Raw genomic sequence first — 48,925 nt, forward strand, 5'->3', positions numbered from 1 at the left:
GTACGACGCGGACGGCAACCAGCTGATCCGCCGAGACCCGGGCAAGACCACGCTGAACATCGGCGCGGACGAGCTCACCCTGGACACCGCATCCGGATCAATGTCCGACGTGCGGTACTACAGCGCACCGGGCGGCCTCACCATCACCCGCGTCACCGCGGCGACCGGTGGCGGCCAGCTGGTCTACCAGGTCGCCGACCCGCACGGCACCAACAGCGCCCAGATCACCACCGACGCGAGCCAGACCGTCACCCGCCGCCCCACCGACCCGTTCGGCAACCCCCGCGGCCCCCAGCCCGACCCCAGCACCTGGGCCGGAGACATGGGCTTCGTCGGCGGCACCAAGGACGACGCAACCGGCCTCACCAACCTCGGCGCCCGCGAATACCAACCCACCACCGGACGCTTCCTCAACCCCGACCCACTCCTCGACGCGGCCAGCCCGCAACAGTGGAACGGCTACGCCTACAGCAACAACGACCCCGTCAACCTCTCCGACCCCTCGGGCCAGCACTTCGAGGAGTGCAGCAACGGGATGTACCGGTGTGAGGGAGGGATCACCCCGGTCGAGAAGGGACGCGACTACGACAATATCGTTGCCGAGAATAAAACCGCAGAAAAAGTCGAAAGCTACTCTTCGTATGTCTATCGGACAACCGGAAAGACTCCTTCCGAGCATTATGCAAGCAAGTGCAGTAATAGTCGATGCGTCCCCAGTCGCAATGGTGAAGGCAATAACAGGGACTTTCTTGCCGGTTTTGGTGCATCGCTGGTAGGAGTAGTTGACGCTTACGAGAAGTTGCTGCATTGGGGTGACTCATATCACCCCAAGTCGTATCCATTGCAGTCTTACACGGAATGGGCCCGGAGTAAGGGCGTTGACCCGGAAAGTGCAAACTTTGAGTCGGGAGGCTTCCTCCTTGCGGCGACAGGTGAAGCCTACGCGGCCCGACCTAATTCTCCCGAAGGGATGGGGCCGTGCAATAGCTTTCCAGGTGGCACTCTGGTTCTACTTGGCGATGGTCAGACTAAGGCTATAGACAAGGTCGAAAGCGGAGATCGCGTCCTTGCGACTGATCCCGTTAGCGGTGGAACGATTTCAAAGTCGGTAATTGCCACCATCACGACTCCTGGCGACCAGGACTTCACGGACCTGACCGTAAAGACTGCAGATGGCGGGGCAGGGTCGTCGGAGGCTCGCGCGGAAAAACTCACCGCAACCTGGCATCATCCGTTCTGGGACGAGACCACGGCCCGCTGGACCGACGCCGCCGAACTGAACGTCGGCGATCGGCTCCACGCGCCTGATGGCACAGTGATCACTGTGCTCACGGTACGCAACTACCACAAGCGCGACGTAACCTACAATCTGACGGTCAACGACCTTCACACGTACTATGTACTCGCCGGGACCACGCCGGTCCTGGTTCACAATTGCGGGGTCACGCGAGGTGGCGACGAAAGCACATACTCCATCTCGCACGATGCGAGTGGAAGTGGTGTGATTGCAGACCTTGACAGCGATGGCATCCTGACAATGATGATGCACAATAATCCTGACAAGGGATCGCCGTTGCGCGGCAAGGCAATGTTCGATGAAGTCATGGGTCACTTCGGAGACCGGGTTCAGGGGGTTCAGGGGATCTGGGTCTATGGAGATAATCTTGGTGGTTTCAATGATGCTGTGCGTGGTGGTTCGAGCCTAGTAGCTGCAGCCAAGGGAACTTGGACTGGCAGGCAAGCGGCCCGGTACGGATTCACTCGCGCGAGGATCGATGAAGCAGTGCCCAGGCTCGATGGGGACTTCCAGCATGTCCTTGCCACATTCCGAAGGTGAGGGAACTGATGAATGAGGAATTGGAGCGGTTGGCTCGCCTAGCTGTCGAGTATCGCGACATTGGCTGCAGTGTCGTAGAGGTTGCCGATCTCATGGTTGAGAAGCATCCGGGTCTTAGAGAGGTTCCCTTTAATCTGGCCCAGATTCTCCGATCGGCCTTCCGCCTGTCAGTCCATGACTTGCAGTACATCAACGCCTGGCTGCAGGGTGATATTTCGCGAGAAACTCTGGAGGAGCGCCTTCAGGTAATTGGCTAAATTGGCTGGTATTTTCCAAATACCCGACAGATGCCTGAAGGGCCCCGCCGAAGATAGTGTTCGGCGGGGCTTCTTGGCGTCTTGATGCGATGAAGGGGCGGGGCCTCCGCTCCTAGTGGGCTCCCCGGGTGCCGGGTCGACACTGGGGTTGTCCACGCCAGCACGACGAGGGAGGCCCCTGTGCGTGCAGACTACGCCGGGCGGCAGTACGTCGGCATCGACCTGCACCGCCGCCGTTCGGTCATCGTGAGGCAGACCGATAAGGGTGAAATCCTGGAGAGTGTGCGGATCGACAACGATCCGGTCGCCCTGTCCCTGGAGATCGCGAAGGCCGGGCCCGACCCGGAGGTGGTGCTGGAGGCCACCTACGGCTGGTACTGGGCCGCCGACACGCTCCAGGCGGCCGGCGCCAATGTCCACCTGGCGCACCCGCTGGGCATCAAGGGATTCACCTGCCGGCGGGTTAAGAACGATGTCCGGGACGCCGGGGATCTGGCCGACCTGCTGCGGATGGGCCGCCTGCCGGAGGCGTATCTCGCTCCGCCCGCAGTGCGTGAGCTGCGGGAACTTGTCCGCCACCGCGGCAAGTGCGTGGCTCTGCGCTCCGGACTCAAGGCCCAGGTGCACGCCATTCTGGCCAAACAGGGCCTGCACCTGCCGGTCAGCGATATCTTCGGCGTCCGGGGCCGCCGACACCTGGCTCGCCGCCCGCGACCCTGGCCGCCCGCCACCGGGCCAGGACAGGGCCGCCCCGCGCCGCCGCTCACTGGCCGTGGACGGCAAGACCGTGCGCGGTGCCCGCCGCGCAGACGGCACCCAGGTCCACCTGCTCGCCGCGATGACCGGAGCCGGCCTGGTCACCGCCCAGCGCGAGGTCGACTCCAAGACCAACGAGATCACCCTCTTCCGGCCGATGCTCGCCCCACTCGACCTGGCCGACACCGTAGTCACCTTCGACGCCCTGCACTCGCAGACCGCCCATGCCCGCTTCCTGGTAGAGGACAAGAAGGCCCACTACATCGCCGTGATCAAGAGGAATCAGCCGCTGCTGCACCAGCAGCTGAAGCGGCTGCCCTGGCGGGACGTGCCGCTGCTCGACAAGACCCGAGCCACCGCACACGGCCGCGATGAGATCCGCCGGGTCAAGACCGCCACCGTCACCTGTGGCCTCGACTTCCCCCACGCCGCCCAGGCCGTGCAGATCGTGCGCCCTCGTCGGATCGTCACCACCGGCAAGGTCACCCTGGAACGTGTCTACGCAGTCACCGACCTGACGGCGGAGCAGGCCGACGCCCCCGAGATCGCGCACCACGTCCGCGAACACTGGGGCATCGGGAACAGGATCCACCACGTCCGCGACACCGCCTTCGCCGAGGACGCTCCCCCAGCCTTCGGCCGGGAGGTACCCCCACCCGCGTGCGGACCGGGACCGCACCACGGGCCATGGCCGCACTGCGCAACCTCGCCATAGGCGCCCTCCGCCTCACCGGCTGCGACAACATCACCGCCGGCCTGCGCAAGCACGGCCGAGACGCCTCCAGGCCGCTGACCACCCTCGGCATCACGTGGCTGACCACCCTCGGCATCACGTGATCAAACCTGACAGGGCCTCTGACGACGCCGCCCTGGGGCGGATGCGACCGCTGTGGAGAGTGCACGTGATCGACGCGGGCGCGGCCGCGGGGCCGGGGGCGGTGGAGTCGGCTCAGGAGGTCGTCGCGGGAACGAGGTGGTCGAGTCCCTGCGCACTGCCCGTCGCGGCCTCGATCGAGCGCGGCAGCATGATGCTCTCGTAGGCGCGGACTGCGCCGTCGACGCTGGATTCGGTGACGAGGGCGTGGGCGAGGTCGGAGCCGTCGAGCATGGCGAGATTGGCGCCCAGCCCGACCGGGGGCATCAGGTGCGCGGCATCGCCGAGCAGCGTGACGCCGGGAACGTGCTCCCAGGTGTGCGGGGCGGGCAGGACGAACAGGGACCGGTTGATGAACCCGCTGTCGCTGTTGCTCAGGATGTAGCGCAGGCTCTCGTCCCAGCCGTCGAACATCCTCAGCAGGTGCGTCCGCACGGCCCGCTGGTCGCCGAGGTCGATACCGGCAGCCACGTGCCAGTCCTCCGGCGCGCGGAGCGCGATGTAGGCGCGGATGTGGCCGTTGCTGTTGCGCTGGGCTACCAGGGACCTGCCGGCGCCTTTCACCAGCATCGATCCGTTGCCGACCAGCCGCGCGAGGTCGGGATGGCGGGTGTCGCAGTGGTCGAATCCGGTCTCGACGAAGGTGACGCCGGTGTAGCGGGGTGCGGCGTGCGACAGGGCCGGGCGGACGCGCGACCAGGCGCCGTCGGCGCCGACCACCAGGTCGAAGTCCTCGGCGGTGCCGTCACCGAAGAGCAGCCGGCAGGTGCCGTCCGCGAGCGGGGCGACTCCGGTGACGGCGCGGTCCCACCGCACCGTGCCCTCGGTGAGCGAGTCCAGGAGGAGACCGCGTAGCTGGCCTCGGTCGATCTCCGGCTTTCCGCCGTCGGCGGACGGCCCCTGCTGCGCCAGGAGGGCGGCGGTTGCGAAGTCGAGCACGCGCCACTCGTCCCCTTCGGGGCGGGCGAGGGCTTGGAATCGGTCGAGGAGCCCCGCCGCCCGCAAGGCGGCCTGACCGGTGTCGGCATGCAGGTCGAGGGTGCCGCCCTGCGGGCGGGCGTCGGCGGAGGCCTCGCGCTCGAAGACGGTGACGGAGCGGCCGTGTTGCTGCAGGACTCGGGCGCAGGTCAGGCCACCGAGGCCGGCACCGACAATCGCGATGCGGGGATCACGAGCAGAGTTCATGGGAGTGTCCCTCGGGAGGTGGGTGAGCTGCCGGAAGGACCCGGCATCACCAAGAAAGCACACTCGCGAAATAAGTGCAACGACTCAACCTTTGCAGTCGCTGCACGCTGGGATATGGTGGACGAGTGACTGAACCGACCGGGCGCCGCGAGCGCAAGAAGGCCCAGACCCGCCAGTCCCTGGCCGACGCCGCACTCGAACTCTTCCTCGACCGCGGCTACGACCAGGTCGGTGTCAAGGACATCGCCGACGCCGCCGACGTCTCGGTGACCACCCTGTTCAAGCACTTCTCCGGCAAGGAAGCCCTGGTCTTCGACCAGGACGACGACTTGGAAGCAGCGCTCGTCGCCGCCGTGCGCGACCGCACCCCCGGCCAGTCGATCCCGCAGGCGCTGCGCGAGCACGTCCTGCTGAAACAGACCCAGTTCGCCGTCCATGCCACGGACCCGCGGTTCGCCGATTTCATGCGCATGGTGCAGGAGACCCCAGCGCTGCGCGACTACGCCCACCGCATGTGGACGCGCCACGAAGCGGCCCTGGCACGGGCCATCGCCGAGGCTGTCGGCGCCCCCGAGGACGACATCAGCTGCGCCGCCCTGGCTCGTTTCGCCCTTGAGGTCCGCGGCCTCATCCTGCGGCACGCCGAGCCGCACCGCGCCGCCGACGAGGCCTTCGCATTGCTCGAACACGGCTGGGCGGCCTCCCACCCGGGCAGCTGACCCGGAATCAGGCGGGCGACCTGGCCGCAGAGGCCTGTTGACCGGCACAGGAGGGAGCTCCAGAGCTGTGGCCGCTGACGGTGGCGAACCTCCCACGGGCCGGCCCCCTCACAAGCGGGCGAGGCGAGCGTCCCCACCGGCCGGAGGGGAGAGAAGGATCGGTACGTAGCCGTGTACTTGCCTGAGCACATTCGGCTCTGGCAAGATTTTCGTAGCCGGAGATCATCCCGGGACGGCGGTCGACTGGTTTGCCAGTGGGCAACCTCTGACTGTGTTCTGTTGAACTAGCCACACTGTTACCGCAGTTGGCCAATGTGCTGGTTGTCTCGGTCGATGTTTCCGATGCTGTCGTGGCAGTCCGCGCCCGCACACGGTCCGGTGTTCCAGCGGCGTGTACGGGATGCGGCCAGCTGACCGAGTGGTGCCACAGCCGTTATGTGCGGCATCTCGCCGATGTCGCGCTCGGCGGCCGGCCTCTCCGAATCGACTTATCCGTACGCCGCTTGTACTGCGAGAACTCGGCCTGCCCGAAGGTGACCTTTGCCGAGCAGGTGCCGGGGCTGACCGTGCGCTACCAGCGGCGCACCCCGCTGTTGCAGCACCTGGTCGAGGCCGTCGGCGTGGTGCTGGCCGGCCGGGGTGGCGCCCGGATGCTACGCGTCCTCAACGTCGCGCTCTCGCGGTGCACCGTGCTCTCCCAGCTGATGCGGGCGCCACTGCCGCCGCTGGTCACACCCCGGGTACTGGGGGTGGATGACTTCGCGCTCTACGGTGACACCTACGGCACCCTCCTGGTCGACGCCACCACCCGTCTCCCGCTGACGCTCTGGGAGGGCAGGGACGCCGAACAGCTGAGCCGATGGCTCCGCAGGCATCCCGGTGTCGAGATCGCCTGCCGCGACGGCTCGCTCACCTACCGGCAGGGCATTGCCGACGGTGCCCCCGATGCTGTCCAGGTCAGCGACCGCTTCCATTTGTGGCAGGGCCTGTCCCGGCGCGTTCAGGAAGTCGCTGCAGCCCACCGCGGTTGCCTGCCCGCCACGCTCCCCGTCCCCGATCCTGCCGGGCCGGAGCCCGCTGAGGCAGTGGGCGCCGATTCCGAGCCGGTGGACTCTCCGGCCGGTCGACACGCCCGGCGGCTGTTCGAAGCCGTGCACGCACTGACCGATGCCGGTCGTCCTTACAGCGCCGCAGCCCGTGAGCTCGGCCTGGACCGCCGCACGGTGCGTAAGTACGCCCGGGCCCGCACCTGGCACGAGGTCATGCGCCGCGCTCCCCGACGCCCATCCACCCTGGATCCCTACCTCGACTACCTGCAGCAACGCTGGGACGAGGGCGAACACAACGCGAAGATCCTTCATCAGGAACTCCTAGGCAAGGGCTACCTGGGGCACTACCAGCGCGTGAAGATGGCTCTCGCACCCCTCAGGCGTGGCCTGCCCCTGGACGAGCCCCGTGAACGGCCGCCTTCCCCACGCGAAGCCGCACGCTGGATCATCACCGCCCCCGGCCGGCACGGCCCGCAAACCGCTGAGCGTCTGCGCCGGCTGCTCGAACACTGCCCGGAACTCCGGCGCACCCACGACCTGGTCCGCGACTTCGCCGCCATGCTCGACACCCGCGATGCCACACCGCTGCCGGACTGGCTCGCACAACTCGCCAACAGCGGACTGGCGCCCCTCGCCGGACTCGCCACCGCCCTGCGCGAAGACCAACATGCGGTCGCCCAGGGAATCACCACCCTTTACAGCTCCGGAGTCAACGAGGGCCGGATCACCGACGTGAAGCTCCAAAAGCGCATCATGGGAGGCCGTGCCGGCGTCTCACTTCTCCGCCACCGAGTCGTACTGATCGCCCACCTACGCCGCCGATACGCGGAGCGACCCACCGCCGTCCCGGGATGATCTCCGGCTACGAAAATCTTGCCAGAGCCACATTCGGGTGTACGCCGACAGCGAGCGCCTTGTGGAGCATGGTGTTCATGACTCGGCGCTGACGTGGGAGGGCGTCTTGGCGGCGACCGCCTCTGCGGTGGGAACCGAGCCGGCTTCGGTGTCTTCGATGACGGAGCCAGCCAGGGCCAGTGCCGGGGCGGTCACCGGTTCAGGGATGGGAGCGGGGCGGCCTCTGGGAGTTGAGCGGGATGGGTGAGCGTGTGGAACCGGGCCAGGAAGGCAGGGCCGACGCAGCCCCAGCCGAGCAGCAGCAGCGGATCGGCGGTGTTCAGGGCGAGGGTGAGCGCGCCGCACCGGTACAACAGGCGGGTGCTGGCCCGCAGTTCATGCGCGGGGACGCCGTGCAGGGCCAGGAACCGCAGCATGACCAGGAGCTGGACGGGCGGAGAAGTACGGAACGCGACCGTGGCCAGCCCCCGGGCGGGCCGCCAGTCGGGCCCGAGTAGGGTCACGGGCATGCCCAGCTTCGAGGTTGTCACTGTGGTGGACGGCGCGGCGCCGCAGCAGGTGTTCGATGCGGCGCTGGACGCCGAGCTGCATACTCGGTCGATGGGCGCCTCCGGCGAACAGGTGGTGGGTACGCTGCCGGCCGGGGGGCTCGGACCCGGGGACCAGGTGACCTTCGCAGCGCGGCACTTCGGGGTCCGATGGCGGCTGACCGCAGTCGTTGCGGTCTACGAGCCGCCGGTCCGATTCGTCGACGAGCAGGTGCGCGGACCGTTCAAACGCTGGTTCCATGAGCACGAGTTCACCCCGAATGGCACTGACGGTGCAGGCGGCACGGTGATGACGGACCGGGTCTCCTTCGAGTCACCGCTCGGCCCTCTCGGCAGGATCGCCGATGCGCTGGTGCTGCGCAGGTATATGGCGCACCTGATCAGGACGCGCGGGCGCTACCTGGCTGAGGTGCTCCGCCAGGGCTGAGCGTCGCGTGCCTTCGTCGGTCACGACGGGGTCGGGCAGCGGGCGGCGATCTGTCGGAGATGGTGGCGGAAGGTCTGCGGTGCGTCGTCCGGGCGGACGCGTCCGAGGGCGACGAGTGCCGTCACGATCACGTCGCAAAGCTCGTCCGTGACGTCGTCCCAGTCGTGCGAGAAGCCCTTGCGCGGGTTGGTGCCCATGGCTCCGATCACGGCCTCGGCGACCTCGCCCGCCTCCTCCGTTATCTTCAGGATCTGCAGCACCTTCTGCATCTCGGCCGACACCGGGCTCGATGCCGCAAGCCAGTCGGCCACTGCATCGACCGTCTGCCACATGTCGTCGTCCATGGCCCCCTCGATCCATCACCTCGGCCCTGACGACATGGTGGTGTGCTTCGCCGCACCGCCGCAGCCGAACAGCTTTCAATTCACTCGAAGGTGTGTCCGCACCCTAGACGGAGAAGGTTCGGCCGACCAGGCGTGACTGACGGTCGTCAGGACCGTGGGGCGCGCCTTGTGCCAGAGCGATCGCGTCCTCCACGATCCGGGTCAGGGTCGTGCGCAGCCAGCGGTGCGCGGGGTCGGCGTCGACCCGGGTGTGCCAGGCCATGCCGACATCGACGCTGGGCAGGTCCAGCGGGATGTCCCGGACTGTCAGTGGCATGGTGCAGGCCAGCTTGACCGCGACCATCGACGGGACCAGGGCGAGCGCCTCGGACTCCAGGGCGAGATGGCAGGCGCTGACGAAGGCCGGTACGGTCGCCAGAACCTTTCGCTGAAGTCCGAGTTCGGCCAGCCGGTCGTCCACCACGCTGCGTGCGCGGCCCCGGCGGGAGACCGTGATGTGCGGAAGGGCGGCGAACTGGCGCGGCGTCAGGGCGTGCTGCGCCCACGGTGCGCCGGTCGGGGCGACGGCGACATAGCGGTGGCGGCAGAGCAGGCTGCTGCGGACGTCGTGCGGGAGCTCGGGCAGCGAGCCGAGGTCGAGGTCGATCCGGTCCCGCAGGTCGGCCGGGTCCTCGTCGCCCTCGGGCAGGATCCGCAGTCGCACGCCCGGCGCCTCGCGGGCGGCCCGCGCGATGAGTGCGGAGCCGACCACCGCGGTGAGTCCGTCGTCGGCACGGATCGCGAACTCGCGCTCGATCTCGGCGAGTTCGATCGGGTGCGGTGGTTGCAGTGCGGCCAGTGCGGCGGCCAGCGCCGCCTCCACCTGCGGCTGGAGTTCGTGGGCGCGCGGGGTCAGCACCAGCCCACGGCCCGCCGGCACCAGCAGGGGGTCGCCGACCACCCGGCGCAGCCGTCCGAGCGTGCGGCTCATCGCGGAGGCGGAGACGTTCAACTCCAGTGCTGCGCCGGTCACGCTGCCCTCGCGCAGCAGCGCGTCGAGCGCGGGCAGCAGGTTCATGTCCGGGAGCTGCAAGGGGTCACCTCGTCCCATGCTTGCGTTGAATGCATGTCTGGTTTAACCATTCGGAACTTGTGGTCAAGAGTGTAGCCGCCGAACATGAGAGGAGTTCACAGAAGCGACGGAGAAAATGATCGACACACATCAGCGCAACACGGCGCTCCTGGTTGCAGGTTGCTTCTTCATGGAGAACCTCGACGGCACCATCGTGGCCACTGCGGCGCCCCGGATGGCAGCCTCCCTGCACGTCGAGCCGACCGCGGTGGGCCTGGTCATCACGGCGTACCTGCTCACGCTCGCCGTACTGATACCGCTCAGCGGCTGGCTCGCCGCCCGCTACGGGGTCCGCCGGATCTTCCTGACGGCGATCTCGCTGTTCACCCTCGCCTCGCTGGCCTGCGCGCTGAGCGCGAATCTCTGGCAACTGGTCGCCATGCGCGTCCTGCAGGGCGTCGGCGGAGCGATGATGGTCCCGGTCGGACGGCTGACGGTGATGGCCCGGACGGCGAAGCCGGACATCCCGAAGACGATGGCCTACATCGTCTGGGCCGGCCTGGTCGCACCCGTCATCGCGCCGCTGCTCGGCGGGTTCATCACCACGTACGCGGACTGGCGCTGGATGTTCCTCATCAACCTGCCGCTCGGCCTGGTCGCCCTCCTCGTGGCCCGCCGCCTGCTGGACGCCACGCCCGCCACCAACAGCACGCCCACCACGAACGCTACGAGCACCGCGCCCTCCCTCGACCGGATCGGCGTCCTGCTCACCGCCACCGGCCTCGGCGCCTTCACCTGGGCCGCCCATCTGCTCTCCGAACCGGCCGAGCCCTGGGCGCCGGTCCTGCTCGCCCTCGGGCTCTCGGTGGTCCTGCTCACCGCCGCCGTCCGGCACCTGCTGCGCACCGAACATCCACTGATCAGCCTGCGCACCCTGAGGGTGCCGACCTTCCGCGCCTCGGTGACCGGTGGAACGGCGTTCTGGATCGCGGTCGGCGCCGTGCCGTTCCTGCTGCCGCTGCTGTTCCAGGAGGTCTTCGGCTGGAGCGCGATCAAGTCCGGGACGGTGGTGCTGTTCGTGTTCGTCGGCAACATCGGCGTCAAGCCGACCACCACCTACCTGCTGAACCGATTCGGGTTCCGCAAGCTGCTGCTCGGTGCCAGCCTCGGCGTGACGGCCACCCTGGTCGCCTCGGCCTTCCTCACCGCGGCCACGCCGCTGGTACTGATCGTCGTCCTCACCGTGATCAGCGGCGCCGCCCGGTCGGTGGGCCTCACCGGCTACATGACCATCGCCTTCAGCGAGGTCTCGGCGGAGCAGCTGCGCCACGCCAACACGCTCTCCGCCACCGCCCAGCAGCTCGCCGCCGGCCTCGGAGTCGCCGCGGCCACCGTGGCCCTGCGGGCGGGCGGGGCGATCGGCGAGCTGCTGCCGGGCACACCCTCCGCGAGGACCGCGTACGCGGTCGCGTTCGGCCTGCTGGCCCTGGTGACGCTGACGGCCGTGGTCGGCGCGTACCGGCTCCACCCGGGTGCGGGGGACGCCGTCCGGCGGAGCCCGGTGGCGGCCGGGAAGCGCCCGGTTGTCAGAAGTTGAGCCGGTCTCAGCTCTCGGTCACCAGGACGACCTCAAGGGTGCGCGGCCCGTGGACGCCCTCCACCCGGTCGAGTTCGATGTCGCTGGTGGCGGACGGTCCGGAGATCCAGGTCTGTGGGCGGGTGGGGTCCAGGCGGGGGAGCGCGCGGGGGAGCGAGGCGACGATCTGTCCGGGGGCGCGGACCACACAGATGTGGTGGTCGGGTACCAGGGTGAGCAGCCGCCGCCCCTGGGCGGGACCGGCGTCCAGGACCAGGGTGCCCGTCTCGGCCACGGCCAGCGCGCACCCGGTCAGGACGCTGTCGACCGCGTCCAGCCGGACGGCGGTGAGCGTGCCGTCGTCCACCACCGCGGCCACCCCTGCGGCGGCGCTCAGCCAGTCGGGCGGCAGGTCGGCGGGGACGGCGACGGTACGGGAGCCGTGCGCGGCGAGCAGGCGGGCGACGGTGGCGGGCAGGTCGGCCGCGGTGCTGCGGTGCACCAGGGCCCGGTAGTCGGCCAGGTTCTCGTGCAGCAGGTCGAGCAGCGCCGCCGGGTCCTCGTCCCGGTGCACCGGCAGGTAGTCGCGCGGGATGTCCTCGTGCCGTCGGCCCGCCAGGCGGTCGGTGACGCCGTCTGCCTGGGGCGAGCCCGCTCCGGCGCCGGGATCCGACGCGGACGAGCCGGTCCCAGGGCCGGGACCGAGGCCGAGGCCCGTGGCGGATGGGCCCGTGACGGGTGGGCCCTGTTCGGCGCCGATCGCGGCTCGGATCCGGGCCAGCACGGTCTCTCGGCCGGTGCTCATCGACTGTCCTTCCGGGAACGGGAACGGGAACGGGAACGGGAACGGTTCTTCTTCCACCAGTCGCGGAAGGGCTGGCCGGGCAGATCGGGCAGGTCACGGCTGTCGGTCCAGCCGCGGCCGGGGCCGGGCAGCCGGTCCGGCAGCAGTCCCCGGGCCCTCCCCGCGACCCGTTCCCCGGCCGCCAGCACGCCAGGGTGGTCCAGTGCGAACCCGGCGGCCTTCACCGCGGCCCGCTCCAGCCGGTGCCCGCCCTGCCCGGCGACCTGCTCGCGCAGGTGGACCAGCACCTCGGGAATGTCGATGGCCACCGGGCAGACCTCGTAGCAGGCCCCGCAGAGTGACGAGGCGAACGGCAGCGAGGCGTCGATCTCGCTGGTGGTGCCGCGGAGTTGGGGCGTCAGGATGGCCCCGATCGGCCCGGGGTAGACCGACCCGTACGCATGCCCGCCGGCCCGCTCGTACACCGGGCAGACGTTGAGGCAGGCGGAACAGCGGATGCAGCGCAGCGCCTGCCGTCCGACCTGGTCGGCGAGGGCGGTGGTCCGGCCGTTGTCGAGCAGGACGAGGTGGAAGGCCGAGGGACCGTCACCTTCCGGTCCGAGCGTGCCGGTCCAGAGCGAGGTGTACGGGTTCATCCGCTCGGCGGTGGACGAACGCGGCAGCGTCTGCAGGAAGACCTCCAGGTCGCGCCAGCTCGGGACGACCTTCTCGATGCCGACCACCGAGATCAGCGTCTCCGGCAGGGTCAGGCACATCCGTCCGTTGCCCTCGGACTCCACCACCACCAGGGTGCCGGTCTCGGCGATCATGAAGTTGGCCCCGGAGACGGCGACCTTGGCGCGCAGGAACTTCTCCCGCAGGTGCAGCCGTGCGGCCTCGGCCAGTTGAGCGGGGGAGTCGGTGAGATCCTCGGGCGCGGGCCGGCCCCAGGCAGCCATCCGCTCGGCGAAGATCTCGCGGATCTCCTCCCGGTTCCGGTGGATCGCGGGCACCAGGATGTGCGAAGGGCGGTCGTCGCCCAACTGCACGATGAGCTCGGCCAGATCGGTCTCGTAGGCGGCGATGCCCTCGGCCGCCAGCGCCTCGTTGAGCCCGATCTCCTGGGTGGCCATCGACTTCACCTTGATCACCTCGCGTTCGCCGGTGGCCAGCACCAGGTCGGCGACGATCCGGTTGGCCTCGGCGGCATCGACGGCCCAGTGCACCGTACCGCCCGCCGCCGTGACGGCTGCCTCCAACTGGAGCAGGTAGCGGTCGAGATGGCGCAGCGTGTGGTCCTTGATCGCCTTGCCGGCGGCGCGCAGCTCGGCCCAGTCGGTGAGTTCGGCGACCGCGCGGGCCCGCTTCTCGCGGATGGTCCGGGTGGCGTGGGAGAGGTTGGCCCGCAGCCGCCGGTTCCGGGTGGACTCGGCGGCGGCCGCCGGAAACGAAGGCATGCCGAGGAAGGTGTCACCGCTCATGTTCCGCTCCAGGACTGCTCGTTACGGAGACCGTCGGGGGCGGCACCCTTAGCCGGCCCCCGCCCCACGGATAGCGCCCCCTCGGTCCGCGCCCCCTCGGTCCGTGCGCCCTCGGTCCACGGCCGCTCCTCGGTGGCGGCCAGGATCTCGGCGAGGTGCAGCGGCCGCAGCGGCGCGGACCGGCGGTGAAGCAGGCCGCCGAGGTGCATCAGGCAGGAGTTGTCCCCGCCGCAGAGCACCTCTGCCCCTGTCCGCAGTGCGTGACGGACCTTGTCGTCACCCATCGCGGTCGAGACGGCAGGGTTCTTCAGGGCGAAGGTTCCACCGAACCCGCAGCACTCGTCGGCACGGGGCAGCTCCACCAACTCCAGCCCCTTGACGGCGCGCAGCAGCCGCAGCGGCCGGTCGCCGAGCCCGAGCAGCCGCAGCCCGTGGCAGGACGGGTGGTAGGTCACGGTATGCGGGAAGTACGCACCGACGTCCTCGACCCCGAGCACATCGATCAGGAACTCGGTCAGCTCGTACATGCGCGGCACCAACGCATCGGCCGCTTCGGCGAGTTCGGACCCGCGTCGCTCGGCCTGCGCCTTGGCGCCGATCCGGGGGTAGTTGTCGCGGACCATCGCCACGCAGGAGCCGGACGGGGTGACGACGTACTCGTAGCCGGCGAAGGCACGCGCCATGCGGCGCACCATCGGCTCGGTCTCGCGCCGGTAGCCGGTGTTGAACTGCGGCTGCCCGCAACAGGTCTGCCCGGCCGGGAAGTCCACCTCGACACCGAGCCGTTCCAGCAGCCGGACCGTGGCGATCGCCGTGGACGGGTAGACCGCGTCGTTCACACAGGTGGCGAAGAGGGCGACACGCATCTCGGCTCCTCGATGATCGGACGGGGGGAGACTGCCCGAAGTGACTGCCCGGCCGACCGTACGGCTGACCGTACGGCGGACCCCATGCGACCGGGGCCGACCTGCCGGGCCCCGGAACGCCCGAAGGGGCCCGGTCCGCCGGGAGTGGACGGACCCTCCGAGGAGCGGACGGGCTCCTCGGAGGGCCAGGGTAGCCGTTCGGCCGTCAGTGGCCGCGCTGGATCCACTCGTCGAGATGCGGTGCCTCGGCGCCGATCGTGGTCGAGTCGCCGTGGCCGGTCCGTACCACCGTCTCGGCGGGCAGGGTCAGCAGCCGGTCCCGGATGGATCGGATGATGGTCGGGAAATCCGAGAAGGACCGGCCGGTGGCCCCGGGACCGCCCGCGAACAGCGTGTCGCCGGTGAAGACCGTGCCCAGCTCCTCGGCGTACAGGCAGACCGCGCCGGGCGCGTGGCCGGGCGTGTGCAGCACCGTCAGGTCGACACCCGCGACCGTCAGCCGCTGCTGGTCCGTCAGCTCGCCGTCCACCGGACGCAGCGGGTGGGTCTGCTTCCAGAGCACCTGGTCCTCGCGGTGGAGCAGGACGGGCGCGCCGGTCCGGTCCGCCAGCGCGGGAGCGGCGGCGATGTGGTCGTTGTGCGCGTGGGTGCACACGATGGCGACCAACCGACGGCCGCCGAGTGCGGCCAGCACCGCCTCGGCGTCGTGGGCCGGGTCGATGACCAGGGCCTCGGTGTCGTCGCCGATGATCCAGACGTTGTTGTCGACCTGCCAGGTGCCGCCGTCCAGCGAGAAGGTGCCGGACGTGACCAGCCGCTCGACCTCGGCTGCCGGGGGAGTGCGGTCCGCCATCAGAAGAGCACCACCGAACGCAGGACCTCGCCCTTGTGCATCCGGGCGAACGCCTCCTCCACGTCCGTCAGCTGGACGGTCTCGCTGACGAACGCGTCCAGGTCGAGGCGGCCCTGCAGATAGAGGTCGATGAGCATGGGGAAGTCCCGGCTGGGGAGACAGTCGCCGTACCAGGAGGACTTCAGCGAACCGCCCCGGCCGAAGACGTCCAGCAGCGGCAGTTCCAGCTTCATCTCGGGGGTCGGCACGCCGACCAGGACCACCGTTCCGGCCAGGTCACGGGCGTAGAACGCCTGACGGTACGTCTCCGGCGTGCCGACCGCGTCGATCACCACGTCGGCACCGTTCCCGCCGGTCAGCGCCCGGACGGCCTCGATCGGGTCATCGGAGCGGCCGTTGACGGTGTGGGTGGCACCGAGCTTCTGCGCGGTGGCCAGCTTGCGGTCGTCGATGTCCACGGCGATGATCCGCGAGGCTCCGGCCAGCCTGGCACCGACCACGGCCGCGTTGCCGACGCCGCCGCAGCCGATCACGGCGACCGAGTCGCCCCGGCCGACGTTCCCGGTGTTGATGGCGGCGCCGAGCCCGGCCATCACGCCGCAGCCCAGCAGCCCGGCGGCGGCGGGGGAGGCCTCGGGGGCGACCTTGGTGCACTGGCCGGCGGCGACCAGGGTCTTCTCCGCGAACGCGCCGATCCCCAGCGCGGGCGAGAGCTCGGTGCCGTCGAGCAGGGTCATCTTCTGCTTGGCGTTGTGGGTGTTGAAGCAGTACCAGGGCCGGCCGCGCAGGCAGGCACGACAGTTGCCGCAGACCGCACGCCAGTTGAGGATCACGAAGTCACCGGGGGCGACGTCGGTCACTCCCTCGCCGACGGCCTCCACCACACCGGCCGCCTCGTGGCCGAGCAGGAAGGGGAACTCGTCGTTGATCCCGCCATCCCGGTAGTGCAGGTCGGTGTGGCAGACCCCGCACGCCTGGACCTGCACCAGCGCCTCACCCGGACCGGGGTCCGGGACCAGGATCGTCTCGACCTGTACCGGGGCACCCTTGGAACGGGCGATCACGCCGCGCACCTGCTGAGCCATGAAGAAGAGCCTCTCGTCATCGGGCGCGGGCACGTGCTCCATCCGTGTCCACGCGGGTAGTTCGCGCCGGTCGCGGCCAGGCCGCGCCGATCGCGAATCGTTCACGACGGTTAACACCGTACGGTGCCGACGATCACCGCCGACCACCGGATCACCGACTCGCCCTGGGCGTTGTCACCGTCACGGGCCGAAGCCTGCCCCTGGAGCAGTGCGCGGAATCCGATCGTCACCGTCCTCCCGGCCCGGGCCCGCCGCGAGGCCCCCGTCGCCGTGGCCCGAACACGGTTCAAACCGGAACGCGGACGAATTGATCCGTTCGGGTTATTCCAGTGGTATGTGCCAGCGCGTTCGGTGCAAGCCCGTCAGCATCGACTCCGTGACCGTCGAACGGCGAGGACCACGCAGCTCCGCGCCGGGGGCCCGCCGCTCCCGGCCGCGGCTCGCCGTGGCGCTCGGTACGGTGCTGGTCTGCTCGGCACTCGTCGGCGCCTCGGCGGGCGGCGACGCCGGGCCGTCGCACGCGGGTGTGCCGGGCGCGATCGGCGTGGCGGTCGCGGCATGTACGACAGTCGAGGCCGGGGCATCCCGGGTGGCCGTGCTGGTGGAGCTCTCGGTGGCCGTCAGCGTGGTCACCCGGCCGGGCGCCGGTGCAGCGGCGGGCGCCCGTCCGGCCGACTGCGCCCCACCACGGCCGGAGCCGCCCCCTAAGCCCCCGGTCCCGCCCCCACCCACTCCCGAGCCAACGGCCACACCCGTACCGACATCCGAGCCGACGGCTGTACCGGCACCTGTGCCCAGACCCGCGCCGAGGCCGTCACCGCCCACGCGGCCGACCGCGCCCGCACCGCCCACTCGCGTCTCCGTACGCGAGCCTCCCGTACCCGAGAGCGCGCCCGCCCCCGTCGTCCACGCCGCCGTGCCGCCCGCTCCCACGCCCTCGTTCTTCCATCCACCGGCGGCGGCCACCTCGGCGCCCGAGTCCCGCCGGGCCCGCCCGCCGATCGTCGCGCTGCTCGTCGTCACCATGCCCGCCGTGGTGGCCGCCATCCGGCTACGGCCCCGCGGCGGCCGATCGTCCACCGGCTCCCGCAGGCGCGGGAGCTGACCTCCGAACAGATCGTCCCGCGGACCCCGCCAACCAGGCGCCCCGTGGAGCGCAACGAACCCCTCGACTGCAACGGATCGGAGAACGGCATGTCGGAGTGGACGGCACTCGCCATCGCCATGACGGCTGCCTGCGCCGTGGTGGTGGCGGTCGTGGTGCTGCGAGAACGGCGGATCGGCGACTCCGCCGACACGTCGGAGACCCCGGACGTCATCGAGTACATGACGATGATGATCGGCGTGGTCTACGCGATCGTGCTCGGCCTGGCCATCGCCGGTGTCTGGGAGGCCCGCAGCGCTGCCGGGGACACCGTGCAGCACGAGGCGCAGGCACTGCGCGAGGTGAGCCTGCGCGCCCAGGTCTACCCGGCGGAGCTGCGCGACCGCATCCGGGCGGACGTCGATGCCTACGTCCGCTACGTGGTCGGCACCGAGTGGATGTACATGGACACCCACGACGGCGTCTCCCCGCAGGGGACGGTGCTGCTCGACCGGCTGCGCCAGGACGTGACCGGTCACACCCCGCAGAACGAGCTGGAGAACCAGGCCTATCAGCCCCTGATAGACCAGGTCGCAGCCGTCGACCAGGCCCGCACCGCCCGGGGCCAGGACGCGGGTCCGACCATGCCGGGCGTGGTCTGGTTCGGCCTGATCGCCGGAGCGGTGGTGACGGTCGGGCTGGTCTTCACCTTCCAGATCCGCAGGTCCTGGCGGGAGTTGCTGCTGGCCGGGGCGTTCAGTGCGCTGATCGCGTTCCTGCTCTTCCTGATCTGGGACTTCGACGACCCGTTCAGCCGAGGTATGACCGTCTCCGCCCAGCCGTTCCTCGATCTCTTCCCGGCGGCCGTCCACCATGGCTGACGCACGCCCGGCCCGGGCGGTGCCCCCTGCGGAGCCCCGCGCGTCCGGGAGATTGCCCGGGAGTGCGCCGCGTACGCTCGGGCTCCGCAGGGGAGCAGAGGAGAAGCCGATGGAGAGTCACGACTGGGACCAGCGCTACAAGTCGGCCGAACTGGTCTGGGGCACCGAACCCAACCGCTGGGTGCTGCGCGAGTGCCAGGACCAGCCACCCGGTCGGGCGCTCGATCTGGCGGCCGGCGAGGGCCGCAACAGCCTCTGGCTGGCCGCCCTGGGCTGGCGGGTCACCGTGGTCGACTTCTCCCGGGTCGCGCTGGACCGTGGGCGCAGACTGTCCGAACAGCTACCGGCCGGGGTCGCACGGCACCTGCGCTGGGTCGAGGCGGACGTCCGCACCCATGTGCCCGAGCCCGGCGCCTACGATCTCGTCCTCATCGCCTATCTGCACCTCCCCGCCGAGCAGCGCCGTACCGTACTGCGGAGAGCCGCGGACTCCCTCGCGCCCGGCGGCACCCTGCTGGTCGTCGGCCACGACACCACCAACCTGACCGAGGGCTCCGGCGGCCCCAGCGACCCGGCCGTGCTCTTCACCCCGGACGACATCCGCGCAGATCTGGCGGACTGTCGGCTGCACCTCGTCCGGGCCGAACGCGTGCGCCGACCGGCCGGTGCGGCCCATGGCGGGAGCGGCGAGGCGGTCGACGCCCTGGTACGCCTCGAACGCCGTGCGCCTCCGGTCCCGACGCCTGAGCGCTGAGCGCTGAGCGCTGAGCGTGGGCGAGATGGGCCGGCGGTCGGTGGTCATCCGTCGAACGGGCAGCGGCCCGGCCCGTCGTGGGGAGAGACTGGGGTCGGACTGTCCCCGCGGAACGGAGTGCCGCACGCGATGACGAACCCGACAGCGAACCCGGCGAACCCGACGAGCCCGCCCGACCCGACACCGAGCCCGACAACCACCCCGGCCTGGCTGGCCGACGCGGTTCTGTACCAGATCTACCCGCAGACCTTCGCCGACTCCAACGGCGACGGCATCGGCGATTTCGCCGGGATCACCGAGCACCTCGACCACCTGGCCTGGCTGGGTGTGGACGCGATCTGGCTCAACCCGTGCTTCGAGTCACCGTTCCGGGACGCCGGGTACGACGTCTCCGACTACTTCTCCGTCGCGCCGCGCTACGGCACCCGGGAAGACCTCTCGGCACTGGTCGAGGCCGCCGGCCGACGCGGGATCAGGGTCATGCTCGACCTCGTGCCGGGGCACACCTCCGACCGGCACCCGTGGTTCCTCGCGGCTGCCGACGACCCCACCGACCAGCGCTACATCTGGGCCGACCGCCAGGCCACCAGGTTCGTGCCCTCCCCGGGCAAGCGGCCGGGCTACTACCTGCCGAACTTCTTCGACTTCCAGCCCGCGCTGAACTTCGGCTACGCCCGGAGCCTCGACGACGAACCGTGGCGACAGCCCGTCGACGCCGACGGGCCGCGGCAGAACCGGGCCGCGCTGCGGGAGATCATGGACCACTGGCTGCGGACCGGTATCGCCGGGTTCCGGGTGGACATGGCGTACTCCCTGGTCAAGGGAGATCCGGATCGTGCCGAGACCGCGAAGCTCTGGCGCGAGCAGCGGGCCTGGCTGGACCGTACCCACCCGGGGGCGGTGCTGCTCTCGGAGTGGGGCAGGCCCGAACTCGCCCTTCCCGCAGGCTTCCACGCCGACTTCTTCCTGCACTTCGCGGGCCGCGCCATCCCGTCGCTCTGGCACAACGGCGAGGGGATGACCTCGCCCTCCTGGGAGGACGGCCCCTGTTACTTCGACCCGCAGGGCCGGGGCTCGATGAACGAGTTCGTCACGGCCTGGCGCGCCACCCGCGCAGCCGGGCAACCAACTGCGCAACCAACTGCGCAACCAACTGCGCAACCAACTGCGCACCCGACCGCCGACGGGCCCGGAGGCGGGTACGTCATCCTGCCCACCGCCAACCACGACTACAACCGCCTCGCCACCGGCTCCCGTACGTCCGAACAGCTCGGCGCGGCCTTCGCCTTCCTGTTCACCTGGCCGACCCTGCCCGCGATCTACTACGGGGACGAGATCGGCATGCGGTTCGTCCCCGGGCTGCCGGACAAGGAGGGCAGCCGACTGGAGCCCACCAACAACCGCGCCGGGGCCCGCACTCCGATGCAGTGGGACGGCAGCCCCAACGCGGGGTTCTCCACGGCCCCGGCCGACCGGCTCTACCAGCCGCTCGACCCGGACCCCGGCAGGCCGACCGTGGCAGGCCAACTCGCCGACCCGGATTCGCTGTTGCATCTCGTCCGGCGGCTGATCGCGCTGCGCAGGTCCACCCCTGCGCTCGGCAGCCGTGGTGAGGTGGAGGTGCTGCACACCGGGTACCCGTTCGTCCACCTTCGCGGCGGCAGCCACCTGGTGGTCGTCAACCCCCGCCGGGAACCTGCCCTCTTTGCGTACCCCGGTCTCGCGGGCGCCCGCGCCCTGGAGGCCCAGGGCGTCACCGTGACGGCCGAGGGCATCAGCGCAGACTCCTTCGCCTACGGGATCTTCGAACTCCCCGGCCGGGTCGAGGAGACCGGCGACTCGGGCTCCTGAGTCGGGCTCCTGACCAGCGGAGGGGCAGCCTCAGTGCCTGCCGCCGCCTCAGCGAACAGCGCCGGAGGCCGGGTCGACGACCTTCTCGACGAGGAGTTCGAGAGTCATCAAGTCCTCGTCCTGGCTTCGGCGTTCGCCGCTCAACCGGTCAGGTAGTCGTACGGGGCGGCGGTGAAGAGCGGGCCGTCCTGGTCGGATGCGCTCCATGGCTGGTAGGCACCGTCGGGCGGGACGGAGAGCGTGCTGCCGGAGGTGAAGGCCAGGTCCAGACCGCCTGCCGGAGTGGTCTCGGCCCGCGTCACGCGGGAGCCGACCAACCCCAGCAGATCGCGTGACGGGGTCAGGCCCAGCGCCGGATAGAAGTGCTCGACAGCGGACTGGCCGATCAGGCGGAAGTCGCCGGAGACCGTCACCACCACTCCGTCGGAGAGCTCCAGTACCAGCCCGCTGCCGCCCTTCAGGGCCTCGACGCGGCGGCCGCCGAGGACGGCAGCGATCGATGGGGACACCATGGTTCCTCCCGAAAATCGCACGGTCGGCTGATCCATTCTTGCGCGCTGATCCGCCCACGTCATGCAGACCGGGGAAATCGCGCCCGCCGCCGCCCTCAGCCTCGCCCCCGACCCGCTGCGCGGGCCACCGGGCCGCCCTGGATACCGCCCCTGCCCCGCGCCCGAACCCTTGCCGCGTGAACCACTACCCGCGTGCCCGTGCGGCCTGGGCCCTGTTCCTGGCCCTGGTGGGCCGCCGGCCCCGACGCCAGGCCGTTCTGCCGTCCCGCGCCCCTTCAGCAGTCCCCGGGCCGGGGCCGGTCGGGCCGAACCCCAGCCGCCCGGACCGCTCACGCGGTGGGCGACGTCCCGGCCACCCGTCCGCGCAGCAGCTCCACCGGCCCGCCTCCGCCGCCGTTCCGCGCCGCCTCCCGGGTGGCCAGGCAGGCATCCAGTCGGCATCGGGCTTGTTCGGAGAGCACCTCCCGTGCCTCCTCCGAGGTGAACATCCGCCACTCCACGAGTTCCTCCGGCTGCAGTCGGATGCGCCCGAGCAACTCCGCTGTCACCTCGCCGCCGTCGAAGACGTACACCATGGTCGCGGATCCGTCCGTGTTCGGTGACCAGTCCAGTCCCAGCAGCCGACCGGGCTCCCGCTCCCAGCCGAGCTCCTCGCGGGTCTCGCGCCGGGCGGCCGCCCGGGGCATCTCGCGGTCGGCCTCCACGCCGCCGCCCGGCAGCGTCCAGTACGGGTGGTCCTCCCGGGGGCGCAGGCGCACCAGCAGCACCCGGCCGGCCGCATCCGTGAACAGCATCCGCGCCTTCGCCCGAATCCTCGGCAGCCCGGCGATGTACGCCTCCGGCTCCAGCGGAGGCGGTTGCACCGCCGTCCGGCCGGCCGCCAGAGCCAGACCGGCCGCCCCGGTGTACGGCGGCGGCGGAACCGGCGGCACATGGGCGACGGTGTGACCGACCGGATGGCTGTCCTCCAGCTCCAGGGGCCCGGCGCTGCGCGGCGCGGTGAGACAGGCCGTCACCCGCCGCGAGAGCCGGGGCGGCAGCGCCGACGTGATCTGACGCTGCGTCAGCCAGGTCCAGCCGTCCACCTCCGTCGCCTGCGGCCGGAGCGCGGAGAGCTGTTCGCTCCGCAGCGGCGCGCCCCAGTACAGGTACGCCGCGATCGGTGGGCGGCGGCTGTCCAGCGACCAGTCGATGCAGGCCAGCGGCCCGAGTTCGGGTGACACTCCGAGTTCCTCGGCGATCTCCCGGAAGGCCGTCCGCCTGGGCGACTCGTCGGAGGGCTCCCAGCCGCCGCCGGGAATCGCGATCGGGTGCTTGTGGTCGTACGGCAGCCGCACCACCAGAATCCGGCCCAGCTCGTCCGGAAGGAGCACCCCGGCCGCAGCCAGCAACCCCTGCCCGCCGCCACCCCCGCCCACTGCCCCGTCCCCGCTCACTGCTCCGTTCCCCTTCACTGATCCGTCCGCGTTCTCGGCCTCGGTCACGTCGAACCCCCCTCGCCCGGCCAGTACTTGAACCCAGCATCCAGGACATGGCACGCCACCTCGACGGTTCCCGGGGCGTCCGGCCGACCGGGAGAGCGAGCGGAACCCGGCTGACGCCTCCCTGGTCCTCCGGGGGCTCGACAGCGAGCGTGCGCAGGTTCGCTCGTGCCTCCCGAGTGCTCCCGGAGAGCCGGACGACAGCCCAAGGCAGCACCCCGCAGGCGCCACCACACAGGGCTGCTCACGGACGGCCCACCGGCAGTCCCAGCACCGGCGCGTACGCGGTCCGGGACCGGACGGGACGGCGGTTCGAGCCCTGCCGCCCGGTGGTGACTTCCCGTCGGTCAGTCGCCGCCTCAGGTCGCCAACCTCGGCTCCCGCCCCGATATTTGGCAGCAGGACCCGCCCGACGCCCGTCACGGCCGCCCGGAAGCCGGGTCCTCGGTCGGCCCGGGTACGCCATCCGGGTGCGCCCGCCACCCCTTCCCAGGCATCCAGGGAGCCCTGATGAGCAACCGCCGTACCAGCCGACGCGCCACCCTCCTCGCCGTGGCCGCCACGCTGCTCGCCGGTACAGCACTCGCACTGCCCACACCCGCAGTCGCCCTTCCCATCCCGAACCCCACCGGCGAGGCCGCCGTGGCGGTTGCCAACGACCTCCAGCAGCAGCTGGGCGAGGACCGCACCGCCGGTTCGTACCTGGACTCCTCCGGCCGACCCGTCGTCACCATCACCCACGCGGCCGACGCCCAGCGGGTGCAGTCGGCCGGCGCCGTTCCCCGGCTGGTCACCCGCAGCGCCGCCCAGCTGGCCGCCGCCACCGCCGAGCTCGACCGCCGTGCCGCCGTCCCGGGTACCGCCTGGGCCGTCGACCCGCTCACCGACCAGGTGGTGGTGTCCGCGGACTCCACCGTCCGGGGAGCCGCCCTCGACAGGCTCACCCGGACAGCCGACGGCCTCGGCTCCGCCGTCCGGCTGGAACAGGTGCCCGGGGTCTTCAGCACCAGAGTGGGCGGCGGTGACGCGATCTACGGGGGCGGATACCGCTGCTCGCTCGGCTTCAACGTCCGCAGCACCAACAGCGGCACCTACTACTTCCTGACCGCCGGTCACTGCGGGAACATCGCCTCGGCCTGGTACGCCTCCGAGAGCATGACCGACCCGACCGGCAGCACCACCAGTTCCACCTTCCCCGACCACGACTACGCCCTCGTCCAGTACACCGACGGCAGCGTCCCGGCCTCCGCCGTGGACCTCTACGACGGCACCACCCGCGCGATCAACACGGCCGCGAACCCGTCGGTCGGACAGACCGTCAGCCGCAGCGGCAGTACCTCGCACGTGCACAGCGGCATCGTCACGGGGCTCAACACCACCGTGCACTACGCGCAGGGCACGGTCCGCGGGCTGATCAAGACGACCGTCTGTGCCGAGGAGGGCGACAGCGGCGGGTCGCTCTTCGCCGGCCACACCGCGCTCGGCCTCACCTCGGGCGGCAACGGCAACTGCACCCTCGGCGGCACCACCTTCTTCCAGCCCGTCACCGCCGCGCTCGCGGCGTACGGCGTCGGCCTCGTCTGAGGCAGCCGGCGCCCGCAGCTGCCCCCGCCCCCGCAGCCAGGCCCGCAGCGGCCCCGGCGCACGGCCGGGGGAGCAGAAGTGGCAGGCCCGGGAGGCCGCCCATAGCGTCGATTAGGTGGCCCAGGGCCGGTCGGGAGCCACAGCTCCGACCGGCCGTCGGCCCAGCAGACCCACGCAGTCGAGTCCCTGAAAGCAGGTCATCATCCATGCCCACGTGCCGGACCCCGCAATTGGCGGGCATCGCAGCCATCCTCGCCGTCGGTCTGGTCACGGGGCTACCCGGACCGGCCGACGCTTCCTCGTCCCCGGCCACCCGTGTCGTCCGCCCGGGTGAGTCGATCCAGAAGGCGGTGGACGCCGCGCGGCCGGGTGACACCGTCCAGATCCTCGCGGGCACCTACCGGGAGAGTGTCCTGGTCACCACCTCGAAGCTGACTCTCCGGGGAGCCGGCGAGTCCACGGTGATCAGCCCGCCCAAGACCCCCGCCACCGGCGCCACCACCGGCAACGCGTGCGCCCGCGCGGGCCACGGCCTCTGTGTCACGGGTACGGCCGAGCACCCGGTCACCGAGGTGCGGATCGAGGCACTCACCGTCGCCGGATCCACCAAGAACGGCATCAACGCCTTCGGGACCGACCGGATGACCGTCCGCGCCGTCCTGGCCAAGGACAACGGCCAGCAGGGCATCAGCCAGGAGCAGTCCACCCGGGCGGAGCTGCGCGGCAACGAGGCCCGTGGCAACGGCCAGGCCGGAATCTTCGTGGCGAACGTGGCGGAGGGCAAGGTCCCGCCCGTCGAGACCCGGGGCACCGTGATCGGCGAGAACCGCCTCTCGGACAACCGGTTCGGTGTCGTGGTGCGCCGGGTGCGGGGGCTCAGCGTCCAGTCCAACGTCATCTCCGGCAACTGCGGCGGCGTGTTCGTGGTCGGCGACGAAGGCGTGCCGAGGGTGGGGGCGCTGACGGTACGTGAGAACGTGGTCCGCGCCAACAACAAGTTCTGCCCGGCCACCCCCCGCCTGGACGTCGTCCAGGGCATCGGCATCCTCCTGACCGGAGCCGAGGACACCGTGGTGACCGGCAACCGGGTCGAGAAGAACGTCGGCAAGTCGTCCATGTCCGGCGGTGTCGTCCTCTTCCACAGCTACGTCGGTGCGCCCAACTCCAAGATCACCGTCACCGACAACTCGCTGTGCGGCAACGGCCCGGCCGATCTCGCCGATCGTGACACCGGTACCGGTAACTCCTTCGCGCGCAACGAGTGCCGGGTCTCCGAGTCCGCTGACAAGTGCTGACCGTTCCACACAGAAAGGCGGCCGCATGCACACGGCACCGTCCACCACGACCACTGTCAAACTGACCCCGCTCACCAGCACCTTCACCAACACCATCGCCAACACCCCGTCGCCGGCCATGCGCCTGCGGGAGATCGTCTTCGGCGCCGCCTGCGCGGCGGCGGTCCGCGCGGCGGCCCGACTCAAGATCGCGGACGCGCTCGGCGAGGACCCGGCCAGTGCCGAGGAGCTCGCGGACATCGTCGACACCGAGCCCCTGCCGCTGCGCCGCCTGCTGCGGGCGCTCGCCTGCTACGGAATCTTCACCGAGACCGAGGACGGCCGGTACGGCCACACCGAGATGTCCCGCCTGCTCCGCGAGGACGAGCCCAACAGCCTGCGCTACATCTCCCTCTGGTGCACCGAGCCGTGGACCTGGGAGGCCTGGCCCCGCCTGGACGAGGCGGTGCGCTCCGGCCGGAACATCTTCCCCGACATCTTCGGCAAGGAGTTCTTCGACTACCTGCACGACGACGCCCGCGAATCCGCCATGGTGTTCAACCGGGCGATGACCCACTCCAGCCGCCAGTCCGCCGCCGAACTCGCCGACTACCTGGACCTCACCGGGATCGGCACCGTGGTGGACATCGGCGGCGGCCAGGGCCACGTCCTGGCCAGTCTGCTGGAGCGGCACCCGGAGGTGTTCGGCACCCTGCTGGACCTCCCCAAGGTGGTCGCCAACGCCGACCCCCGGCTGCGCGAGGGAGGCTCGCTCGCCTCCCGCACCCGGCTGCTGCCGGGCGACTGCCGCAGTGCCATCCCGGTCGACGCCGACCTCTACATCATCAAGAACATCCTCGAATGGGACGACGACAGCACCCGCAGGACACTGCGCAACGTCGTCGCCGCCGCCCGGCCCGGCGCACGCGTCGTGGTGGTGGAGAATCTGGTCGACGACACCCCGTCGATGCGCTTCACCACCGCCATGGACCTGATGCTGCTGCTCAACGTCGGCGGCGCCAAGCACTCCAAGCAGAGCATGGTCGACCTGATGACCGAGGCGGGCCTGTGCCTCGGCCACATCGGCCCGGTCAACCCCTATCTTCACGCCTTCGAGGCCACCGTCCCGCTCGACTGACCCACGCACGGCGGAGCCGGTACCCCGACGAACGGGTGCCGGCTCCGCCGTGCGCGACCCCGGGTGACCTCGCGCGACCCCGGGTGACCTCGGCGATTCCCCGGTGACCGGGGCTCAGCCGACCGCCACCGGCTCCTCGGTCATCCGTGCCACCAGCCCGGTGGTGTGCGTCCCGTCCCGGAACTCGGGGCGGGCCAGCGCTTCGCGCAGGAAGCCGCCGGTGGTCCGCACCCCGGGGCCGTCGATCCGGAACTCGCCGAGCGCACGGTCCATCCGGGCCAGCGCCTGCGCGCGGTCCGGCGCCCAGACGACGGTCTTCGCCAGCAGCGAGTCGTAGTCGGGACCGACCAGCCAGCCGGGGTAGGCGTGGGTGTCCACCCGGACGAACGGGCCGCCGGGCGGGACGAACTCGGTCAGCAGTCCGGGTGTCGGCGCGAACTCCCTGGCCGGGTCCTCCGCGTTCACCCGGCACTCGACGGCCACCCCGCGCGGCTGCACCTCCTCCTGCCGGAAGGAGAGCGGCAGCCCGGCCGCGATGCCGATCTGCTCCCGGACCAGGTCGATCCCGGTGACCATCTCGGTCACCGGGTGCTCCACCTGGAGCCGGCAGTTGATCTCCATCAGGTAGAACCGCTGATCCGGCGTCAGCACGTACTCGAAGGTCGCCGCCCCGACGTAGCCCACCGCCAGCGCACCGCGCACCGAGGCCGCGCACATCCGCTCGCGCAGCTCCTGCGGCAGATTCGGCGCCGGGGACTCCTCGATCAGTTTCTGGTGCCTGCGCTGCACCGAGCAGTCCCGCTCGCCGAGGTGCACGGCCGACCCGTGCCGGTCGCAGACCACCTGCACCTCGACGTGCCGGGCGTCCTCGATGAACCGTTCCAGGTAGATGCGCTCGTCGCCGAAGACCGCGCGGGCGTGCGCCCGGGTCGAGCGGTAGGCGGGGAGCAGCTTCTCGGCGCTGCGCACCACGGCCATCCCGCGCCCGCCGCCGCCCGCCACCGCCTTGAGGATCACGGGGTAGCCGACCCGCTGCGCGATCTCCTTGGCCTCCCCCGGCGTGGCCAGCGCGCCGGTACTGCCCGGCAGCACCGGCAGCCCGGCCTCGGCCATCAGCGACCGGGCCATCGCCTTGTCGCCGAGCTGCTCGATCACCCGGGGCGGCGGACCGATGAAGGTGATCCCGTTCGCCTCGCAGATCTCCGCGAAGTCCGGGTCCTCGGAGAGGAACCCGTAACCGGGGTGGATCGCCTGGGCGCCCGTGCTGAGGGCCGCCTCGACGATCGACGGGACGTGCAGGTAGCTGCCCTTGGCCTGCGGAGGTCCGATCTGCACGGCCCGGTCGGCGAACCGGACCACCGCCGAGTCCCGGTCGGCGGTGGAGTGGACGGCGACGGTCCGCACCCCGAGCTCCCGGCAGGTGCGGGCGATCCGCAGGGCGATCTCGCCCCGGTTGGCGATGAGCACGGTGCTGAACATCGCGCTCACTCCTCGGCCAGCGGGTCCACGGCGATGAGCCGCTGCTGGTACTCGACCGAGCTGGCGTTCGGTACCAGGACCTCCACCACCCGGCCGCCGATCTCCGCCTCGATGGTGCTCATCATCTTCATGACCTCCAGGACCCCGACGGTCTGCCCCGGCCGGACGAGATCGCCGACCGAGACGAACGGTGGGGAGCCCGGCTCGGACGCGTGGTAGAAGGTGCCGACCATCGACGCGCAGATGTACCGCAGTCCGGTCTCCGGCTCAGTCCCGGCAGCAGGAGCGGCAGGACCGGTAACAGGCCCGCTGGCAGAACCGGCGGCAGGGCCGGCCGCGGCCGGCTGCCCGCCGGACGGTGGGAGCAGCCGGGCGGCCCCGTCGAGGGCGAGCCCCTCGACGGCGGGCCACTCGATCTCGACGGTGGTCCGCCCGTGCTGCAGCCTGATCCTGGTCGGTGGCAGCGGCGAGGCGCCGGCCAGTTCCCTGACGGCCCGGCAGACCGCCTCCAGATCGGCCCGGCTCGCCTCGGCCCCGCCGGGGAAGGAGTGCGGGTTGATCAGTGTGACGGACTGCCGGCCGTTCTCCTGATGGGTCTTCTTGTCCACACCGAGTGTCACTGTGCACCTCTCTCGACCGTTCCGACCGCCGGGTCGACCACCGGCCCGGCAGCGGTCCCTCCCTCCGTCCCGACCGCCTCGACACCGAAGCGGCGGAAACGGTGCTTGCGTTCCCGGAGCAGCCGCACGGGCTCCCAGGGGATCAGTTCGCCGAGGGTCGCGACCAGCGCTTCGCGGAGCATCGCGGCAGCGCCCGCGTGGTCCCGGTGCGCGCCGTCGTCCGGCTCGGGGACGACGCCGTCCACGATGCCGAGCCGCACCAGCTCGGTGGCGTGCAGGCGCAGCGCGTTGGCGGCGGTGGGTGCGGCCTCCGGGTCCTTCCAGAGGATGGCCGCGCAGCCCTCCGGACTGATCACGGAGTAGACGCCGTTGGTGCTCACCAGCACCCGGTCGGCGACCCCGAGGGCGAGTGCCCCGCCGCTGCCGCCCTCGCCGATCAGCACGGCGACGATCGGCACCGGCAGTCGGGACATCAGGCGCAGGTTCTCGGCGATGGCGACGGCCTGGCCGCTGCGCTCGGCGTCGGGGCCCGGGTTGGCGCCGGGGGTGTCGATCAGGGTGACCACCGGCAGTCCCAGCTTGGCGGCCATCCGCATCAGCCGGGCCGCCTTGCGGTACCCGGAGGGCGCGGGCATGCCGAACCGGCGGCGCCGTCGCTCGGCCAGGTCGGGCCCGCCCTTGTGGTGGCCGATCAGCATGACCGGCAGACCGCCGAGGCGGCCGGGGCCGCCGACGATGGCGGGGCAGTCCTCGCTGAGCCGGTCGCCGTGCAGTTCGAGGAAGTCGTCGAGCAGATGGCCCACGTAGTGGAGGCTGCTGGGCCGGTCCGGGTGCCGGGCGAGCCGGACGGCGGCCCAGGAGTCCCGCCCGGCCGGTTCGGCGCCGCCGCGCAGGCTGCCGTTGCCGTTCCCGCCGCCGTCGCCGTTGCGGTCGCGATCCCCGGCGCCGTCATGGTCGGGAGCGGCCCCGTCCGGCCCGGTGGCCTCGGTGTCCTCAGCAGACTCGGCCGGCTCGGGGGCTTCGCCCGGCTCGGCAGGCCCCGCGGGGGAGCGCAGGTTCAGCAGCCGGCCGAGGGTGGCGCGCAGCGCGGGCCGGGCCACCACGTCGTCCACCATGCCGTGCGCCAGCAGGAACTCGGCGGTCTGGAAGCCCTCGGGCAGCCGCTCACCGGTGGTCTGTTCGATCACCCGGGGCCCGGCGAAGCCCATCCGGGCGCCGGGCTCCGCGATGATCACGTCGGCCAGGGTGGCGAAGGAGGCAGCCACCCCGCCGTACGTCGGATCGGTGATCAGCGAGACCACCAGGACCCCGGCCTCGTCGAGCTCGGCCAGGGCCTGTGCGGTCTTCGCCATCTGCATCAGGGAGAGCACCCCCTCCTGCATCCGGGCTCCGCCGGAGGCGCAGACCAGCAGGAGGGGGGTGCGCAGCCGCAGGCTGGTCTCGGCCGCCTCGGTGATCAGGGCGCCCACGCCGCAGCCGAGGCTGCCGCCGAGGAAGCGGAAGTCCATGGCGGCGACGACCACCGGCCGGCCCTCGATCCGCCCGGTGACGCAGAGCACGGCCTCGTCGAGGCCGGTGTCGGCGCGGGCGGCGGAGAGCCGTTCGGGGTACGGGCGGCTGTCGACGAAACCGAGCGGATCGTGCAGCGCCGGAACGTGGCGCAGCGGCTCGACCGATCCGGGGTCGAGCAGCTGCTCCAGGCGCTGCCGGGCGGTGAGCCGGGCGTGCCAGCCGCAGTCCGGGCAGACCCGCAGGGTCCGCCGGAAGCGGCGGCCGTAGATCAGCCCGGCGCAGCGCCCGCAGCGGACCCAGTCCGGGTCCGCCGGTTCGTCGGTCTCCACCATGGCGGGTCCTCCTCCGGCTCAGTGGGAAGCGGCGCGCTCCCAGCGGTAGAACTCGCGGGCCATCGCGTCCTTCGGCTCCCGCCAGGTGGCGGGGTCGTAGGCGTGGACGAAGGCGGTGAGCCGGTCGCTCACCTCGCGGAACTCCGGGTGGTCCTTGTACTTGGCCACCGAGGGGCCCGGCGGCCGGTCGGCCTCGATCAGGTGCAGGTAGAGCTCGCCGAACTGGAACAGGCTGCGGGCGGTGACCCCGACCAGCTGCGGCAGTTCACCCCGGTCGGACTCGGCGAAGACCTCGGCGATGCCCTCGCTGGACTCCGGCTTCATCCGGGCGACGATCAGCGTGCGGTGCACGGTGTTCATCCCTTCCCCACGTGCTTCTCGACCTTGTCCCGGATCAGCTCCATCTGGATCCGGGAGTTGCGGTTGATGTGGTTGGTCATCCCCGCGTCGTCGACTGGGGCGGTGGGCTTCATGGCGAAGTCCTGGATCCACCGCATGCTGGTCCCGCCCGGGACCTCGGTGTACTCCCAGCGGATGTCCATGTACTCGAACGGTCCCGGCTCGACCCGGCGGGCCCGGACGGAGAGCGCGGGCCGGTCGGTCTCCCGCTCGGAGACCCAGCTCCAGATCTGGCCGTTCTCGTCGGGGTGCATGGTCAGCCGGAAGGTGGTTCTGGCACCCTCGCGGTTCAGCACCTCGACGGAGGCGTACTCGCTGAACAGCTGCGGCCAGTTCTCCAGGTCGTTGGTGATCTCCCAGACCAGGTCGACCGGCGCGGCGATGACGATGGTGTTGTCGGTGTGTCCGGACATCTCATGAACCTACTTTCGAGAAGGAAGTGTTGACGGCGGTGAGGAACTCGGACGGGGTCTTGGCCATCTCGGCGCCGTCCACGATCTGCACACCGTGCCGGTTCTCCAACTCGCCCACCACGCCGAGCAGTCCGAGCGAGTCGACGCCGAACTCCTCGAAGGTGATCTCGGGACGCTCCAGGTCCTGCGGGTCGATGAAGATACCGGCTTTGCCCTTGATCAGGGCGGAGAGCTCGGTGTGGGTCAGGGGGGTGGGCATGCACTGCTCCTTCTGAGGTGTGTTCAGTTGATTCACCGGGTCGGTTGATCGACGTGGTCGGTCGGCGGACGAGTGCGGGCAGTTCACCCGTCCTGGCCCCGACGCAGCACCAGCGCCGCGTTGGAACCCATCAGCCCGCGGCTCAGCACCAGGGCGGTGCGCAGCTCGCAGGTGCGGGCGAAGCGGGTCACCAGGTCCACCTCGTGGCAGATCTTGGTGACGCCGGGGGTGGGCGGGACGACCCCCTCCTCCATGGCGAGCACGGCGGCGGCCACGTCCAGGACGGGGGCGCCGCTGTAGGCGCGGCCGAAGCCGGCCTTGGGGGCGGTGACGGGGACGTGGGTAGCGTGCTCGCCCAGCGCGTCCCTGATCGCCAGCACCTCGGCCTCGTCGGCCTCCGGGGTGCCGAGCGCGTCGGCGAAGACCACGTCGATCTCGTCGGGCGCGCAGCGGGCCTCGTGCAGGGCGCCCCGGATGGCATGGGCCAGGCCCACCCTGGAGTCGGCCCAGCGGGACGCCCCGGTGAAGGTGGCGGCGTGGCCGGCGATCACGGCCCGGATCCGGGCCCCGCGCGCCACGGCGGCCGCCTGGGCCTCGACCACGAACATCGCCCCGCCCTCGGCGGGGGCGAAGCCGGCCGCCTGCGCCGTGAACGGCAGGTAGGCCGAGTACGGGTCGCTGGACAGGCTCAGCTCCGGGTAGCCGAGCTGGCAGACCATCGAGTACGGCGCCAGCGGGGCCTCCGCGGCGCCGACCACCACCGCATCGGTGCCCCGTCGAATGGCGCGGGCCGCGTGCGCCAGTGCGTCCAGACCGCCCGCCTCGTCGGAGGCGACGACCCCGCAGGGGCCCTTGAAGCCGCCGCGGATCGACACCTGTCCGGTGCTGGCCGCGTAGAACCAGGCGATCGACTGGTACGGACCGACGTACTCGGGGCCGTGGCCCCAGAGCTGCTGCAGCTCCCGCTGGCCGAACTCGCCGCCGCCGGACCCTGCGGCGGTCACCACGCCCACGGCGAACGGCGATCCGGCCGACGGGTCCAGCGCGGCGTCGGCCAGTGCGAGATCGGCCGCCGCCATCGCGAAGTGCGTGAACCGGTCCGTCTGGACCAGGTAACGCTCCTCCACCGAGCCTCCCGGCTCGAAACCCCGGACCTCGCCCGCGACCTGCAACGGCTGATCGCCGCAGCCCTCCCGCGAGATCGGCCCCAGCACCGAGGCGCCCTCCCGGACGGCCTTCCAGAAATCGTCGGTACCGACCCCGTTCGGAGCGACCACCCCGATGCCGGTCAGCACCGCACGGCGCTGTGCCTGATCGTCCGTCACATTCCCTCACCCTTTCCGACTGAGCACCACGGCTGACTGGAAGCCGCCAAAACCGCTGCCGACCGAGAGCACATGGCGCAGCGGTATCTCCCTGGCCGTGCGCGGCACGTAGTCCAGGTCGCACTCCGGGTCAGGGGTGGAGTAGTTCGCGGTCGGCGGCACCACACCGTTCGCCAGCGCCAGGGTGCAGGCCACCAGCTCGATCGCGCCGATCGCGCCCAGCGAGTGGCCGACCATCGACTTGATCGAACTCATCGGGAGCCGGTACGCGTGCGCACCCAGCGAGCGCTTGACCGCAGCCGTCTCGTGCCGGTCGTTCTGCTTTGTGCCCGAACCGTGCGCGTTCACGTAGTCGATCTCCGAGCCGTCGAGCCCGGCCTGTTCCAGCGCCCGGTTGATCGACTCCGACATCTCCAGGCCTTCCTTGGTCAGCCCGGTCATGTGGTACGCGTTGCCGAAGGTCGCGAAGCCGCCGATCTCGCAGTACACCGTGGCACCCCGGCGGTGGGCGTGCTCCAGCTCCTCCAGCACCAGCACCGCGCCGCCCTCGCCGAGGACGAAGCCGTCCCGGGTGGCGTCGAACGGCCGGGAGGCGTGCTCCGGGTCGTCGTTGCGCGCACTGGTCGCCTTGATCGCGTCGAAGCAGGCCACCGTGATCGGGGAGATCGGAGAGTCCGAGGCCCCGGCGATGACGACGTCGGCCCGGCCCTCCTGGACCGCGTGGAAGGCGTAGCCGACCGCGTCGAGGCCGGAGGTGCAACCGGTGGAGACGGTCTGCACCGGACCGTGCGCACCCGACTGCTCGGCCACCGCCGAGGCCAGCGTGCTCGGCGAGAACGCCCGGTGCAGCTGCGGCTCGGCCTGCCGGTGGTCCACGTCCCAGCGCTTGCCGGCGGCGCTGACCAGCGCGTAGTCGTGCTCCAGGCGGGTGGTGCCACCGACCGCGGTGCCGAGCGAGACCCCGATCCGCCACGGGTCCTCGGCCGCCAGATCGAGCCCGGCGTCGCGGACCGCCTCGGTGGCGGCGACCAGCGCGAACTGCACGTACCGGTCCGAGCGGGCCACCTGCACGGGGTCCAGGCCGTGGGCCGCCGGGTCGAAGTCGCACTCGGCGGCGATCCGGGAGCGGAACCCGGTCGGGTCGAACAGCGTGATGCCCCGGGTCGCGGTCCGGCCTGAGGTCAGCAGCGACCAGAACGCGGGCACGCCCACGCCGCCGGGCGCCACCACGCCGATCCCGGTGACCGCCACCCGCCTGGTCACGACGCGACCTTCGCGTGTTCCGTCGGCCCCGGCTGCAGGGTCTCCTCGGTGTCGACGTGCCCGAGCTCGGGACGCGGCGCCAGCGGGCCCAGGTGGAAGACCATCCTGGCCTCGGTGTCGCCCACGTTGCGGAACCGGTGCCGCATGTTGACCGGGATCATCAGCCCCTGCTCGGGCTTCAGCGCCACGCTCCGCCCGTCCAGGTCGACCTCCAGGTCACCGCAGACCACGAAGACGAACTCCTCGGAGTACGGGTGGTAGTGCTCGCCGATCCGCTCGCCCGGCGCCACGATCGCCAGGCCCATGAACCCGCTGGTGGCGCCGCACGTGGTCGGGGTGAGCATGGCGCGCAGGTCGCCGCCGCGCCGGCGGTTCGGCGGTGCCTCGTCGACGTGCACGATGCGTGGAAGTTCCATGGTCATGGCTGCTGCCTCCAGGTGGTTTCTGCGGGATCGGGGGTGCGGACGGGCGGCTGACCGGGCGTCATCCGGTCAGTCCGAGCTGCGGTCGGTGACCAGCGAGAGCTCCCAGGCGGCGAGCAGCAGCCGGACGGCGTCGTCGCCGGGCTCGCCGTGGTCGGAACCGAGTTCTGTCAACCGGGCGAGCATCGCACCGGCCTGCTGGTCCCGCACGCCGAGCGCGACCTTCGGAGCGGACTTGGCCGGGACCGCGAGGTCGACCTGCCGGACCAGCACGTCCCCCTGCTGGAAGACCGTGCTGCGCACCAGCACGCCGGCCGGATCGTCCGCCGATGCCTGGTCCTGACGGTGCAACAGCTCGGCCAGCTCCGCACCACGGCCGCTGCGGACGGGGTACCGGAACGCGTGCCGGTACACCTTCGCGGGCGCCTCGCCGCGGGCCGCCGCGTGGTGCACGGCCGGCAGCGCCGCCCGCTTGAAGAAGTCCCGCGCGGACAGCGGGTCGTTCAGGTCGCGGGCCTCCTCCAGGTACGGGTTGATGGCCTCCTCGACCGCCCGGACCTCCGGTTGCAGCGCCACGTGCCGCAGCGCCGCGACCAGGTCGCCGACCACCTCGACCGCCCGCACCACCCGGTTGCCCTGCATGTAGAGCGAGGTCCTGGCCAGTCGGGTGCGCTCGTCCACCCGTGCCGACGGCGAGTTGTAGCCGGAGAGGATCTCCGCCACCTTCGCCTCGCTGCCCGGCCGCACGGTGAAGGTGAGGGCGTGCCGGACGAGCCCGTCCGGGCTGGCGGGACGGGCGGTCAGTGCCGGGGCGCTGCTGTCGAAGGTCCCGGTGTCCGAGGTCTCGCGCATGATGCTGAACCGCAGTGACCTGGTGTCCCGGACGCACCCGTGCAGGGGCCGTACCATCGCGCGGTGCGCGGCACTGTCCACCCACGTCAGGAACGGCTGGGCGCTCTCCCACTCGCTGGTGATCAGCCACTGCGCGGGGTTCTCGATCGACTGGCAGAGTTGGTCGCTGACATGGCCGGGGACCGAGGCCACCTGGTGCCGCAGCTGCTCGTAGGCGTCCAGGAAGCGATCCTGCGCTCCGTCCTGGACGTCCAGCAGCAGCACCACGCGGAGCCGCGAGTCCTGCGGGGTCGAGCGCTGCGCCTGGGATTCGGACAGCGTGATCATTTTCGACAATCTCCTTGGGAGCGTTGGGGCGATGGCGAGTTGGAGAAGCGGACTGCCGACGCTCCGAGCGCGTGATGTGACTCTCCGTGATCGATTGAGCGCGGTCGGGCCTCAGCCTGAATCCGATCGTCAGGCGCCGGACGGCACCGCGCGAGATCTGCGGGCCATCCGGGCGAAACCCGCTCCGGCCGCTCGCCTGAGGGGGATGGATCACGCGTCCCGCACCGCGTACTCCTGGAGCAACCGATGAACCCGAAGACCGACGAGCGCGTCCCGGTCCTGATCGTGGGCGGCTCGCTGGTGGGCCTGTCCGCCTCCCTATTCCTCGGCCGCCTCGGCGTCCGGCACCTGCTGGTGGAGAAACACGCCGCCACCTCCCACCACCCGCGAGGCCGTGGGAACAACCTGCGCACCATGGAGCTCTACCGGGTGGCCGGCGTCGAGGAGGACATCCGCAGCGCCGCCTCCGTACTCGCCGACAACCACGGCATCCTGCAGGCCGGTACCCTCACCGGGGCCGACCAGGAGTGGCTGTTCCGGGAGATCGACCCGGGCGGCGCACTGGCCAGGTTCAGCCCCACCGGCTGGTGCCTGTGCAGCCAGAACGACCTCGAACCGGTCCTGCTGCGCCGGGCCCGCGACCTCGGCGGCGTGCTGAGCTTCAGCACCGAACTGCGCTCCTTCGAGCAGGACGCCGGCGGCGTCACCGCACTCCTGCGCAACCGGGAGACCGGCGCCGAGCGCACCGTCCGCGCCGACTACCTGATCGCCGCCGACGGCCCGCGCAGCCCCGCCCGCGAGCGGCTGGGGATCGGCCGGACCGGGAAGGGCGACCTCTTCCACAACGTCAGCATCACCTTCCGGGCCAAGCGCCTGGCCGACGTGGTGGGCGACCGCCTCTTCATTGCCTGCTACCTCACCAACCCCGAGGGCCCCGGTGCGCTGCTGCCCGTGGACAACCAGGAGAACTGGGTCTTCCACGCCCCCTGGAAGCCCGACCTGGGCGAGACCCTGGAGGACTTCACCGACGAGCGCTGCATCGAGCACATCCGCACCGCCACCGGAGTGCCGGACCTGAAGGTGGAGATCACCGGAAAGGCCCCCTGGCACGCCGCCGAACGGGTTGCCGAACGCTACTGCTCCGGACGGGTCTTCCTGGCCGGGGACTCCGCCCACGAGATGTCCCCGACCGGCGCCTTCGGCTCCAACACCGGCATCCAGGACGCCCACAACCTCGCCTGGAAGCTCGCCGCCGTCCTCGGCGGCTGGGCCGGACCCGGTCTGCTGGAGACCTACCAGCAGGAGCGCCGCCCGGTCGCCCAGGCCACCAGCGAACGCGCCTCCGCCCGCTCGGCCGAACACCGCCACCCCGGTTACGACGCCGTCCCCGGCACCGGGCGGCAGAGCAACGTCCTGGCCGTGGCCCTCGGCTACCGCTACAACACCGGCGCCGTCCTGGACACCGACCCCACCGCGCCGACCGTGCCCGACCGCTTCCAGCCGGACGGCGCACCCGGTGGACGCGCCCCCCACCTGTGGCTGCGCCGCGCGGGTGTCCGGCTCTCCACCGTGGACCTGTTCGAGAAGCACCTCGTGCTGTTCACCGGCCCCGGCGGATCCGCCTGGTACCGGGCCGCCGAGCGGGTGGCGGAGCGCCTGGAAGTCCCGCTCGACCGCTACCGGATCGGCACCGCCGCCGAGGACGACCTGGCGCCCGAACCCGGTGTCGACTGGGCCGCCGCCTACGGCACCGGACCGGACGGCGCCGTACTGGTCCGGCCGGACGGCTTCGTGGCCTGGCGGGCCACCGCAGGTGCGGCCGACCCCGAGGCGGTCCTCGGTGCCGCACTCACCGAACTGCTGGACATCTGACAGCCGGTCGGACGACCGCGAGAGGGCCGGTTCCCCGCCCGAGGCGGGGAACCGGCCCTCTCACCCTGCCGGTCTAGGCCGGAGCCGCGGACTCCTCCTGGACCTGGGCGTACGGCGCGAGCTTCCGGATCGACTCGATGCTCTTCAGCAGCGACTCCTTGCTCTCGTGCGCGTCGCTGGTGACGAGGACCGATCCGTTGCTCGCCTTGAGCCGGAACCGGTGCACACCGGGCTTCTCCGTGTAGACCTCGAACTTGCCTGCCATGGGAGTTTTCACCTCTCGCTCGGGTAGCCCCCCTCGAACGGCAACGTAGGCCGGGCGACGGGCCGCCGCACGCCGGGCACCTCGTCCGGGTGCGGACCGGTCGGGCGACGCGGCACGGCGGGAGCGGGCCGAAAGCCCGGGTCGGCGCGGCAGCGCAGGGCCAGGGGAACCCGGCGGAGCCCGACGCCGGATCAAGTGACCCACCCGCGAGGGGGTTCCGGTCTCCGGAGCCACGCCCGACGCCGAAACTCACCCTGGCGGGGGACACCGCGGGGACTCCCACCGCACGAAGTCCACCGTACGTCCGTAGTCGTAGCCCACCGCGCTGGTGACGAATTCGTTCGGCGGCAGCACGCCGTCCGCGCGGAAGCGCTGCTCGTAGCGGGTGATCTGCCCGATCACGTCCACCGCCTCCTCGACGTCCTCGGCCGGACAGCCGCGCGTGGTGAGGGTGTTGAACACCGCCGCCCGCCGCCACGTCGGGTTGACCGCGTGCTTGCACTCCGCAACGGCCTCTCTGCGCAGCCACAGCATGAACTCCGGTGTCCACGGGCTGTTCTGGGCATCATGGCCTCGTGTAATTCGTGCTCCACCTGCGTGGCCGGCGTCCGCAGGCTGCGGACTTGCCGGGGGAGCACGGGGAGTGATGCGGCCGTTCGGATCCGCGCGATTGCAGCTTGTGAGGTGCCGGGCGAGGCTGGCGATCGCCGCCCCCTGCGGCTCCAAACACACAGCAAAGGTTCTTTCATGCGCAACAAGCGAATCATCGCGGCGCTCGCCGGTGTCGCGATCGCCGGATCCCTGGCCACCGCCGTCGAGGCGAACGCCGCCGCTGCGCCGGCCCGTCAGATCGCCGTTCAGCCGGCGGACCAGACGGACTCGGCCCAGCAGATCCACCAGCTCGGTATGCTCGGCGACCTCACCAGCAAGGTGGACGTCGTGGCGCGCTCGGCCAAGGCCAGCTCGCAGTCCAGCGCCGCCACCTTCCAGTCCCAGGTGGCCGCCGCGAAGGCCGCCGCCGACGCCCTGCAGGCCGAGGTCCAGAAGGCGTCCAGTGCGACCAGGCAGACGCGCAGCCTCGCGTCCGACGTCGCCAAGCTGAACACCGACCTCGCCACGCTGGCCGCCGATCTCCGGACCAACCCCGCTGCGGTCCCAGCCGACCTGGCCCAGATCGCTGCCGACCTCCTCGCCATCGTCGGCGACGTCCTCGGCACCCTGGACGCACCGGCAGCGGCCCCGGCCGCAGCCGGGCACTGACCTCAGCGTCCCGCGCCCGCCCCGCCGTTCCCGGTGAGGCGGGCGTTGCCGCTGTGCGGGCACCGCATCGCTCGGGTGGGGAGGGTGGTGCGGAAGGCCGGTGGGAGCCGGCAGCGGAGCGTTCCGCACACTCGGCCCTGACTTGCCGGAACGGTGAGATGTGGCGGGGCAGCGCCGAGACCCCGGCAGAGCGGTGCTGACGGGGTCTCTGGGAGTGGTGGTGCCGGCTGTCAGACGTCGCCGAAGTCGCCGCCCTTGACACCTGCCACGAATGCGGCGAAGGCGTCGGCGCCGAAGACCAGGGCCGGACCTTCGGGGTCCTTGGAGTCCCGGACGGGGACGATGCCGGGGTAGTTGGGAGCAACCTCGACACAGCTGCCGCCGTTGCCGCTGTGGCTCGACTTGAACCAGGAAGCGCCGGACAGGTCTGGGAAGTCAGTCATGGTGCAGTTCCTCTCGTACCTTACGGATCAGATCAAGGGATGCCGCTCTGGACAGCGCTTCCACCTGTAGCCGATCGTAGGCCCTTTCCCATGCCCTGACAGTCTCGTCTTTCCGCACCACATAGCCTTGTTCGACCGATTCGGTGTAACCGACCACAGAACGGTCGGCAAAGGTCAGCAAGGTGAGGAGTGCCCTGAACGGGGCATGTTCGGCCAACTCGAACGGGGCTACCTGAAGGACCACGTCAGGTCGGGCGGCCGCTTCGGCCAGATGCTCCAGCTGGGCCCTCATGGTCTGGGCGCTGCCTACCCGCCTACGGATGCAGCTCTCGTCCATGATCGCGTGGATCAGAGGTGGCGCATCCCGCTTCAGAAGTCGCTGGCGGGTGGCGAGGAACCTCACTCGCTCGTCCGCCTGGTCTGGCGTGATGCTCCCGCGCTGGACCGCTGCCGCTTCGAGTGCGGCGGCGTAAGCCCGGGTCTGGAGGAGCCCCGGAACCATGTTCGGCTCGAAGATCCTGATCTCGGTTGCCCGTGCTTCCTGCGCCGCGTGCTCCGGGAACCCTTCGATGAAGCCCTTGCGTCGGAGTCCCAGCCACATCAGTTCGAGCGTCTGACCGGTTCTGAGGGCCAGATCCGCCGCCTTGGCGAACTTCAGCGAAGTGGTTTTGCTGCCTGTTTCCACCGCCGAGATGTAGCTGTCCGAGTACCTCATACGAGCGGCCAGCTCCCCTTGGGACCAGCCGCGTGCCTCCCGTGAGCTGCGGAGCTGTGAACCGAATGCGGCTCGCGGAGATGACGCAGGGTCAAGTGTCTTGCGGTTCAAGGATCATGCCCTATTCCACTTGGGTCCCGGACAAGTTGAAGAGTTCCCGATGGTACGGGACATTAGGCGCCCCGGGTAGTGAAAGCACTACGGAGAGGAGTCGCCGTGTCTGTGTGGAGACCGGTTCGAAGGACGGTCCATCAGCCCCAGGTCGGGGAGGTGGTCCGGGATCGTGCCCACGGTGGCGCTGAGGGCGTCTACATGGAGACGAGGGACGGCAGGGTCTACCTCCGGCCCCGTCAGGGCGGGCAGGAGTGGACGACCTACCCGAGTGAGATCGAACCGCTCGCCGATGAACCCGAGTTGGTTCCCGTGCTCGGGGCCGACCGCCCGCGCCGGGCGCCGGAGTGGCCGGGGGATCGGGCGGGGGTGACGGCCGTATGAACGTACGGAGCGCCGTGGTTGAGCGGTCGTCCCAGATGCCCGGCATCGTGGTCGGCGAGGGGCGGGACGGCCGGTTCGTCGTCGCTCTGGTCGGCGGGGCGGTCCGCCACAGCCTCACCCGGGACGACATCCGGCCGGCCGACACGAGCGAGGCGCTGCGGGTTCAGATGGCCGTGCAGCGGACCGTCCACCGCATCCGCCATGCCGGTACCTGACCGGCCCGCCGCCCTTCGCACGGAGGATCGGAGATGACAACCACCGCCGGGGCGGCCCGACCACGCGTACGGAACCCGCCGTCCCGCCGGTCACCTGAAGGAGCGCCGGTTCGTGCCCATGGCCGAGCTCGCCCAGTACGTGAAACCCCACACCCTGTCGCGTATCCGGCAGGCGTGGACGGCCCGCGAGGCCGCCAAGGGGCTGCCCCTGCCGGTCATGGGCGAGCCGGTCGGCTGACGGTGAGGGAGATTCCCGTACACCTTGCCCGCCCCTGCCGCCGCCGAGAGCCCCGCCGAAGTCCTGAGCCGGGTCCAAGTCTCCCGTCCCGAGCCCTGGTTGAGGCCAGTTCCGCCCGGGACGGGAGCCCTTGCCGCAGCCTGGATCCACCAGGAGTCGGGATCCCTGCCGGGAGCATCACCGTGAGCGGCCCGGGTCTGCGCGGCCGGAGGTGACGGGACCCTGCAACGAGTCCTGCGACCAGTGCCACCCGGACTCGTCCCACAGCGGCGTGCCCGGGCGGTGGATCAGCCGCCCACCACCGGGTAGTGGTCCGAGAGATCGCTGTAGGTGTAGCTGCGGCCCCAGCTGCTGACCGTCCACGGGTCGCTGTGGAAGCGGACCACCTTGTTGGTGTAGCTCTGCGGGCGGGCGTGGTCGGCCCGGTAGAGCACGTAGTCCAGGTCCTCCTTCGGGTCGCTCGGGTAGCGGTAGTCGGCGATCGAGTTGTCCGCCGTGTCGAAGGAGTCGGCCCAGCCGGTGCGCGCGGTGGCGGGCACCACGTTGGCGTTGGCCAGCAGGGCGGGGTACTCGGAGCCGTGCGAGTCGATGTTGAGGTCGCCGGTGATCACCACCGGTTCACTCGCCGGGATCTGCTTGCTGTCGACGAACGAGCGCATCGCGTTCAGCTGCGCGGCACGGATGTTGGCCGGCTGGCCGCTGCTGCACCCGCTGTCGGTGGACTGCAGGTGGGTGCCGATCACATGGGTGCGCTGCCCGTTGACGTCCAGCACCGCGTAGACGAAGCCCTTGTTCGACCACCAGTCAGAGCCGCAGGCGTCCTTGTAGACGTACTGCTCCTTGTGCAGGATCGGCCACTTGCTGAGCAGCACCACACCGCCGTCCTCCGGGGTGGCGGAGCTGTAGCTGCCGCCGGTCGCGTCCCAGCCGCTGGTCGAGCGGCCCACCACGGGGGTGTGGTACGGGTAGGCGGCCGAAGCCTTGGCTACCAGCTGGTCGGAGGAGGAGTTGTCGAAGGCCTCCTCCAGTACCACCACGTCGTGGCCCTGGAAGACGTCGGCCGAGGCGATGGCGTCGGCCCGGTGCGCCTGGCCCCAGTTGGGGTAGAGGTTGGTGCTCATCAGGAACACGTTGTAGGTCAGTACGTTCAGCGGTGCGGCGGTGACGGGTGCGACCTCGGCAGGCGTCGCCGAGGCGGCCTGGGCGGCGGGCGCACCGGCCAGTGGGCCGATCAGGGCCGCGGCCGCGCAGGTGGCGGCGAGCTGCGAGGCGCGGCGGGCGCGGGAGTTGGGCATCGGGGCTCCGGGGGAGTGACGGCCACTCGCCGGTCGACGAGATGTTGTGCAGTCAACTTCACGGTGGCCGCAGCCTTCAAGCCATTGAGCGATCATGAGGTGAACTTCGTCCGAAACGTGACTTGGGCTCAGGTGCGGTCCGCGCGGCTCTCAAGATCAGCGACCATCACAAGGAGCTGCTGTGACCGTCATCTCCCCCGAGTTCGTGGCCGGTCTGGCGGCCGATGCCGAAGCTGCCGGCATCAGCGGGTTCGTTGCCGCTGCTGTGATCAACCACGAGGGCCGGGTTCTGCTCGTGCGTCGTAATCCGGACGACTACATGGGCGGATTGTGGGAGATCCCCTCCGGAGCGGTCGAGGCCGGGGAGACCATCCTGGACGCCCTGCACCGCGAGACCACCGAGGAAACCGGCCTGACCGTCGACCAGGTCGCTGGCTACGTCGGGCACTTCGACTACCAGAACAGCCGCGGCGGCACCACCCGCCAGTTCAACTTCGCCGTCACCGTGGAGAAGACCGAACCGGTCGTCCTCATCGAGCACGATGTCCACCAGTGGGCCCTCCCCGATGAACTGCCCGAGGTGAGCGACGCGGTTCGTGAGTTGATCACACGCTGAGGTGGTGCGAGTCCGGCGGGGTCCTCGGATTCCCCGAGGGCCCCCGCCCCACTGCGGTCGAGATGACCAGCTGCGGCTCAAGGGGGTGGCTGCCGATGGCCGCTTTCTTCAGCCGTGTGCGCTCGGCAGCAGTCAGGGCTATCGGGCAGTCGGCACAGGCGGGCATGGAAGTGGGTCTGTTCGGTCGAGGCGTATCAGTGTGTGGAGTGCGGGCCCGGTCGCGGCTGGGGGTGCGTCAGAGCTGAGGGGTGCGGTGGAGTGTGACGAGCAGGCGCCAGACCTGGTGGGCGATCTGGGTGGGAGTGCCCTCGATGAGACCGTGCAGCCAGTCGGCGAGTACGCCGGCGAAGGTCGCGGCCACCGCTGAGGCGATCAGGTCGGGTTCCGGCGCGCCGGCCAGGGCGCGCTCGGTGCGGCTGCGGGCGCGCAGGTCCTGATGGAGTACCTGTCCGAGCGGGCCGCCGCCTCCGGGCCGCAGCAGAGCCCGGTAGAGGTCGGTGTGCGGGGTGAGGCCGCTGAAGAAGGCGACCAGCGCGGACGGCGGGGATGCGGGGTCGGGGATGCCGCGCCAGGCGTGCAGGGCATCCACGGCTTCGCGGACGACATCGGCGCAGGCGTCGACCGCCAGCGCCTCCAGGTCGCCGTAGTGGAGGTAGAACGTGGCGCGGCCGACCTCGGCCCGCCGCACCAGCGCGGCGACGCTGACCTCCGCCAACGGGCGCTGTACGCACTCGTCCAGGAGGGCCTGGCGCAGCTTGGCCCGGGTCCGGGCGGCCCGGGGGTCCTGCGGGCTTGTCATCGGGCCAGGAGGACGGCGGCGAGTGCCAGTGCCCCCGGCAGGGCCTGGGCGATCAGGATGCGCCGGTTCGCGGTGACGCCGCCGTACAGACCGGCGACGAGCACGCAGACGAGGAAGAAGACCCGGACCCGGAACCCGGTCGGGTCACCGGCGATCAGGCCCCAGATCAGTCCGGCCGCCAGGAAACCGTTGTAGAGGCCCTGGTTGGCCGCCAGTGATGCGGTGGTGCGGGCCAGGGCGGCGTCGAAGCCGGAAAGCTTGCGGCCCGGCTTCTTCTCCCACAGGAACATCTCCAGAACCAGGAAGTACGCATGCAGGGCAGCCACCAAGCCGACCAGGACATCTGCCGTTGTTCCCACCGTGATCATCTCCAGCTTCATAGACGAGTGTCCATCATACATAGACAGTCGTCTGTGAAACCTGAAAGGAGCCCGGCGTGGACACGTCCACCGTGGCGAGAGCGGTTCAGAATCGGCGCCCACCCCGGCGGCCTCCCGCAAGGCGCTCAGGGACTTCGCCCGCCTTGCGCCTTGGTCCCCCGCAAGGGACCCGTTGGGTGCGCCAAGCTGTCCCGCAATGCGCGAATCTGACCTATCATCAACCCGCGCAGCATTTCCGGAGCCGGCGACCACGGGCGGGCAGGGGAGTGAAGGTCACTGGCGGATGCGCCAACTCTGGGGCCCGCGCGGGCTGTTCGGCGGAGTCGGTGTCGTAGCGGTTCTCGGAGAGGAAGGGCGGCGTCTCCGGTTCCGCGATCCCGATCGGGGTGTGCGGCAGTCGTCGCACCACTCCCGCTGGAACCGGGGCGCGTGGCCGACGGACTCCATGCTGCGGGGCTGGCGGCGCAATGAGCAGGGACAGCACGGGAGTTGCGGAGCCCCAGCACGGTGTGGCTCAGGTCGAAGCTGTACCGGGCGGCGCGGATTGCCCGCACGCGGTCCTGCCTGCCGGTTGTCAGGAGTCGGCCACCCAGATCGTCCAGTGGTCCTGCTCGCGGATCGGCCCCTGGGGCAGCCGGGCCGTGATGTAGTCGGCCAGATCGGCCAGTTGGGGATCGGTCAGCTCGTGCAGGATCGACCGGCCGGTGCGGGCCAGCAGGTCGGCCCTGACCTCGTCCGGGCCGGTGTACTCGCGGCGGACCTCGGCCAGTTGAAGTGAGTGGATGCTGCCGAATCCGGCCGCCCGCAGTGCCGCCTCGATCCGGCTCGCGGACGGGCGGCGTGCGGCCTCGACGTCGAGCAGGCCGGGGAACCGCTCGAAGAACCACCCGCGCAGATGGCTCGCCGAGCCCGGCCGGCGGACGTCCTCGACCGTCCGGTCCTGCACGATCAGCGTTCCGCCCGGTGCGAGCACCCGCCGGGCCTCCCGGAACGCCGCCGCCGGATCGTCCAGGTGGTGCACCAGGGCCCGCTCGAAGACGATGTCCGCGCTGGTGTCCGGCAGGCCGGTGCGGTCCGCGCTGCCCTGGCTGAAGGTCAGGTTCCCCAGGTCCGCGCAGTGCTCCCGTGCCGCCGAGATCATCGCGGCCGAGAAATCCACCCCGGCCACGGACGCGGCCCCGAGTTCCAGCCACGCCGCGCAGTAGACCCCGCCGCCGCACCCGATGTCGGCCACCCGCCGCCTCTCGGGTGCCACGGCGGACCGGATCGCCGCCGCCCAGTCGGCACCGGCTCGGCGCTGCGTGTAGGTGAGGCGGTTGGCCTCGCTGTGGAAGTCGATGGGCACGGCGCGCTCCTGCGGTGCTCTGGACATATCTTGATATCAAGATATGTCCAGAGCTCGGCCGCTGTCACCGATTTGCCAGGGCTGGTACGAGGCAGTGGCCGGGCCGGTCAGGCTCTCGGGGCGAAGACGCAGAACTCGTTGCCCTCGGGGTCTCCGGAGACGTGTGATTAGGGGTTCTACGGCAGAGCCGAGAGAGCCCCGCCCGGGACGGTCCCGGACGGGGTGAGGGGGTACTACTTCGCGGAGTGGACGCCCGTGCGGTGGTGGGGCACTGCCCAGCAGTCACGCGACCAGAACCGGGTAAGCCCGTCGGTCCACGGTCGGCAGTCGTTCGGCGTACGGGGGTCGTAGCGGACCGCGTAGCGGGCTCCGGCGAGGATCTGCCACCCGTCCCGCTCGCACTGTCGCAGGCCCTTCGTGTTGCCTCGGCGGGTGCCGTCCGGCAGTCGCTTGACGAACGCCCGAGCCATCACGCCATCGCCCCGGCGAGACGCTGCGCGCCCGGGTAGGTGTAGCCCGGATCGGACATTCCCTCGGCGACCGCCCGCAGGGCCTCGCGTCGCTCGTACTGGCGCTGCATCTCGTCAAGCTCGGCCCGCCACGTGGCGTGGTCGACGTAGGGGCGGACCAGCGGCCCCCACTCCAGATCTTCGCCCGACTGCTCCGGGTGGGCCGGTTCGGCTGCTGCCGGGGTGGCGGGCTCCGCCTTTGGCTCGGGGATGAGTGCGAGGGCCCGCCGGCGAAGCGGGGCGAGGGGCGAGGGCTTTCCTCGACTGCCGGTTCCAGGGGCGAGGAAGAGCCGCAGTGCGGCGAACAGGTCCGCGATAAGCTCGCGCATGTCGATTCAGCTCCCTAAAGCTGGTCGATGCTGTTGACCCCCGGTAGCCCGGCCAGGCTGCCGGGGGTTCTTTCGTTGACGACGGTACTCAACCTGTCCATACCTGTCCATGGTCATCCATGGCTATGCCTGGTAGGCCCTCGCGGCTACGGTCATGGGGTGTTCGAGTTCAGCCCAACCCGCTCAAAGTGGGAACAGATTGCCGAGACCGTCACGGAGCGGATCACTACCGGCGAACTTCACCCGGACGACAAGCTGTCCGAGGTTGAGTTGACCGAGGAATTCGGCGTCGACCGGAAGACGGTCCGAAAGGCCGTTGCCGCGCTGCGGGATGCCCGCCTGGTGATCACCCGTACCGGTATGGGCAGCTTCGTGACGCACCCGAGCGAGCGCGGAGAGCAGTAGGTCCCGCCCTGCCGGAGTTCAGCGGCGAGGCGGGGCCATCGACTGATCCTGGATCAGCTTCGCCAGTGCGAACACGGGCGAAGCCGTTCAGGGCTGGCGGTCAGGGGGCGCTGGGGAGGACAAACCCCCGAGTGGGGCCGGTCTTGCCGGGAACGCCGGTGGTGGCCGCCCGAGCTTCGTCGGTGATGTCCCGTCGGGTGACGGGATCGGTCCCGTCGTACACCCGCCATTCCCCCTCGGGGTGGTCCGGGTCCTGCGGGGCAGCAACCCCTCGGAGGCCCCGGCGGCGAAGTGCGCTCGCCACCTGCTCGGCTTCGTCCTCGCCCATCTGTCCCGCCCTTCCGTGTTCGGTGAGGCTCAGGTTAGCGGGATCACATGCCCCTGCTCGCACCATCGCCACCGCCACCGCCACCGCCACCGCCGGAGCAGTGGGATGCGCACCCTCCGGGGTTGATCGGTCCGCACCCGCCGGGCACGGGCGTGTGGGAGCACTGCGCGGCCACCGTCACCAGGGCGCGGGTCGGGCCGGTCCACAACTCGTGGTCGGGCCTGTAACCGGCCTCCTCGATCAGGGCGACGGTCCGGGTGAGGGCCGCCTCGTCGTGGCGCTCCGGGTCGGGGCGCTCCGGGTAGTGGTGGACGAAACCGCCGAGCCGGTTGCACAGTTCGGCGTACGGACGGGTGTGCAGGATGAGCGCGTGCCAACCCTCGTCCACGACGTTGGACGGGGTGATCCGCACCTCGGGGAACGTGCGGGCGGTAACGACGAACTTGAGCGCCTCGGTCACGATGCGCTCAGCCATGTCCGTGGCCATGCCGGGGTTGTTATCCAGGACGGTGAAGACCACGCCGTCGAACTGGGCGGGGTCGAGCAGGTCGCGGACGCCGGGGCCGGTGTCGCCCGGCGGGCGCTCGGTCGGAGTGCTCATACTGGTGACTCCTCACATCGTGGCGGACCGGATCACCCATCGGTGTCCGGGGCTTTCGGTGTTGCGGAGCCCGCTCCGGTCGGCTGCCTGCCAGGGATGACGGCCGGAGCGGGAGTCTTGGGGTAGTGCGGTCGAGCAGCGTCACAGCGAGCAGTAGCCATCGCCGGCGCCGATCACGACGGCTCCTCCTCGGGGATCATCAGCCACGGCACCTCGGCGACGTGCGCGAAGCTGCGGTGGTCCTGGTGCTCTCGGAGGTGTTCGAACGGCCAGCATTGCGCTTCCTGGAAGTCCTCGACCACGGGCCCTTCCGCGCCGCACGGTTTGCCGTCTTCGTCCTCCCCGAGGCACCGGAACATGTGCCGGGTCGGCGGCGCGTCAGGTGCGCTGTCGTGACTGATCGTCCAGTTCAGCATGATCTAGCGAGGAACCCCGGGCGTTCACGCCCGGGAGGAATCGCTTCCTGAGTCCCGGCGGTGCGGAGCGCCGCCGTGTCACTGGGGGCG

53 protein-coding genes and 1 pseudogene are annotated in these 48,925 nt (G+C 70.8%); 22 read left to right on the forward strand and 32 right to left on the reverse strand.

Going from position 1 to position 48,925, the window contains the following annotated elements; translation table 11 throughout:
• The 5 genes and pseudogenes from UK12_RS38095 to UK12_RS41340 all read left to right on the forward strand — a co-directional run.
• Positions 1 to 1,837: polymorphic toxin-type HINT domain-containing protein (locus UK12_RS38095; RefSeq protein WP_269432024.1), on the forward strand; the 1,837-nt coding region annotated here is incomplete at its 5' end.
• Positions 1,838 to 1,845: 8 nt separating this feature from the next.
• Complete coding sequence (locus tag UK12_RS16690; RefSeq protein ID WP_045303784.1) at positions 1,846 to 2,094, forward strand: hypothetical protein; 249 nt, start codon at positions 1,846 to 1,848, stop codon at positions 2,092 to 2,094.
• A gap of 180 nt (positions 2,095 to 2,274) precedes the next feature.
• Positions 2,275 to 2,721 (forward strand): annotated as a pseudogene (locus tag UK12_RS45055) (IS110 family transposase); the annotation flags it as partial.
• Positions 2,648 to 3,565: an ISAs1 family transposase gene (locus UK12_RS38105; protein WP_442973799.1), complete on the forward strand. Its 918-nt coding sequence runs from the start codon at positions 2,648 to 2,650 to the stop codon at positions 3,563 to 3,565. The pseudogene UK12_RS45055 and the gene UK12_RS38105, both read left to right, overlap by 74 nt.
• The gene (locus tag UK12_RS41340; RefSeq protein WP_197084924.1) at positions 3,538 to 3,687 is read left to right on the forward strand and encodes a hypothetical protein; all 150 of its coding nucleotides are present in this window, start codon (positions 3,538 to 3,540) and stop codon (positions 3,685 to 3,687) included. Before UK12_RS38105 ends, UK12_RS41340 begins: the two co-directional genes overlap by 28 nt.
• A 112-nt stretch (positions 3,688 to 3,799) precedes the next feature.
• On the opposite strand, the gene UK12_RS16700 is transcribed toward UK12_RS41340, so the two are convergent.
• Complete coding sequence (locus UK12_RS16700) at positions 3,800 to 4,909, reverse strand: FAD-dependent oxidoreductase (protein WP_045303785.1); 1,110 nt, start codon at positions 4,907 to 4,909, stop codon at positions 3,800 to 3,802.
• A 125-nt stretch (positions 4,910 to 5,034) separates the two neighbouring features.
• Here UK12_RS16700 and UK12_RS16705 point away from each other — a divergent pair, with 125 nt between their 5' ends.
• Positions 5,035 to 5,628 carry a TetR/AcrR family transcriptional regulator gene (locus tag UK12_RS16705; protein ID WP_045303786.1) on the forward strand — a complete coding sequence of 198 codons (594 nt, stop codon included), beginning with the start codon at positions 5,035 to 5,037 and terminating at the stop codon, positions 5,626 to 5,628.
• Between the two features lie 314 nt (positions 5,629 to 5,942).
• On the forward strand, positions 5,943 to 7,532 hold the full coding sequence (locus UK12_RS16710) for an ISL3 family transposase (RefSeq protein WP_231591251.1): 1,590 nt from the start codon (positions 5,943 to 5,945) through the stop codon (positions 7,530 to 7,532).
• Between the two features lie 191 nt (positions 7,533 to 7,723).
• On the opposite strand, the gene UK12_RS41345 is transcribed toward UK12_RS16710, so the two are convergent.
• Complete coding sequence (locus tag UK12_RS41345; RefSeq protein ID WP_231591250.1) at positions 7,724 to 8,035, reverse strand: hypothetical protein; 312 nt, start codon at positions 8,033 to 8,035, stop codon at positions 7,724 to 7,726.
• Positions 8,036 to 8,039: 4 nt separating this feature from the next.
• Between UK12_RS41345 and UK12_RS16720 the strand changes: the two genes are divergently transcribed.
• Positions 8,040 to 8,507 (forward strand): SRPBCC family protein, encoded by a 468-nt coding sequence (locus tag UK12_RS16720; RefSeq protein ID WP_045303787.1) that lies wholly within the window; start codon positions 8,040 to 8,042, stop codon positions 8,505 to 8,507.
• 20 nt (positions 8,508 to 8,527) lie between these two features.
• Here the strand turns inward: UK12_RS16720 and UK12_RS16725 are convergent, their stop codons facing one another.
• Both UK12_RS16725 and UK12_RS16730 read right to left on the reverse strand, forming a co-directional pair.
• A complete protein-coding gene (locus tag UK12_RS16725) occupies positions 8,528 to 8,851 on the reverse strand; it encodes a MazG-like family protein (RefSeq protein WP_045303788.1) in 324 nt (107 codons plus the stop codon).
• A gap of 103 nt (positions 8,852 to 8,954) precedes the next feature.
• The gene (locus UK12_RS16730) at positions 8,955 to 9,923 is read right to left on the reverse strand and encodes a LysR family transcriptional regulator (RefSeq protein WP_052681940.1); all 969 of its coding nucleotides are present in this window, start codon (positions 9,921 to 9,923) and stop codon (positions 8,955 to 8,957) included.
• A 115-nt stretch (positions 9,924 to 10,038) separates the two neighbouring features.
• Between UK12_RS16730 and UK12_RS16735 the strand changes: the two genes are divergently transcribed.
• Positions 10,039 to 11,499, forward strand: a complete 1,461-nt coding sequence (locus UK12_RS16735) for an MFS transporter (protein WP_045303789.1) — start codon at positions 10,039 to 10,041, stop codon at positions 11,497 to 11,499.
• A gap of 7 nt (positions 11,500 to 11,506) precedes the next feature.
• On the opposite strand, the gene UK12_RS16740 is transcribed toward UK12_RS16735, so the two are convergent.
• The 5 genes from UK12_RS16740 to UK12_RS16760 form a co-directional block, all read right to left on the reverse strand.
• Complete coding sequence (locus UK12_RS16740; RefSeq protein ID WP_082119688.1) at positions 11,507 to 12,283, reverse strand: LutC/YkgG family protein; 777 nt, start codon at positions 12,281 to 12,283, stop codon at positions 11,507 to 11,509.
• Positions 12,280 to 13,743 carry a lactate utilization protein B gene (locus tag UK12_RS16745; protein ID WP_045303790.1) on the reverse strand — a complete coding sequence of 488 codons (1,464 nt, stop codon included), beginning with the start codon at positions 13,741 to 13,743 and terminating at the stop codon, positions 12,280 to 12,282. Before UK12_RS16745 ends, UK12_RS16740 begins: the two co-directional genes overlap by 4 nt.
• Positions 13,740 to 14,609, reverse strand: coding sequence for a (Fe-S)-binding protein (locus UK12_RS16750; RefSeq protein ID WP_082119689.1), 870 nt, complete (start codon positions 14,607 to 14,609; stop codon positions 13,740 to 13,742). The genes UK12_RS16745 and UK12_RS16750 overlap by 4 nt, the downstream gene beginning before the upstream one ends.
• A gap of 205 nt (positions 14,610 to 14,814) precedes the next feature.
• The gene (locus tag UK12_RS16755) at positions 14,815 to 15,462 is read right to left on the reverse strand and encodes an MBL fold metallo-hydrolase (RefSeq protein ID WP_045303791.1); all 648 of its coding nucleotides are present in this window, start codon (positions 15,460 to 15,462) and stop codon (positions 14,815 to 14,817) included.
• The gene (locus UK12_RS16760) at positions 15,462 to 16,547 is read right to left on the reverse strand and encodes an S-(hydroxymethyl)mycothiol dehydrogenase (protein ID WP_045303826.1); all 1,086 of its coding nucleotides are present in this window, start codon (positions 16,545 to 16,547) and stop codon (positions 15,462 to 15,464) included. The genes UK12_RS16755 and UK12_RS16760 overlap by 1 nt, the downstream gene beginning before the upstream one ends.
• A 376-nt stretch (positions 16,548 to 16,923) precedes the next feature.
• Between UK12_RS16760 and UK12_RS39780 the strand changes: the two genes are divergently transcribed.
• The 4 genes from UK12_RS39780 to UK12_RS16775 all read left to right on the forward strand — a co-directional run bounded on the left by UK12_RS39780 (position 16,924) and on the right by UK12_RS16775 (position 21,117).
• Positions 16,924 to 17,652, forward strand: coding sequence for a hypothetical protein (locus tag UK12_RS39780; RefSeq protein ID WP_156178768.1), 729 nt, complete (start codon positions 16,924 to 16,926; stop codon positions 17,650 to 17,652).
• A gap of 89 nt (positions 17,653 to 17,741) precedes the next feature.
• A complete protein-coding gene (locus UK12_RS16765) occupies positions 17,742 to 18,512 on the forward strand; it encodes a bestrophin-like domain (RefSeq protein ID WP_045303827.1) in 771 nt (256 codons plus the stop codon).
• Positions 18,513 to 18,621: 109 nt separating this feature from the next.
• Positions 18,622 to 19,266 carry a class I SAM-dependent methyltransferase gene (locus tag UK12_RS16770; RefSeq protein ID WP_156178769.1) on the forward strand — a complete coding sequence of 215 codons (645 nt, stop codon included), beginning with the start codon at positions 18,622 to 18,624 and terminating at the stop codon, positions 19,264 to 19,266.
• 129 nt (positions 19,267 to 19,395) lie between these two features.
• A complete protein-coding gene (locus tag UK12_RS16775) occupies positions 19,396 to 21,117 on the forward strand; it encodes an alpha-amylase family glycosyl hydrolase (RefSeq protein ID WP_082119690.1) in 1,722 nt (573 codons plus the stop codon).
• Positions 21,118 to 21,257: 140 nt separating this feature from the next.
• Here the strand turns inward: UK12_RS16775 and UK12_RS16780 are convergent, their stop codons facing one another.
• Both UK12_RS16780 and UK12_RS41350 read right to left on the reverse strand, forming a co-directional pair.
• Positions 21,258 to 21,629: a DUF6188 family protein gene (locus UK12_RS16780; RefSeq protein ID WP_045303792.1), complete on the reverse strand. Its 372-nt coding sequence runs from the start codon at positions 21,627 to 21,629 to the stop codon at positions 21,258 to 21,260.
• Between the two features lie 329 nt (positions 21,630 to 21,958).
• Positions 21,959 to 23,065, reverse strand: coding sequence for an NUDIX hydrolase (locus UK12_RS41350; RefSeq protein WP_197084925.1), 1,107 nt, complete (start codon positions 23,063 to 23,065; stop codon positions 21,959 to 21,961).
• 555 nt (positions 23,066 to 23,620) lie between these two features.
• Here UK12_RS41350 and UK12_RS16795 point away from each other — a divergent pair.
• The 3 genes from UK12_RS16795 to UK12_RS16805 all read left to right on the forward strand — a co-directional run bounded on the left by UK12_RS16795 (position 23,621) and on the right by UK12_RS16805 (position 27,106).
• On the forward strand, positions 23,621 to 24,694 hold the full coding sequence (locus UK12_RS16795) for a S1 family peptidase (RefSeq protein WP_045303793.1): 1,074 nt from the start codon (positions 23,621 to 23,623) through the stop codon (positions 24,692 to 24,694).
• A 206-nt stretch (positions 24,695 to 24,900) separates the two neighbouring features.
• On the forward strand, positions 24,901 to 25,989 hold the full coding sequence (locus tag UK12_RS16800) for a right-handed parallel beta-helix repeat-containing protein (RefSeq protein WP_045303794.1): 1,089 nt from the start codon (positions 24,901 to 24,903) through the stop codon (positions 25,987 to 25,989).
• A 25-nt stretch (positions 25,990 to 26,014) separates the two neighbouring features.
• Positions 26,015 to 27,106: a methyltransferase gene (locus tag UK12_RS16805; protein WP_045303795.1), complete on the forward strand. Its 1,092-nt coding sequence runs from the start codon at positions 26,015 to 26,017 to the stop codon at positions 27,104 to 27,106.
• Positions 27,107 to 27,220: 114 nt separating this feature from the next.
• Here the strand turns inward: UK12_RS16805 and UK12_RS16810 are convergent, their stop codons facing one another.
• The 10 genes from UK12_RS16810 to UK12_RS16855 all read right to left on the reverse strand — a co-directional run bounded on the left by UK12_RS16810 (position 27,221) and on the right by UK12_RS16855 (position 36,309).
• Positions 27,221 to 28,585, reverse strand: coding sequence for an acetyl-CoA carboxylase biotin carboxylase subunit (locus tag UK12_RS16810; RefSeq protein WP_045303796.1), 1,365 nt, complete (start codon positions 28,583 to 28,585; stop codon positions 27,221 to 27,223).
• Between the two features lie 5 nt (positions 28,586 to 28,590).
• Positions 28,591 to 29,193, reverse strand: a complete 603-nt coding sequence (locus tag UK12_RS16815; RefSeq protein ID WP_197084926.1) for an acetyl-CoA carboxylase biotin carboxyl carrier protein — start codon at positions 29,191 to 29,193, stop codon at positions 28,591 to 28,593.
• Between the two features lie 8 nt (positions 29,194 to 29,201).
• On the reverse strand, positions 29,202 to 31,049 hold the full coding sequence (locus UK12_RS16820; RefSeq protein ID WP_045303797.1) for an acetyl-CoA carboxylase carboxyl transferase subunit: 1,848 nt from the start codon (positions 31,047 to 31,049) through the stop codon (positions 29,202 to 29,204).
• A gap of 18 nt (positions 31,050 to 31,067) precedes the next feature.
• Positions 31,068 to 31,409, reverse strand: a complete 342-nt coding sequence (locus UK12_RS16825; protein ID WP_331386653.1) for a TcmI family type II polyketide cyclase — start codon at positions 31,407 to 31,409, stop codon at positions 31,068 to 31,070.
• Positions 31,406 to 31,861 (reverse strand): SRPBCC family protein, encoded by a 456-nt coding sequence (locus UK12_RS16830; RefSeq protein ID WP_045303798.1) that lies wholly within the window; start codon positions 31,859 to 31,861, stop codon positions 31,406 to 31,408. Before UK12_RS16830 ends, UK12_RS16825 begins: the two co-directional genes overlap by 4 nt.
• A gap of 1 nt (position 31,862) precedes the next feature.
• Complete coding sequence (locus tag UK12_RS16835; RefSeq protein WP_045303799.1) at positions 31,863 to 32,120, reverse strand: acyl carrier protein; 258 nt, start codon at positions 32,118 to 32,120, stop codon at positions 31,863 to 31,865.
• A gap of 83 nt (positions 32,121 to 32,203) precedes the next feature.
• On the reverse strand, positions 32,204 to 33,445 hold the full coding sequence (locus UK12_RS16840) for a beta-ketoacyl synthase N-terminal-like domain-containing protein (protein WP_045303800.1): 1,242 nt from the start codon (positions 33,443 to 33,445) through the stop codon (positions 32,204 to 32,206).
• A 6-nt stretch (positions 33,446 to 33,451) separates the two neighbouring features.
• Positions 33,452 to 34,708, reverse strand: coding sequence for a beta-ketoacyl-[acyl-carrier-protein] synthase family protein (locus UK12_RS16845; RefSeq protein WP_045303801.1), 1,257 nt, complete (start codon positions 34,706 to 34,708; stop codon positions 33,452 to 33,454).
• On the reverse strand, positions 34,705 to 35,130 hold the full coding sequence (locus UK12_RS16850; protein ID WP_045303802.1) for a cupin domain-containing protein: 426 nt from the start codon (positions 35,128 to 35,130) through the stop codon (positions 34,705 to 34,707). The genes UK12_RS16845 and UK12_RS16850 overlap by 4 nt, the downstream gene beginning before the upstream one ends.
• A 69-nt stretch (positions 35,131 to 35,199) precedes the next feature.
• Positions 35,200 to 36,309 carry a SchA/CurD-like domain-containing protein gene (locus UK12_RS16855; protein WP_045303803.1) on the reverse strand — a complete coding sequence of 370 codons (1,110 nt, stop codon included), beginning with the start codon at positions 36,307 to 36,309 and terminating at the stop codon, positions 35,200 to 35,202.
• 246 nt (positions 36,310 to 36,555) lie between these two features.
• On the opposite strand from UK12_RS16855, the gene UK12_RS16860 reads away from it, so the two are divergent.
• Complete coding sequence (locus tag UK12_RS16860) at positions 36,556 to 38,181, forward strand: FAD-dependent oxidoreductase (protein ID WP_045303804.1); 1,626 nt, start codon at positions 36,556 to 36,558, stop codon at positions 38,179 to 38,181.
• Between the two features lie 73 nt (positions 38,182 to 38,254).
• Here the strand turns inward: UK12_RS16860 and UK12_RS16865 are convergent, their stop codons facing one another.
• The gene (locus tag UK12_RS16865; RefSeq protein WP_045303805.1) at positions 38,255 to 38,446 is read right to left on the reverse strand and encodes a YegP family protein; all 192 of its coding nucleotides are present in this window, start codon (positions 38,444 to 38,446) and stop codon (positions 38,255 to 38,257) included.
• A gap of 249 nt (positions 38,447 to 38,695) precedes the next feature.
• Positions 38,696 to 38,980, reverse strand: a complete 285-nt coding sequence (locus tag UK12_RS16870; protein ID WP_045303806.1) for a hypothetical protein — start codon at positions 38,978 to 38,980, stop codon at positions 38,696 to 38,698.
• Between the two features lie 213 nt (positions 38,981 to 39,193).
• Here UK12_RS16870 and UK12_RS16875 point away from each other — a divergent pair, with 213 nt between their 5' ends.
• Complete coding sequence (locus tag UK12_RS16875) at positions 39,194 to 39,706, forward strand: hypothetical protein (protein ID WP_045303807.1); 513 nt, start codon at positions 39,194 to 39,196, stop codon at positions 39,704 to 39,706.
• A 230-nt stretch (positions 39,707 to 39,936) separates the two neighbouring features.
• Here UK12_RS16875 and UK12_RS16880 read toward each other — a convergent pair whose 3' ends face one another.
• Positions 39,937 to 40,149 carry a DUF397 domain-containing protein gene (locus UK12_RS16880; RefSeq protein WP_045303808.1) on the reverse strand — a complete coding sequence of 71 codons (213 nt, stop codon included), beginning with the start codon at positions 40,147 to 40,149 and terminating at the stop codon, positions 39,937 to 39,939.
• A complete protein-coding gene (locus UK12_RS16885; RefSeq protein ID WP_045303809.1) occupies positions 40,142 to 40,975 on the reverse strand; it encodes a helix-turn-helix domain-containing protein in 834 nt (277 codons plus the stop codon). The genes UK12_RS16880 and UK12_RS16885 overlap by 8 nt, the downstream gene beginning before the upstream one ends.
• Before the next feature lie 380 nt (positions 40,976 to 41,355).
• On the opposite strand from UK12_RS16885, the gene UK12_RS16895 reads away from it, so the two are divergent.
• On the forward strand, positions 41,356 to 41,574 hold the full coding sequence (locus UK12_RS16895) for a hypothetical protein (protein WP_156178772.1): 219 nt from the start codon (positions 41,356 to 41,358) through the stop codon (positions 41,572 to 41,574).
• A gap of 112 nt (positions 41,575 to 41,686) precedes the next feature.
• Entirely contained in the window at positions 41,687 to 41,812 is a 126-nt protein-coding gene (locus UK12_RS44450) for a hypothetical protein (protein ID WP_269432026.1), read from the forward strand.
• A 287-nt stretch (positions 41,813 to 42,099) separates the two neighbouring features.
• On the opposite strand, the gene sph is transcribed toward UK12_RS44450, so the two are convergent.
• Entirely contained in the window at positions 42,100 to 43,107 is a 1,008-nt protein-coding gene (gene sph / locus UK12_RS16900) for a sphingomyelin phosphodiesterase (protein WP_045303812.1), read from the reverse strand.
• 181 nt (positions 43,108 to 43,288) lie between these two features.
• On the opposite strand from sph, the gene UK12_RS16905 reads away from it, so the two are divergent.
• Positions 43,289 to 43,723, forward strand: a complete 435-nt coding sequence (locus tag UK12_RS16905) for an NUDIX hydrolase (protein WP_197084927.1) — start codon at positions 43,289 to 43,291, stop codon at positions 43,721 to 43,723.
• Between the two features lie 235 nt (positions 43,724 to 43,958).
• Here UK12_RS16905 and UK12_RS16910 read toward each other — a convergent pair whose 3' ends face one another.
• From UK12_RS16910 to UK12_RS16930, 4 genes are all read right to left on the reverse strand, one after another.
• A complete protein-coding gene (locus UK12_RS16910) occupies positions 43,959 to 44,522 on the reverse strand; it encodes a TetR/AcrR family transcriptional regulator (protein ID WP_045303813.1) in 564 nt (187 codons plus the stop codon).
• Positions 44,519 to 44,881 (reverse strand): DUF1304 domain-containing protein, encoded by a 363-nt coding sequence (locus tag UK12_RS16915; protein ID WP_045303835.1) that lies wholly within the window; start codon positions 44,879 to 44,881, stop codon positions 44,519 to 44,521. Before UK12_RS16915 ends, UK12_RS16910 begins: the two co-directional genes overlap by 4 nt.
• Positions 44,882 to 45,476: 595 nt before the next feature.
• On the reverse strand, positions 45,477 to 46,247 hold the full coding sequence (locus UK12_RS16920; RefSeq protein WP_045303814.1) for a class I SAM-dependent methyltransferase: 771 nt from the start codon (positions 46,245 to 46,247) through the stop codon (positions 45,477 to 45,479).
• A gap of 469 nt (positions 46,248 to 46,716) precedes the next feature.
• On the reverse strand, positions 46,717 to 47,085 hold the full coding sequence (locus UK12_RS16930; RefSeq protein WP_045303816.1) for a hypothetical protein: 369 nt from the start codon (positions 47,083 to 47,085) through the stop codon (positions 46,717 to 46,719).
• Positions 47,086 to 47,244: 159 nt separating this feature from the next.
• Between UK12_RS16930 and UK12_RS16935 the strand changes: the two genes are divergently transcribed.
• Positions 47,245 to 47,490 (forward strand): GntR family transcriptional regulator, encoded by a 246-nt coding sequence (locus UK12_RS16935; RefSeq protein ID WP_045303817.1) that lies wholly within the window; start codon positions 47,245 to 47,247, stop codon positions 47,488 to 47,490.
• 371 nt (positions 47,491 to 47,861) lie between these two features.
• Here UK12_RS16935 and UK12_RS16945 read toward each other — a convergent pair whose 3' ends face one another.
• Positions 47,862 to 48,419: a glycine-rich domain-containing protein gene (locus UK12_RS16945; protein ID WP_045303819.1), complete on the reverse strand. Its 558-nt coding sequence runs from the start codon at positions 48,417 to 48,419 to the stop codon at positions 47,862 to 47,864.
• Between the two features lie 173 nt (positions 48,420 to 48,592).
• Positions 48,593 to 48,835, reverse strand: a complete 243-nt coding sequence (locus tag UK12_RS16950) for a DUF7848 domain-containing protein (RefSeq protein WP_045303820.1) — start codon at positions 48,833 to 48,835, stop codon at positions 48,593 to 48,595.
• Positions 48,836 to 48,925: the final 90 nt, after the last annotated feature.

Origin of the sequence: Saccharothrix sp. ST-888 (assembly GCF_000955975.1) — a bacterium.
GTDB lineage: Bacteria > Actinomycetota > Actinomycetes > Streptomycetales > Streptomycetaceae > Kitasatospora.

Coding starts and splice junctions, on each gene's coding strand:
- UK12_RS16850 (WP_045303802.1), bottom strand. CDS start 35,130: ATGACCATGGAACTTCCACGCATCGTGCACGTCGACGAGGCACCGCCG.
- UK12_RS16750 (WP_082119689.1), bottom strand. CDS start 14,609: ATGCGTGTCGCCCTCTTCGCCACCTGTGTGAACGACGCGGTCTACCCG.
- UK12_RS16820 (WP_045303797.1), bottom strand. CDS start 31,049: ATGGTGGAGACCGACGAACCGGCGGACCCGGACTGGGTCCGCTGCGGG.
- sph (WP_045303812.1), bottom strand. CDS start 43,107: ATGCCCAACTCCCGCGCCCGCCGCGCCTCGCAGCTCGCCGCCACCTGC.
- UK12_RS16745 (WP_045303790.1), bottom strand. CDS start 13,743: ATGAGCGGTGACACCTTCCTCGGCATGCCTTCGTTTCCGGCGGCCGCC.
- UK12_RS16725 (WP_045303788.1), bottom strand. CDS start 8,851: ATGGACGACGACATGTGGCAGACGGTCGATGCAGTGGCCGACTGGCTT.
- UK12_RS16870 (WP_045303806.1), bottom strand. CDS start 38,980: ATGCTGTGGCTGCGCAGAGAGGCCGTTGCGGAGTGCAAGCACGCGGTC.
- UK12_RS16895 (WP_156178772.1), top strand. CDS start 41,356: ATGAACGTACGGAGCGCCGTGGTTGAGCGGTCGTCCCAGATGCCCGGC.
- UK12_RS16855 (WP_045303803.1), bottom strand. CDS start 36,309: ATGATCACGCTGTCCGAATCCCAGGCGCAGCGCTCGACCCCGCAGGAC.
- UK12_RS16760 (WP_045303826.1), bottom strand. CDS start 16,547: ATGGCTCAGCAGGTGCGCGGCGTGATCGCCCGTTCCAAGGGTGCCCCG.
- UK12_RS16720 (WP_045303787.1), top strand. CDS start 8,040: ATGCCCAGCTTCGAGGTTGTCACTGTGGTGGACGGCGCGGCGCCGCAG.
- UK12_RS16945 (WP_045303819.1), bottom strand. CDS start 48,419: ATGAGCACTCCGACCGAGCGCCCGCCGGGCGACACCGGCCCCGGCGTC.
- UK12_RS16830 (WP_045303798.1), bottom strand. CDS start 31,861: ATGTCCGGACACACCGACAACACCATCGTCATCGCCGCGCCGGTCGAC.
- UK12_RS16775 (WP_082119690.1), top strand. CDS start 19,396: ATGACGAACCCGACAGCGAACCCGGCGAACCCGACGAGCCCGCCCGAC.
- UK12_RS16780 (WP_045303792.1), bottom strand. CDS start 21,629: ATGGTGTCCCCATCGATCGCTGCCGTCCTCGGCGGCCGCCGCGTCGAG.
- UK12_RS16825 (WP_331386653.1), bottom strand. CDS start 31,409: ATGAACACCGTGCACCGCACGCTGATCGTCGCCCGGATGAAGCCGGAG.
- UK12_RS16865 (WP_045303805.1), bottom strand. CDS start 38,446: ATGGCAGGCAAGTTCGAGGTCTACACGGAGAAGCCCGGTGTGCACCGG.
- UK12_RS16770 (WP_156178769.1), top strand. CDS start 18,622: ATGGAGAGTCACGACTGGGACCAGCGCTACAAGTCGGCCGAACTGGTC.
- UK12_RS16930 (WP_045303816.1), bottom strand. CDS start 47,085: ATGCGCGAGCTTATCGCGGACCTGTTCGCCGCACTGCGGCTCTTCCTC.
- UK12_RS16805 (WP_045303795.1), top strand. CDS start 26,015: ATGCACACGGCACCGTCCACCACGACCACTGTCAAACTGACCCCGCTC.
- UK12_RS16950 (WP_045303820.1), bottom strand. CDS start 48,835: ATGCTGAACTGGACGATCAGTCACGACAGCGCACCTGACGCGCCGCCG.
- UK12_RS16875 (WP_045303807.1), top strand. CDS start 39,194: ATGCGCAACAAGCGAATCATCGCGGCGCTCGCCGGTGTCGCGATCGCC.
- UK12_RS16765 (WP_045303827.1), top strand. CDS start 17,742: ATGTCGGAGTGGACGGCACTCGCCATCGCCATGACGGCTGCCTGCGCC.
- UK12_RS16735 (WP_045303789.1), top strand. CDS start 10,039: ATGATCGACACACATCAGCGCAACACGGCGCTCCTGGTTGCAGGTTGC.
- UK12_RS16835 (WP_045303799.1), bottom strand. CDS start 32,120: ATGCCCACCCCCCTGACCCACACCGAGCTCTCCGCCCTGATCAAGGGC.
- UK12_RS16800 (WP_045303794.1), top strand. CDS start 24,901: ATGCCCACGTGCCGGACCCCGCAATTGGCGGGCATCGCAGCCATCCTC.
- UK12_RS16755 (WP_045303791.1), bottom strand. CDS start 15,462: ATGGCGGACCGCACTCCCCCGGCAGCCGAGGTCGAGCGGCTGGTCACG.
- UK12_RS16860 (WP_045303804.1), top strand. CDS start 36,556: ATGAACCCGAAGACCGACGAGCGCGTCCCGGTCCTGATCGTGGGCGGC.
- UK12_RS16740 (WP_082119688.1), bottom strand. CDS start 12,283: ATGAGCACCGGCCGAGAGACCGTGCTGGCCCGGATCCGAGCCGCGATC.
- UK12_RS16880 (WP_045303808.1), bottom strand. CDS start 40,149: ATGACTGACTTCCCAGACCTGTCCGGCGCTTCCTGGTTCAAGTCGAGC.
- UK12_RS16910 (WP_045303813.1), bottom strand. CDS start 44,522: ATGACAAGCCCGCAGGACCCCCGGGCCGCCCGGACCCGGGCCAAGCTG.
- UK12_RS16700 (WP_045303785.1), bottom strand. CDS start 4,909: ATGAACTCTGCTCGTGATCCCCGCATCGCGATTGTCGGTGCCGGCCTC.
- UK12_RS16690 (WP_045303784.1), top strand. CDS start 1,846: ATGAATGAGGAATTGGAGCGGTTGGCTCGCCTAGCTGTCGAGTATCGC.
- UK12_RS16795 (WP_045303793.1), top strand. CDS start 23,621: ATGAGCAACCGCCGTACCAGCCGACGCGCCACCCTCCTCGCCGTGGCC.
- UK12_RS41340 (WP_197084924.1), top strand. CDS start 3,538: ATGGCCGCACTGCGCAACCTCGCCATAGGCGCCCTCCGCCTCACCGGC.
- UK12_RS16810 (WP_045303796.1), bottom strand. CDS start 28,585: ATGTTCAGCACCGTGCTCATCGCCAACCGGGGCGAGATCGCCCTGCGG.